We start from the raw sequence: 57,056 nt of genomic DNA on the forward strand, positions 1-57,056 counted from the left end.
GTCCAGCGCCTCGAAGAACCTCGCCTTCAGCGCCTCAAAATCCACGACCCCCGCAACTCCCTGAACTCCAGGGTGTTGCGGGGATCAATAGAACCCGCCTGAGGACTCCGGGGGCGCGGCCGTGTGCCGGTATGCGGAACGCGTCAGTCGGCCTGGCCGTACATGCGGTCGCCGGCGTCGCCGAGGCCGGGGACGATGTAGCCGTTCTCGTTGAGCCGCTCGTCGACGGAGGCGGTGACGACGGTGACCGGGGTCCCCTCCAGCTCCCGCTCCATGATCTCGACGCCCTCGGGGGCGGCCAGCAGCACCACGGCGGTGATGTCGTCGGCGCCGCGCCGGATCATCTCCTTGATGGCGGCGACCAGGGTGCCGCCGGTGGCCAGCATCGGGTCGAGGACGTAGACCTGCCGGCCGGTGAGGTCCTCCGGCATCCGCGCGGCGTAGGTGGACGCCTGGAGCGTCGACTCGTCGCGGATCATGCCGAGGAAGCCGACCTCGGCGGTGGGCAGCAGCCGCACCATGCCGTCGAGCATCCCGAGCCCGGCCCGCAGGATCGGCACCACCAGCGGACGCGGGTACGACAGCTTGACGCCGGTCGTCCGCGCGACCGGGGTGTCGATGTCCACCTGCTCGGTGCGCACGTCCCGCGTCGCCTCGTACGCGAGCAGGGTGACCAGCTCATCCGCCAGACGACGGAAAGTGGGGGAATCGGTGCGCTTGTCGCGCAGCGTGGTGAGCTTGTGCGCCACCAGAGGGTGGTCGACGACGTGTATCCGCATGCCATCCACAGTAACGGGCAGGTCGGAGCGGGCATCCCTGGCGCCCGGGATGGCATCAAGGCGGCGCGTCGGGGGAAAGTGGAGGAAAGCTCCCCCGGCTCGCGCGGGGGGCGTGAACAGCAGCCCAGGGACGGGGGCCTGATGCCGGAACCGGACGGACGCCGCACGGAGCGCGACGACGCCCGCGACCGCGGTGGTGTGCCCGACGCCACCCCCGGCCCCGGCCGTGACCGTGACCGCGAGGAGGAGCTGTCCCGGCGCCGCGCCCGGGCCCGGCTCCGTGAGCGGGCTCTCGAACGCGCCCGGGAGCACGCCCCCGCCCGGGAGACCGAGGGCGGCCCGGCCGACCGCCACCGGCGCGCGACGGGCGCCCCACAGGCGGAGGGCGCCCCCGAGACACCCACACCGCCCGCACCGGACACCGAGGGCCCCGCCGGGCCCGAGTCCGACGCCGAGCGACGCCGCAGGCGGGCCGCGTTCCTGCGCGAGCTGACCGAGGCCAAGGAGCTGCGCGCCCGGGTCCAGCCGCGCCGCGCCCGCGCCGCCCGGATGCGCCAGCAGATGCGGATGCGCACGTTCCGCTGGTGAGGGCCGCCGGGGCCGGCCCGCCGGCACCCCGCCCGCCCCAGACGCCCCACCGGCCCGGCACCCGCCGCGCCGCGCTCCCGTACCCGGCCCGGTGCGCCCCCCGGACGCCCCCGATCCACCCCGCCGGACGCGCGACGCGCACACGGCACGCGGAAGACCTCACCTGACGGGTTCCTTTCTGCCACGATTCCGGTGGGCGGGGCACCCCGCCTGCCTCCGCCGGAGGAACCGCCGACCGGCACACCTAGGACAGTGGGAGAGTCACGGTGTACTTCGCCGCACTGCTCGCGCGCACCGAAGTCGGGTGGGAAGCGAGCGACACAGACCTCGACGACGTGGAGACCCTGTCGGACCTCACCGATCTGGCCCGCGAGGCCACGACGGACGACGACACGGTCCTGGCCTACATCGAGCAGGAGGACACGTGGTTCGGCATCGTCCGGGTGGACGGTGAGGACGACCCGCGGATCTACGTCTCCGACGCCGCGGCGGCCGCCCGCAGCTCGTACGGGGAGATGCTGCTCACCGACGAACTGCTCGGCCGCACCCCCGAGGACGACGACGTCCTCGCCGACCTCGACCTCGACGGTACGGAGGAGGGCGAGCCGTACCGCGAGGACCAGGACGACGACACCTACGACTCCGGTGACCCGGACGGCCAGGCCGGGGCCGGGCCCCTCGGGGACGGCGGGCTCCTCGCCGACCTCGGCGTCGGCGAAGGGGAACTGCGCGCCCTGCGCCCCGGCGACGCGCTCGGCGAGATCGCCGAGGTGCTCGGCGCCTCGGAGGTGCTGGAGGCGGTGCGCTGACCGCGCGGGCGGCCGGACGGCCGGGCCGGTAGGTTCCGAGTGTGAAGAGCACACGCCCGGAGCCGCCCGGTCCGGCCGGCCCCGCCCCCGACCCCGTCCGCACCCCCTGGGAACCCGCCATGCGGCAGGCCCTCGCCGAGGCCCAGCGGGCGGGACGCGGCGGCGACGTCCCGGTGGGCGCCGTCGTCCTCGACCCGGACGGCCGTCTGCTCTCGGCCGCCCACAACGAGCGGGAGGCGGACGGCGACCCGACGGCGCACGCCGAGATCCTCGCCCTGCGCCGGGCCGCCGCCCGTTCGGGCCGCTGGCGGCTGACCGACTGCACGCTGGTCGTCACCCTGGAGCCGTGCACGATGTGCGCGGGCGCCGCCGTCCAGTCCCGCGTCGACCGGGTGGTCTACGGCGCCCGCGACGAGAAGGCCGGAGCCGCCGGCTCCCTGTGGGACGTGGTCCGCGACCGCCGTCTCAACCACCGCCCCGAGGTGATCGAGGGCGTCCTGGCCGCCGACTGCGCCGCGCTCCTGACCGAGTTCTTCCGCGCCCGCTGACCTTCCGCGCCCGCCTGAGGGATACGGATTTCGGTCCACGGCCCCCGATGGTCTAAGCTCTCTCTCGGTAGCGTGTCCGAGCGGCCGAAGGAGCTCGCCTCGAAAGCGAGTGTGGCGCAAGTCACCGTGGGTTCAAATCCCACCGCTACCGCCTCTGAACCGCCCCCGACCTGCACGCCAGGCCGGGGGCGGTTCTTCGTGCGCCCGGCGCCCTACTCCGCGACGGCCGGGGCGGGCGTGGCGAGGATGCCGTTGACCAGGACGTCGAAGCCCCAGCGGAACCGCTCCTCGGGACTCCCCGCGACCAGCGCGGGCATGTGCGCCGAGATCGCCGGGTGGGTGGCCTCGCTCGCGGCGCCCAGCGTGTGGACGGTGGCGTTCCACTCGTCGGTGGCGGCGGGGTCGCTCTCCCGGGTCGCCTGCTCGGCGGCGGTGGCCGTCGCGTTCTGGAGCAGCGTGTCCACCCCCCAGGCCGCCTGTTCCCGCCCGGCCCCGCCGCGCGAGAGCAGCACCAGCACGCGCTCCACCAGCCGCAGGTAGTTCTCGCCGCTCGGCCGCGCGACCAGAGCGGAACGGGCCAGCTGCGGATAGGCGAAGAGCACGAGCGTGTACGAACGCAGCACCGCGCGCAGCTGCTCGCGCCAGTCGCCGTCCCCGCCGTCCCCGCCCTCGTCGTCCCCCGCCAGGTCCACGTCGCCCAGCAGGGCGTCCAGGACCGCCGCGTGCAGGGCCGCCGTGTTGGCCACGTAGACGTAGAGCGAGGCCGGGCCGGTGTCCAGCTCCTGGGCGAGGCGGCGCATCGTGACCTTCTCCAGCCCCTCCTCGCGCATGATCCCGAGGGCGGCCGCCACGATCCACTGCCGGGACAGGGCGGGCTTGGCCGGGCGGTCCCGGCGGCTCGTCGGCTCTCTTCTGGCGGTCATGGCCCCGAGCGTAACGAACATGTTCGTCGCGGTGGCCGGGCCGTGCCCGCCGAGTGAGGGTCGGAGGGGACGGCGACGGGCGAGGAGCCGCCCGGGGAGCGGAGAACGACCCCTTCCACGGGGCCGTTGGTCCCAGAAACCTCACCCGCCGCACCCGCCGATGATCGGTTGATCGCGTTAAACTTCCGCGATCCGCCGCACCGACGACCAGTCGGGTGGCGGAACCGGGACGGCCGGCCGGGGCGTCCCCGGCACGGAGAGTCGGACGCCAGGGGAGGCGGCAGGGGTGGTGCAAGCCAAGAAGGTCGCGCTGTACTTGGTGGTGGTCTTCGTGCTGTACGTGATCATCAGCGACCCCGACACGGCCGGGGACTACGTCACGATGGGCTTCGAGGGCATCTCCAACGCCGCCTCGGCGGTCGGCGACTTCATGACCTGGATCGCCAACGGCGGGAATTCCTGACCGGTCCCGTCCCCGGATGCCGCTCGCCCGGCATCACCCCCGAGTGGCGGCGGCCATCCGGAGGGAGTCCGCCCGTTCCGGCCCCCGGACGCGGCACCGCGTGCGCCGCGCACCCCGGCGCGCACCCCCGTGCTCGTACACTCCGCACACGTCGCGCGTGCTCCAGCACGTTTGCGTCGATCGCGCCAACTTGCCCCTCAACACGGCTTTATACGGTGCTTGCACACAGTGCGTCCGTCTTGTGATGCTATGACCGCTTTTGACGGATAGTGGACGATCAAGGGGTGGCGTTGCCCGTGCCGGCCAGAACCGCGCCTCACGCACCGCCCCAGGACGGTCCCGGCCCCGGCGGCGCGAACACCGTGCCCGGCGCCGGAGCCGCCCCGGGCGCCGAAACCGTGCCCGGTTCCGGGACGGGCCCGGGGCGGACGCAGCGCAGCGCGCCCTTCCGGCCGGGGCGCGCCTCCGACCCGGCCGCGCGCAAACGCGGGGCGGACACCCGCGCGCTCACCCAGCTCCTCTTCTCCCAGCTCAAGGAGGTGGAGCCGGGCACCGCCGAGCACGCCCGGGTCCGCAGCGCCCTCATCGAGGCCAACCTGCCCCTGGTCCGGTACGCCGCCGCCCGCTTCCGCAGCCGGAACGAGCCGATGGAGGACGTGGTCCAGGTCGGCACCATCGGCCTGATCAACGCCATCGACCGGTTCGACCCGGACCGGGGCGTGCAGTTCCCGACCTTCGCGATGCCGACGGTGGTCGGCGAGATCAAACGGTACTTCCGGGACAACGTCCGCACCGTCCACGTACCGCGCCGGCTCCACGAGCTGTGGGTGCAGGTCACCAGCGCCACCGAGGACCTCACCACCGCGCACGGCCGCTCCCCGACCACCGCCGAGATCGCCGAGCGGCTGCGGATCAGCGAGGACGAGGTGCTCGCCTGCATCGAGGCCGGCCGCTCGTACCACGCGACCTCGCTGGAGGCGGCCCAGGAGGGCGACGGGCTCCCGGGCCTGCTCGACCGGCTCGGCTACGAGGACCCGGCGCTCGACGGCGTGGAACACCGCGACCTCGTCCGCCACCTGCTGGTCCAGCTCCCCGAGCGCGAGCAGCGCATCCTCCTGCTGCGCTACTACAGCAATCTGACGCAGTCCCAGATCAGCGCGGAGCTGGGCGTCTCGCAGATGCACGTCTCGCGTCTGCTGGCCCGGAGCTTCGCGCGGCTGAGATCCGCAAACAGAATCGATCCCTAACCGGAACGGGTTGACTCGATTCGCGGCCCGGGCTGCGCGAAAACCCCTCACACCCCCTGTTTACGGGGCCAACTCCCCCGTTTTTTGTCGACTTACCGCTACAGCGTGTTGCCGACATGTGACATTCTGCGGGAACGGCGTTTGCCGCAGGCTCACCGCCGGTATTCAGGTGGAGGCTGCGTTCCTCGACGAGGGCGTCGCCGCGACCGTCCGCGACCTCAAGGGGGTGGCATGTCCGCAGAACAGGGCAGCTCGAAGGTGCTCACGCTCAGCAAGAGTGCCCCCGGTGTGCTCGACCGTGCGGAATTCCCGCATGGCCTGCCGCCGGAGACGACCCGTCAGGAAGACGCGCTCCGGGCCACGGTGCCGGCGCAGGCCGCCCACCCGGCCGGGCCCCCCGGCGCCGCGGACACGGTCACGCCGCTCCCGGAGGCCGACGAGGCGGTCCCGGCCGACCTCCCCGAGCCCTCGGGCGCGCTCGACACGCGCACCCTCTCCCGCTCCCTCTTCCTGCGCCTGCGCGAGCTGGCGGCGGAGGACTCCGGCGGCCAGGACAGCCCCGAGCGGGCCTACGTCCGCGACACCCTCATCGAACTGAACCTCCCCCTCGTCCGGTACGCGGCGGCCCGCTTCCGCAGCCGGAACGAGCCGATGGAGGACATCGTCCAGGTCGGCACCATCGGCCTGATCAAGGCGATCGACCGGTTCGACTGCGAGCGCGGGGTGGAGTTCCCGACCTTCGCGATGCCGACGGTGATCGGCGAGATCAAGCGGTTCTTCCGGGACACCAGCTGGTCGGTGCGGGTCCCGCGCCGCCTCCAGGAGCTGCGGCTCGCGCTCACCAAGACCAGCGACGAGCTGGCCCAGAAGCTCGACCGCTCCCCGACCGTGCCCGAGCTGGCGCACGCGCTCGGCGTCTCGGAGGAGGACGTCGTCGACGGCCTCGCCGTGGGCAACGCCTACACCGCCTCCTCGCTCGACTCCCCGGCCCCCGAGGACGACGGCGGCGAGGGCTCCCTCGCGGACCGCCTGGGGTACGAGGACACGGCGCTGGAGGGCGTGGAGTACCGCGAGTCGCTCAAGCCCCTGCTGGCCAAGCTGCCGCCGCGCGAGCGCCGGATCATCATGCTCCGCTTCTTCGCCAACATGACCCAGTCGCAGATCGGCGAGGAGGTCGGCATCTCCCAGATGCACGTCTCGCGCCTCCTCACCCGCACCCTGGCCCAGCTCCGCGAGGGCCTGATCGCGGACTGACCGCCTCCACCCGGCCGCCTTCGCATGTGCGCACAGAAAGAAGCGCGCCCCTCGGGAAGAGGGACGCGCGTCTGCCGCCCGGCCTGCCGTGCCTGCCAGAACGGCGACTAGGCCAGAGCTTCGGGAGCCAAAGGGGCGCGTGGCGCCCCGGCGGCGAGCGAAGCTCCAAAGATCACGAGAAGGCGAGCCAGGCGACGGCGGCGAGGATCGCCACCACGGCGACGACGCCGACGATCAGGCCGACCCGGGGGCCGGAGGACGGGGTGGCCTGCGTCTGCTGTCCGGCGGGGCCGGGCTCGTCGACGAAAGCGCGGAACATCTGCGTACTGCCGGCCGGGTCGTGACCCTGGGGACCCTGCGGCGACTGGGGGTTGTGTGCCATGGGCCAGGACACTAGCGAATCCGGGCCGCCCGCCCAACCCTCGGGCGATGTGGGCCGGTTCGCCCGGCCCGGCGGGCCGGCGCGCGAGGGTGCCGCGAGGGCGTCGCGAGGGGGCGTCGTACCGTGCGGAATCGCCTGTTCACCAGGCGCGTCCGGGGTCTTTGCCAAAGGCCCCCCGGGCTTTGCACCCGCACCCCCAGACCTTTGCCGACTCTTTAGCGCGATTGCCCCAGTTTCGTTTGCCTGCGGCAACCATCCAGTTCTATCGTTGCCCTAAGCAACAAACAGGAGAGGCCGATGGCTGCTCAGTCCCAGTACGAGCAACTGGCCCGTCAGCTCAGCGCCATCGGAGCAGTGAAAAGAGGACTCGCCCGCGTCCTGCCGAACGACTGCCCGCCCGGTTCCATCGCGGTACTCAACCTTCTCGACCTGCACGGCGAGATGCGGATGAGCCGGATGGCCGAGCTGCTGGCCGTCGACATGTCGGTCACCAGCCGTCATGTGGCACACGTGGCGGACCGTGGCTGGCTCGACCGGTCCCCGGACCCGTCGGACCGCCGGTCCCGGATCCTCCGTCTCACGCCCGAGGGCAAGCTCCTGCTGACCGAGCTGTCCGAGCGCTACGTCAGAGCGCTCGGCCACTACATGGAGAACTGGTCGGACGAGGAAGTCGACCAGCTCATCTCGCTCCTCGGCCGCCTGCGCGAGGACTTCGGTGACTGCCGCTCGATCCCGAGCCGGCTCACCGACGAGCCCGCGCCGGCACCGAGCGACCCGCCGACCGCCCGTACGTCCCTCTAGGACGCGCGGGCGGCGGGCCGGTCCGGCCGCACCCGCGGTGGGGACCGGCCCGCCGTCCGTGTCCGTCCGGACGGGGGACGTACATCCGCGCACGATGTAAGAGAAGGATTTTCATGGCAACAACCACGCCGGAAGGTGTGCGGGGCAGCCATGCCGCCAAGCACGGCGGCGCCGCCGCGGCGTCTGCCGGTGCGCCCATGTCGCACCGGCAGATCATGGAGGCGCTCTCCGGGCTGCTGCTCGGCATGTTCGCCGCGATCATCTCGTCGACGATCGTCTCCAACGCCCTGCCCAAGATCATCGGAGACCTGGGCGGCGGCCAGAGCGCCTACACCTGGGTCGTCACCGCCTCGCTGCTGACCATGACGGCCTCCACGCCGCTCTGGGGCAAGCTCGCGGACCTCTACAACAAGAAGGTCCTGGTCCAGATAGCCCTGGTCATCTTCGCGATCGGCTCGGTCGTCGCGGGACTGTCGCAGGACCCGGCCATGCTCATCGCCTGCCGGGCGGTCCAGGGCATCGGCGCGGGCGGTCTCGCCGCGCTGGCCCAGATCATCATGGCCGCCATGATCGCCCCGCGTGAGCGCGGCCGGTACAGCGGCTACCTCGGCGCCACCTTCGCCGTGGCCACCGTCGGCGGCCCGCTGCTCGGCGGCGTCATCACCGACACCTCGTGGCTCGGCTGGCGCTGGTGCTTCTACGTGGGCGTGCCCTTCGCCCTGATCGCCCTGGTCGTGCTCCAGAAGACCCTGAAGCTGCCCGTGGTCAAGCGGGACGTGAAGGTCGACTGGCTGGGCGCGTTCTTCGTCGTCGCCGCGGTCTGCCTGCTGCTGATCTGGGTGACCTTCGCCGGTGACAAGTACGACTGGATGTCGTGGCAGACCGGTGTCATGGTCGGCGGCTCCATCGTGCTGGCCCTGATCTTCATCCTGGTCGAGTCGAAGGCCACCGAGCCGATCATGCCGCTGCGGCTCTTCCGCAACCGCACGATCACCCTGGCCTCGCTGGCCTCGCTCTTCGTCGGTATCGCGATGTTCTCCGGCACCGTCTTCTTCAGCCAGTACTTCCAGCTGGCGCGCGGCGAGTCGCCGACGATGTCCGGTGTCATGACGATTCCGATGATCGCGGGCATCTTCGTCTCCTCCACCGCCTCCGGCATCATCATCACCAAGAACGGCCGCTGGAAGGCGTGGCTGGTCTCCGGCGCGGTGCTGCTCACCGCGGGCCTCGGCCTGCTGGGCTCCATCCGCTACGACACCCCGTACTGGCACATCGCGCTCTTCATGGCGCTGATGGGTCTGGGCGTCGGCATGATGATGCAGAACCTCGTGCTCTGCACCCAGAACCAGGTGGCCCCCTCGGACCTCGGCTCCGCCAGCTCCGTCGTCACCTTCTTCCGCTCGCTCGGCGGTGCGGTCGGCGTCTCGGCGCTCGGCGCCGTCATGGCCACCAAGATCACCGACTACGTGACCGACGGCCTCACCGCGCTCGGCCCGAAGGCCGCCGCGGCGGCCCAGCAGGGCGGCGGCTCCAGCGGCGGCTTCCCCGACCTGGACGCCATGCCGGCCCCGATCCGGACCGTCTTCGAGTCGGCCTACGGCCACGGTGTCGCGGACGTCTTCCTGATCGGCGCCCCGATCGCGGCCCTCGCCCTGATCGCCGCGATCTTCATCAAGGAGGTCCCGCTGCGGACCCAGGGCGCCCTGGCCCAGACCGAGAGCGAGGGCGGGCAGACCGCCCCGGTCCCGGCTCCGGCCGAGGCCCGCGTCCCGGCCGCCGTCGGCGCCGCCACCGCGGAGACCACCGCGCTCGGCACCGTCGCAGGCCAGGCACCGGCGTACGAGACGGCCCCGCCCGCCTCGAACGGCATCACCGTCCACGGCACGGTCCGGGGCGCGGAGGAGGCGCCGGTGGTCCACGCCACCGTCACGCTGATCTCGCTCGGCGGCCGCCAGCTCGGCCGCGCGGTCGCCCAGGGCGACGGCTCCTACGCGCTGGACGCCCCCGAGCCCGGCAGCTACGTGCTGATCGCCTCGGCCGACGGCTTCCAGCCGCAGGCCAGCACCGTGGTGGTGGGCGAGCAGCCGCTCGGCTACGACATCCTGCTCAGCGGGACCAGCGGCCTGACCGGCACGGTCCGTGCCGAGAACGGCGGCCCGGTCGCCGGAGCCATGGTGATCGTCACCGACGTGCGCGGCGACGTGCTGGCCACCGGTGCCAGTGACGAGGCCGGCGCGTTCACCTTCACCGAGCTGGTGCCCGGCCCGGTCACGATCACGGTCAACGCCGAGGGCCACCGCCCGGCGGCGCTCCCGGTCGAGATCGGCGCCACCGGCGTCACCCACGTCGAGGTCGCCCTGCACACCGGGGCCCGCGTCCAGGGTGTCGTCCGGGCCGCCGGCGGCCCGCTGGCCGGGGTGCGCGTCACCCTGGTCGACGCCGCGGGCAACGTGGTCGCCTCCCGCACCACCGCCGAGGACGGGGCCTACGGCTTCGCCGACCTCGACGGCGGCGAGTACACCGTGATCGCGACCGGCTACCCGCCGGTGGCCACCGCGGTCACCCTCAGCGGGCCCGGCACCGACGGGCACGACATCGAACTCGCCCACCCCGGCGAGTGACCCGCCCGCGCCCGGCGCCCTCCTCGTGAGCGGCGCCGGGCGCGGCCACAGGCCACGGGTCCGGCGGGCGTCCCCAGCGGAGGCGCCGGGCAGAACCCGTGGAAGGGCCCCGGACAGCGCGGCGGACCGGCAGGGGACGGCCGGTCCGCCACGTCCGGGGCCCGTCGTCGCTCTACCAGGCCGGGCCCCCGGACCACGGCACGGTTCCACCCGTAAGGGTCGCCTCGGGGCGAATGGGGTGCCGGGGGCGAACCGTTTCGGTACGGAGGAGTCGTACGGGAGCGGAAGGCGGGGCCTCACCCGGGCGGGAGCCGGGGGGGCGCCGGGGGCGGCCGGGGGGTGACACGCTGCGGGGGCGGCGGCGACGGGGCGGACACGGGGGCGCGCGGGCGGCGGGACCGCCGGCGCACAGACTTCCCGCCAGGCGGCCACCGGGCCACGGGCCCGGGCGGCACCAGGGCGGACAGGGACATCGGGCGGACGGCGCCGAGAGCGGCGGCCGCACACCGAGAACAGCGGAACTGCGCAAGGAGAGAGACCGGATGGGACTCACCGCACGGATTCGGACGCGCGACGGATGGGCAGTGCCCCACGCCGTCGTCACCGTCACGGACATGACCGGACGCCAGGTCATCCGTGCCGACGCCGACACGGACGGCCTGGTCGAGGAGGCGGCCGAGCTGGTCCCCGGCCCGTACACGGTCATCGTCACGGCGGTCGGCTACGGACCCTCGGCCTCCACCGCGCTGGTCGGCGCGGGCGGCAGGGCCGACGCGGGCACCATCGTGCTCACCCGGCAGGGCGGCACCGAGCTGCCCGCGCCCGGCACCTGGACGGTCGACCCGGCCCACTCGACGGTCGGCGCGGTCGCCCAGCACCTGGGGATCTCCAGCGTGCGCGGCCGGTTCACCGACTTCACCGCCCGGATCGAGGTCGGCGGGGAGGACGGCTGGTCCAAGTCCCGCGTGGAGGCGGTCATCCAGGCCGCCTCGATCGACACCGGCAACCAGATGCGCGACGGGCACCTGAAGTCCCCGGACTTCCTCGACGTGGTCAACTACCCGCAGATCACCTACCTCAGCTCCGGCATCGAGGTCGCGGGCGAGGACCGCTGGACCGTCCACGGCGACCTGCGGATGCACGGCGTCTCCCGCCCGGTCGACCTCGACCTGCGCTACCTCGGCACCGGCTCCGACCCCTGGGGCGGCACCCGCGCCGCCTTCACCGCCACCGCCGAACTGCGCCGCGAGGACTTCGCGATGAACTACAACCAGGTCATCCAGGCGGGGATCTCGGCGATCGGCACCAAGCTCCGGGTGGAGATGGACATCCAGGCCGTGCAGGGGGACACCCTGCCGGGCTGAGTCTTCCGGCCGGGCGGGCTGAGATCACGGCTCGCCCTCGATCCGGGTGCCGGTCAAAGATGGCCTCAAGCGCCGGCCGGGCTGATTTTTCCCGCTCCGGGCGTCGCACGCTCAGGCGGGGGAGCCCCGCGTAAGGTGCGGCCATGTCTCCCTCCATCGCCACCAACACCCGGGTCGACCGCGCCGAATTGCTGGACTTCGTCCGGCCGAGGCACCGGGCCCTCCTGCTCACCGCCCGTGCCGACGGCTCCCCGCAGGCCTCCCCGCTGACCTGCGGGGTCGACGGCGAGGGCCGGATCGTCGTCTCGACCTACCCGGAGCGCGCCAAGACCCGTAACGCGCAGCGGAATCCGAAGGTCAGCGTGGTCGTGCTGAGCGACGAGTGGAACGGGCCCTGGGTCCAGATCGACGGCACCGCCGAGGTGATCGACGCCCCGGACTCGGTCGAGCCGCTCGTCGAGTACTTCCGGGTGATCTCCGGGGAGCACCCGGACTGGGACGAGTACCGCGCCGCCATGCTGAAGCAGGGCAAGTCCCTGATCCGGATCACCCCGGAGCGCTGGGGCCCGGTCGCCACCGGCGGCTTCCCGGCCCGGCTGGCCTGAGGCGCGGGCGGGGCCCGCCGGGCGCGGGTCCCGTCACTCCTCCCGGGCCACCATCGCCTCGATCCCGGCGACCAGCAGGTCGAGGGCGGTGGCGAAGTCCCGCTCGCGCATCTCCTCCACGGTGTGCCCGCCGCGCTCGGCCCGCAGCCGGCCCGGCTCGGTGAAGTCGCCCTCCAGGCCCGGGTGCCGGCGGATCGAGCCCATCGCGTGGCGGAAGTAGGCGTCCTGCGTCATCCCCGCCTCCCGCGACCGTTCGACGTAGTGGCCCTCGGCGGTGCCGAAGCCGTAGACGAACTGCGAGACGGCCTCCATGGCGCCCTGCTGCCGCTCCGGTCCCAGGCCGGTCCGGGCCAGCACCTGGCGCAGCCGGCGCGCGAACGCCATCGAGTGCGGCCCGATGTTGAGGTACGTGCCCGCCAGCGCCGACGCCCAGGGGTGGCGGACGAGCAGGGCCCGGTACCCGGCGGACAGGGCGCGCAACTCCGCGCGCCAGTCGTCCGCCCCGCCCTCCGTGCCCGCCCCCGCCAGCTCGGCGAAGGCCGCGTCGAGGGCGAGTTCCAGCAGGTCGTCCTTGGTGTCGACGTACCAGTACAGGGACATCGCGGTGACGCCCATCTCGCCCGCGAGGCGCCGCATCGAGAACTTGGCCAGCCCCTCGGCGTCCAGCAGCCGCACCGACGCCTCGGTGATCCGCTCCCGGTCGAGCCCGTTGCGGGCGGCGGACCTGGCCGGTTTCGCCGGCTCCTCGTCGGCGGCCAGCCAGATGCTGGGCCGGGGCGGCAGCGGCTCTCCGGGTTCACCGGGTCCACCGGCTCCGGCGGCGGGTTCGCCGGTGGCGGGGCGGCCGGGTTCACGCGACACGGGAGGCTCCCTCCTCGGACTTCCCGGCCGGGACGGGCTCCGGCCCGGCGGCGCGCTCGGCGCGGCTCAGCAGGTACGCGGCGAGCAGGCCGCCGGTGAGGACGGCGGCGGCGCCGACGAACTGGCTGGTGGACAGGCCCGTCGAGAACGAGTCGGTGACCCGCTCCCGCGCCGCGCCGGAGTCGGCCGCCGCCATCGCCGCCGGGAACGACCCGGCCGCGCCGGCCCCGAGCAGGGCCGCGAACCGGGAGTTGAGCACGGCACCGAGGACCGCCACCCCGAGCCCGTTGCCGAACTCCGCGAGGGTGCCGTTGATCCCGGCGCCGACACCGGCCTTCTCCTTCGGGATGGAGCTCATGATGGCCAGCGCCATGGCCGGGTTGGCGATGGCGCAGCCCACGCCGATGAAGAGCAGACCCGCCAGCACCCCGGCGTACCCGTCCGAGGCGAACAGGGCGATCGAGGTCACGCCGACGGCCAGCATCGACATGCCGACGCCGATCGCGGCGGGGGTGCCGAGCCGCTTGGTCCAGCGGGCGGAGATCCCGGAGAAGTTGAGGACGACGACGGTCAGCGCGAGCGGCGCCGTCCGCAGACCCGCCTCCAACGGCCCGTAGCCGAGCACGAATTGCAGGTGCTGGGTGAGGAGGAAGAGCGAGCCGCCCATGCCGAAGGTGATGAGCACCGCGCCAGCGACGGCGCCGGTGAACCGCTTGTCGCGGAAGAAGGACATGTCGAGCATGGGGTGCGGAATGCGCAGTTCCCACAGGACGAACCCGGTCAGCACGGCGAGGCCGAGCCCCGCCCCCGCCAGTACGGCCGCCGAGCTCCAGCCGTGCTCGGGGCCGGAGATGATCGCGTAGACCAGCGAGGTCATGCCGACGGTGGAGAGCAGCGCGCCGACGAGGTCGGGCCGGTCGCCGCGCGGGTTCTTCGACTCCGGGACCAGCGCGACCACGGCGACGAGCCCGATCAGCACGACCGGCACGTTGATGAGGAAGATCGAGCCCCACCAGAAGTGGTTGAGCAGCACCCCGCCGATCAGCGGACCGGCCGCGAACCCGAGCGCGTTGACCGCCGCCCAGATGCCGATCGCCCGCGCCTGCTCGTGCGGGGCGAAGATCTGCATGGCGACCGCGAGGGTGGTGGTCAGCAGCAGCGCGCCGCCCACCCCCATCCCGGCGCGGGCCGCGATGAGCTGCGCGGAGGTGGTGGCGAGCCCCGCCACCACCGACCCGATCCCGAAGAGCACCAGGCCGGTCAGGAGCATCTTGCGGCGCCCGTACCGGTCGGCGGCGTTGCCCGCGGTGAGCAGCAGCCCCGACTGGACCAGCGCGTACGCGTTGATCATCCACTGGATGTCGGAGGTGGAGGCGGCCAGTTCGCGGGTGAGCGAGGGGATGGCCACGGTCAGCACGGTGTTGTCGAGCAGCACCACCAGTTCGGCCAGGCAGATCACCCCCAGGATCAGCCAGCGCTGGGGGTGCCCCTGAGCCTCGGTCGTCGGGACGGGTGCGGGCGCGGGGGCCGGGCTCTCGGCGGCTGCCGTCATCCGGGGGCTCCTGGTTCGAGGGCGGTCGGGCTCACTTATACACCGTAAAGCTCTCCTTCTACGGTGTAAAACCGCTGCCTCCCCGGTACCTTTCCCGGGCTCACCCCTCACCCGGAAAAGAGGCAATCATGCGTATCCACCTGGCTTTGAGACGCCATGTCGTACCTCTCCTTCTGGCCGTCGGGCTCGTCCTGACCGCCTCGGCCACCGCCCATCCGGCCACCCCGCGCCCCGTCCCACTCCGCGTCGCCACCTACAACATCCACGCGGGGGCGGGCGAGGACGAGGTCTTCGACCTGGACCGGCAGGTACGCGCGCTGCGCTCGCTCGACGCCGACGTCATCGGCCTCCAGGAGGTGGACGTGCACTGGGGCGAGCGCAGCCAATGGCGCGATCTCGCCCGCGAACTCGCCCACCGGCTGGGAATGCACGTCGCTTTCGCGCCGATCTACAGCCTCGACCCCGAGCCCGCCGCCGGCACCACGCCCCCGCGCCGCGAGTTCGGCGTCGCCGTGCTCTCCCGCCACCCCGTGCTCCGCGTCCGCAACCACGAGATCACCCGGCTCTCCACCCAGGGCGAGAACCCGCTCCCCGAACCGGGCCCCGGTTTCCTCCAGGCCACCGTCGCCGTCCGCGGCATCCCCCTCGACGTCTACGCCACCCACCTCGACTACCGCCCCGACCCCGCCGTCCGCGCCGCCCAGGTCGCCGACATGCTCCGGGTGATGGACCGCCCCTGCCCGTTCCGCTGCCCCGCGCACCTCCTCCTCGGCGACTTCAACGCCCGCCCCGACGCCCCCGAACTCACCCCGCTCTGGGCCACCTTGCGCGACGCCGACCCGGGCGCCCCGACCTTCCCCGCCTCCGCACCCGACCGCCGCATCGACTACGTCGCCACCAGCGCCGGCATCGACCTCCGCAGGGCGTGGACCGCCCCCACCGGCATCGCCTCCGACCACCTCCCCGTCGTCGCCGACCTCCACCTCACCCGCCGCTGACGCCGCCGGCCCGGGGGCGGAGCGCCCTAACGGGCATCCGCCCCCGGGTCCGCCGCCTTCAGCACGTACCCGGCCCCCCGCCGCGTGTGGATCATCGGCATCCCTCGCCCCGCCCCCACGTCGATCTTCCGCCGCAGGTACGAGATGTAGAGCTCCACCAGGTTCCCGCGCGCCCCGGCGCCCGCGCCCCAGACCCGCTCCAGGATCTGCGCCTTGCTCAGCACCCGGCGCGGGTTGCGCATGAGGTACCGCAGCAGCTCGAACTCGGTCGCGGTGAGCCGCACCGGCACCCCGCCCCGCGTGACCTCCCGCCCCTCCTCGTCCATCACCAGGTCCCCCACGGCCAGGTGCGGCGCCCGCTCCCCGGCCGACTCCACCAGCGCCCGCACCCGCGCGACCGCCCGCGCCACGTCCCCGCTCACGAAGAGCACCGGCACCTCGGGCACCACCTCCTCCAGCTGCGCGAGCCGCCCCCGCAGATCCGCCGGAATCCCGTGCAGCACGACGACATCGGGCCGGAACTCCCGCGCCACGGCCACGAACTCCACCCCCGCACTCACCACGCACCACCCCTCCCCCCGCAAAGCCACCCCGAGCGCCCGCCCGTCACCACCCCCGGCCACCAGCAACACCCGCACGGCCGCCGCCACCGCACCGGACTCCCGCCGCACCGCGCCTCCGGACACCGACTCCTGCCGTGCCGCCCCTGCCGGCACCGACTCCCGCCGCGCCGCCGCGATCTGCTCCGTACCCATCGTCAGGCTCATGAGCGCCAGCGTGGCCGGGGGCCGTGAGAGGCCACTGAGTGGAACCTATGATTCCGCTGAGAATCGCGGGGACAGCGCCCACGCGCCTCGCTCAGAACAACCCGCCCTGCCGATGCGCCGGCTCCAGCGCCCGCACCTCCACCCCGTCGGTGACCGCCCCCTCCCCCACCGCCTCCAACTGCCACCCGGCCATCAACCTCGTGTCGACCACCAGCACAGCCCCCCGGCTCCCCTCCCGCGCCAGATGCAGATCGGGCCCGGCCGCCCCCACCAACCGCCCGGCCACGACAGCCCCGTCCCGCAACCCGCCCACCAGCGCCCCGGCCCCGCCCCACTCGGCCTCCGCCAGCCGGAACACCACGCCGTGGTCCACCACCGCGAACTCCGCCCGCTCCAGCGCCTCCGGCCACCCGGCCAGCCCCACCGCCCGCCCGTGCCACTCCGCCAGCTCCGCCGCCCGCACCCCGGCCGGCGGCAACTCCCCCCGCACCGCCCGCTTCCGCGCGTACGACACCCGGTCCGGCACCCCCAACGCCGACCGCAACAACTCCTCCGCCCGCCGCGCCGCCATCAACGGCCCTCGCCCGAGCCAGGCGAACGCCACCGCCCCCTGCTCCAACAGCCGCGCCGCTCCCCGGTCCTCCCGCGTGATCCCGACCTTCACCATCCCCGGCCCGAACCACGCCAGATACACGGCATACGCCCGCGGATCATCCGCCATCGTGTCCGCCGCCACCGACCGCGCCCGGTCCAGCCGCGCACACCCCTCACACTGCGCCCGCGTACTCCCGGCCCCCACCTCGGCCCGCTCCGGACAGACGGTCCGCCGCCCACCCCGCCACACCCCGAGACACCGCCGCACCCCCGCCACCCGAAACCCCAGCCCTTCCCCGACCCTCAGCGCACTCCCCCGCTCCCCACGCCCTTCGCCCCACCACCCGAGCACAGGCAGGCCCTCCCGCCACCCCATCCCTGTGCACCACCACGCAGTCCCCACGCCGTCACCCCACCACGGGCTCGGCGGTCACCAGGTACCCGACAAAGCCGACCCCGGGCCGCTCCACCGCCCACCCGGCACCCGCATGATCCTCGATATCGGCCTCGACCACCGGCCACTCGACGACAACCCCAGCCCGAAAGCACACCCCACAGCACTGCATCTGCCAGCCGTCGATCCGGATCGTCACAGTCACCCGGCCATTCTCCGCCGCACCACTGACAACACGAGAGGCCCCCAGGATCTCTCCTGGGGGCCTCTCGCCTGCTGTGCACTCGGCAGGATTCGAACCTGCAACCTTCTGATCCGTAGTCAGATGCTCTATCCGTTAAGCTACGAGTGCTTGTGCTTCCCGGGTTTTTTTCGCCCCGGTCGGCGTTGCGTGGACAACATTACCCCACCTGCGGCGTGAGGCGAAATCCGATTAGCCCACCCCGCCTGACCTGCGGAAACGTTCAGACGGGCTGAGGTGGGAAGTCGGGCCGGCCGTGGGGCCGAGGGGCGGTTTCGGGGTGTCGGCGGGGGTGAGCGCGGGGATTCCGCTTCTGGGCGGCGTCGGAAGGCAAGCCTCGCGGCGCGGCTCTTCTTCTTCCGGACACGACGAAGCCCCGACCGCTGGGCGATCGGGGCTTCGGTGAGGCGGAGGCGGAGGGATTTGAACCCTCGATGGGGGGTAAACCCCAAACCGCATTAGCAGTGCGGCGCCATAGACCGGACTAGGCGACGCCTCCAGCACACCCTCGCGTGGCGAAGGTGCGTCCAGATGATGACACAGCCAGGTGGCCCGTCACCAATCGCCACCCAAGGTACTAGGCGTGATGCCCGCAGGGCAAAGCATTCTTGGCGCGGTGCGTAAGCGGAACGTCGGCGGCCGTGGGGCGTTAGGCAGGGCGCCGGAGTGCCCGGCGATCTGTACCGGACGACCTGGAGCCCCCTTGCTGCGCCGTACCGCCCTCGTTCTCGCCGCCTCGGCCGCCGCCCTGCTGGGTACCGTCCCGCCCGCCGCGCAGGCGCACTCCGGGCCCGGCGGCCCCGTACTGCCGTCGGTCGGGGTGCCGTCGGTCAAGGTGCCGGGGCTCGGTGCGGGGCCCGGCTTCGGTGCGGGGCAGGACCGGCTGACGGTGACCGTGCGGGACGCGGGGGCGGGGGACGGGACGTACGTCCTGCGGTGCCGGCCCGCCGGGGGAGACCACCCGGACGTGAAGGGAGCGTGCGGGCGGCTGGCGGAGCTGGCGGCCCAGGGCCAGGACCCGTTCGCGCCGGTGCCGAGGGACGCCATGTGCACCATGCAGTACGGCGGGGACGCGACGGCGCGCGTCGAAGGGAGCTGGCGGGGGCGGGCCGTGGACGCCTCGTTCGCGCGTACGGACGGCTGCCGGATCGCGCGGTGGGACCGGCTCGTTCCCGTCCTGCCTTCGACCGGATCATGACGCGACCCGCGCACAAGGCACACACCTCCTCCGTGCGACCTCCCTCTCATCCGGCACCCGGGGACCGGTCTGCCCGTAGACTCCCTCCCGTGACAGGCTGCGGACCCGGGGGCAGGATGACCCGAGAGGTCGGCAAACCGCAGTGATCAGGGAGGAACCGTCGTCGTGAGCAGCAGGCCATCACGAGGCGCTGCTCGCCTCGCAGCAATACTCGACGCGCTTCCCGACGCCCTGGTGCTCGTCAACTGCAACGGCACGGTCGTCAACGCCAACACCATCGCCCTGGAGCGCCTGGAGGCGCCCGGTACGGCGCTGGTGGGGCGCGGACTGCTCGATCTGCTCCCGGAGTTCGACTCGCGGCTGATCCCCGGATCGATGCGCCGTCCGGACACCATCGACGAGCAGGGCCGCACCAGGCCGACGCGGATGACGGCCCGGCGGACCGACGGTTCCGAGTTCCCCGTCGAGGTGACCAGCGCCAGCCTCGCCGAGGGGCGCGAGTCCGGCTGGGGTGCCCCCTCGCAGTTCGGCACCGGGGCGGCGGACCAGCGGTACACCGGCGACGAACTGCTGATGATCGTGGTCCGGGACCTCTCCGGGACCGTCGACACCGAGGCGGAGCTGGCCCGTTCGCAGCGGCAGACCGAGATGATCCTGCGCGCGGCGGCCGAGGGCGTCGTCGGCACCGACACCGACGGGCGCGTCGTCCTGGTCAACCCGGCGGCGGCGCAGATCCTCGGCTTCCGCGCCGGGGACCTGGGCGGCCGGGAGTTCCACACGCTGGTCCTGCACTCGCGGGCCGACGGCGAACCCTTCCCGTACGCCGAATCGCCGCTCGCCGACACGTTGCGCTCCGGGCGCAAGCACCGGGTGCGGGGGCAGGTGCTGTGGGCCAAGGACGGCTCGCCGGTGCCGGTCGACCTCACCACCGCGCCCGTGCGCGACGGGGACCAGCTGGTGGGCGCCGTCGTCACCTTCACCGACCGGCGCGCCCACGAGGCGCTCGTCGCCGAGCACGCCGAGGAGCAGGCCGCCGCCGAGAAGCGCTACGAGGAGCTGGCCGAGCGCGAACAACGGCGGTACGAGGAGCTGGAGACCTCCTCGGCCGAGAAGTACGAGACGCTCGACCGCACCTCACGCGAGCGGTACGAGGAGCTGGAACGCACCTCCACCGCGAAGTACCAGGAGCTGGAGCGCACCTCCCGCGAGCGGTACGAGACGCTGGAGCGCGAGTCCGCCGAGCGGTACGAGGCGCTGGCGGAGCGGGAGAAGGAGCGGTACGCGGCTCTCGGCGAGCGGGAGAAGGACCGCTACGAGGCGCTCGCCGCCCGCCACGACCAGCTGGTCGCGGTGCTCTCCGAGTCGCTGCGCGGTCCCCTCGACCACCTGCGGAGCGAACTGGGTTCGCTCGCCGCCGACCCGGCGGGCCAGCTCTGGCCCGAGGCCAACCAGATCCTGCACCACCTCTCCGCCGGCTACGCGCGGATGACGACCCTCGTCGACAACGTCCTCGGCTACCAGCGGCTCGACGCCGGTCAGGACAGCCTGGACCGCAAGAAGGTGCTGCTCGACGAGGTCATCGCGGCCGGTGTCGAGGGCGCCGTCGAGCTGATCGGCCCGGGCCGCGCCCAGTTCGCCGTGCACGCCCCGTCCATCGAGGCGGAGATCGACCCGCACCGCTTCGCCACGGCGCTGGCCCACCTCATCGCCGACGTGGCCGGCATCGACGCCACCGGCAACGCCCGGCAGACCCCGCAGGCCATGGCCGGCGGGTACATCGACTCCACGGTCGTCGTCGCGGCGGCCCTGCGCGGCAACGCGGTACGCATCGAGGTGCGCGGCCCGTTCGCGGGCGGCGACCCGGTGCACGAGCCGCTGGTACGCGGCATCGTCCGGGCCCACGGCGGCGTCCTGCAGACCCACGCCATGGCCGGCATGAGCGGCAGCGCCTACGTCCTGGACATCCCGCTCGGCGAGGGCGCCGGGGCGGTCCAGGCGCCGCCGCAGGCCGAACTGCCCGCCGGCGGGACAACCGCGCAGGCACCCGAGGGCGCCGGCCCGGACACCGAGTCCGACCGGCCGCACGGGCGGCGGCGCCGGCGTGCCGCACCACGCTCCTCCGTCGACTCCTTCCTGGGCACCTCCGCCGACGGCACCCCGGCCGCGCCTGAACCCGCCCCCGCGGCCGCCCCCACCGGGCGCCGTCGTGGCCGCCGGGCGGCCGACGAGACGCCGGTCGAGGCCGTACTGGCCGGGCAGGACGGCGGGGAGACCCCGGCCGCCGGCAGCGCGGTCGCCCTGCCCGCACCCACCGGCGCCGCCGAGGGCGGGACCGGGCGCAGGCGCCGGCGCGCCGCCGCGCCCCAGGACGGGAACGCCCCGACCTCCGAGGGCGCGGTGACCACCGCGGCGGAGCACGCCGCCGGCACCGCGGCCTCCGCCAGCGCCCTGGGCGGAACGGTGCCTCCGCAGGGGGTGCCCCCGGCCGGGCTCCGCGCCGCGCAGCCCGCGCTGCCGCCCGCCGGTTCGACCGGTCCGGGCGCGGCCGTCGTCATCGCCCCGGGGGTCCGCCCCGGACTCAGCGCCGCCGTGCCGCGCCCGGCCCAGGCCCCCGACGACCAGCAGGGCCGCGCCGCCCAGCGCCCCGCGCCCTCCGCCATGCCCGCGCTGCCACCGGCCGGAGCCCCCGCTCCCGCCCGGCCGACACCGCCCGGCATGCCCGACACCCCGGCGGCACCCGCCGCACCGGCCCCCGCGGTGGGCACCCCGGGCGAGACGGTCCAGGCCCTGCCCTCCGGGCAGCCGCATGCCGCGCCCGCTCCCGGCCAGGTGGCCCCCGCCCCCGTGCCCCCGCAGTTCGGGCAGCCGGCCGGCCCGACCGCCGCCTCCACCGGCACCGCGGTCCCCGCGCAGCCGGGCGTCCAGAACCCGGCCACGGCTCCCGCCCCGGCTCCGGGCCCGGCTCCCGTCCCGCCGGTCACGGCCGCCCCCGGTGTGCCGGTACCGCCCGCCCCGGCGGCCCCCGGCACCGCCGCGAGCCCCGCGACTCCGCCGCCCGCCGCCGGTGTTCCGGCCGCGCCCACCGAGGCGCAGGTCCCGGCGGCGAACCCCGCCGGCCCGCAGGCTCCGGTCCCGCCCGGCTTCCCGGCGGGTACGGCCCAGCCGGTCCAGCCCGGGCAGCCCGCGCCCCAGCCCCCCGCTGCCGGCCCGTTGACGCCGCCGTTCGCCGTCGGCCAGGCGCTCCAGGCTCCCGTGTCGGGCTCGCCGGTGCCGCCGGCGGAGCCCGCGACGGAGCAGGCGGCGCCGGCTCCCGGTGCTGCCCCCGCTCCGGACCCGACGGCCGTGCGCCCGCAGCACCCGCTCGCCCCGCCGCAGCTCCCCGCCGCGTCGCAGGGCGGCCCCGCCTCTTCCATGCCGCTCCCGCCCGCGACCGGCACGCCCACGGCCCCCGGGGCCCCGGGCACCCCGCCCGCACCCGTGGGGCAGCAGACCCCGCCCGCCGGGCTCCCGGCCCAGCAGCCCGTGGCACAGCCGGGCGTGCCCGGTCAGCAGCCTGCCGGTTCGCCGGTCCAGGTTCCGCCCGGCGCCGCCTACCCGGCCGCTCCCGTGGCTCAGCAGCCGCAGCCCGCGCAGGCGTTGCCCGGGCAGCAGGGTGCGGGGCCCCGGCGGGCTCGGCGTGCCCTCGCCGACGGGCCCGGGCAGGTGCCGGGCGAGGTGGCGGAGACCGGGCCCGGCCTGGCCCTCCCCTCGGCGGAGGACGCTCACGGGCCGGCCGGTCACCCCGCGCTCGACCACACCCCGCCGCAGGCACATCCGCTGCCGACCGCCTCGGCTCCGCTGCCGGAGGCGACGCCGGCCGGGGGGACGCCCGTCTCCCCGCCCGCCGCCGACGGCTGGGCGGTGCCCACGGCGGCGACGGGTTCCGTCCCCCTGCCCGAGGCGGCTCCCCCCGTCGAGGGGCAGGAGCCGGCCGCCGGGCCGCAGACGGGAAACGTGCCCGGACTCCAGGCAGGGCCTGAGGCGGTTTCACGTGAAACATCACCCGTCGCCCCCACGGGCGGCGAGGCGCCCGTTTCACGTGAAACATCCGACGAGGCTCCGGTCGCCCCTGTTTCACGTGAAACATCGGCTGAGGACCCGGCTGAGCCTGTTTCACGTGAAACATCCGCCGCCACCCCGGCTCCGGCACCGCAGCCGCAGCGCGTGGCCCAGCCGCTCCCGGCCGAGTCCGCCGAGCAGCAGGCCGCCTCCGCGCAGAGCCGGGCGTTCAGCGTGCGCACCCTCGGCCAGGGAGTGCCCTTCGCGGCCCCCGGCCGGCCGGCCGAGCCGCAGCGCCGTCCGCTGAACAACCCGGCCCAGCCGCCGCAGAACCCGCCGCCCCCGGCCCCGGCCACGGCCGGCCGCCGGCGGAAGCTGGGGACGCCCCCGGCGGCGGAGGAGGCCGCGACGCCTCCCGCACCGCAGCAGGCCGCTCCGCAGGCGCCGCCGCAGCAGGCAACTCCGGCGGCCAGCGCACCCGTACCGGCGCCCGCGCCCGAGGCCGACGGCTATCCCGCTCAGGGCCGGTCGTACGCGATAGGCGCGCCCGACGAGGGGGCCGAGGGGCCGGAGCCGCTGGACGGGCCCAACGGCGCCGTCGAGGTGGCCAACCAGCCGCAGCCTCAGCCGCAGGACGCCGAGCTGCCGCCCGAGCCGCTGGACAACCCCCGGCGTCTGCTCGTCTGGCCGGCACCCGACGTCTCCACCCAGCAGGCGCTCAGCGACCGTGGATACCGTCCGGTGATCGTGCACTCCCGGGAGGAGGTGGACGCGCAGATCGCCGCCTTCCCGGCCGCGCTCTTCGTCGACCCGCTGACCGGGCCGATCACCCGGACCGCTCTCCAGTCGCTGCGCCAGGCCGCGGTGGCCGCCGAGGTCCCGGTCCTGGTGACCGCGGGGCTGGGGCAGGCGACGCGGGAGGCGGCGTACGGGGCCGATCCGGCGGTGCTCCTCAAGGCGCTGGCCGCCCGCGACAGTGAGCAGCACCCCTCGCGGGTCCTGCTCATCGAGGAGCGCGAGGAGATCGCGCTGGCGCTTACGGCGGCGCTGGAGCGCCGGGGCATGCAGGTCGCCCGGGCCACCACCGACACCGACGCGGTCAACCTGGCCACCCAGATGCACCCCAACCTCGTGGTGATGGACCTGATGCAGGTCCGCCGCCGCCGGGCCGGGGTGGTGGACTGGCTGCGGGCCAACGGGCGGCTCAACCACACCCCGCTGGTCGTCTACACGGCCGCCGGTATCGACCCGTCGGAGCTGCCGCGGCTCGCCTCCGGGGAGACCGTCCTCTTCCTGGCCGAGCGGTCGACCACCGACGACGTCCAGGCCCGGATCGTCGACCTGCTGGCGAAGATAGGCACCAACTGAGCCGGGAGCCGACGTGAGAAGGGGCGGTGTCCACGGACACCGCCCCTTCTCACGTACCGGGCCGGCTACAGGGTCGTGACGTCCAGACCGCCCTCGGCGTACTGGCGGCGCAGGACCTTCTTGTCGAACTTGCCGACGCTGGTCTTCGGGACGGACTCGATGACCGTCCACCGCTCGGGCAGCTGCCACTTGGCGACGGAGGCGGCGAGGAACTCGCGCAGCTCGGTGAAGCCGGTGGTGGCGCCCTCCTTGAGGACGACCGTGGCCAGCGGGCGCTCGCCCCACTTGTCGTCGGGGACCGCGACGACGGCGGCCTCGGCGACGTCGGGGTGGGACATCAGCGCGTTCTCCAGTTCGACGCTGGAGATCCACTCACCGCCGGACTTGATCACGTCCTTGGCGCGGTCGGTGAGGGTGAGGAAGCCGTCGGGGGTGATGACGCCGACGTCTCCGGTCTTCAGCCAGCCGTCGGCGCTGAACTTGTCCTCGGGGCGGAGCGGCTCACCGTCCGCGCCCCCGTAGTAGGCGCCGGCGATCCACGGCCCGCGGACCTCCAGCTCACCGGCGGAGGTGCCGTCCCAGGGCAGGTACTCGCCGCCGGGTCCGGCCAGCCGGGCCTCGACGCCCGAGGGGAAGCGGCCCTGGGTAAGGCGGTAGGCCATCTCCTCCTCGGTGCCGACGGCGTGGGCCGGGGGCCGGGCGATGGTGCCGAGCGGCGAGGTCTCCGTCATGCCCCAGGCGTGGCAGACGCGCATGCCGAGCCGGTCGAACTCCGCCATCAGCGAGGGCGGGCAGGCCGAGCCGCCGATGGTGACCTGGGTCAGCGAGGAGACGTCGCGGGGCTTGGCGGCCAGTTCGGCGGCGAGCCCCTGCCAGATGGTGGGAACGGCGGCGGCGTGGGTGGGCCGCTCGGTCTCGATCATCTCGGCGAGCGGGCCGGGCTGGAGGAAGCGGTCGGGCATCAGCATGTTGACGCCGGTCATCAGCGTGGCGTGCGGCAGGCCCCAGGCGTTGACGTGGAACTGGGGGACCACCACGAGGCTGGTGTCCGCGTCGGTCAGCCCCATCGACTGGCTCATGTTGACCTGCATGGAGTGCAGGTAGATCGAGCGGTGGGAGTAGACGACGCCCTTGGGGTCGCCGGTGGTGCCGGAGGTGTAACACATGGCGGCGGCGGCCCGCTCGTCCAGTTCCGGCCAGTCGTAGCGCGTGGCGCGGCCGGCCAGCAGCTCCTCGTACTCGTGGACGCGGGGGGCGGCGCCCTCCAGCAGGGAGCGGTCGCCCGGGCCCGAGACGACGACGTGCTCGACGGTGGGCAGATGCGGCAGGAGCGGGGCGAGCAGCGGCAGCAGCGAGCCGTTGACGATGACGACCTTGTCGGCCGCGTGGCCGACGATCCAGGCGAGCTGCTCGGCGGGCAGCCGCAGGTTGAGCGTGTGCAGGACCGACCCCATGCACGGGATGGCGAAGTACGCCTCCACGTGCTCGGCGTTGTTCCACATCAGGGTGGCGACCCGGTCGTCCGGCAGGACACCCAGCTCGTCCTTGAGGGCGTGGGCGAGCTGCGCGGACCGCTCGCCGATCTCACGGTAGGAGCGGCGCTGCGGCTCGGCCTCTCCCGTCCATGTCGTGACCTGCGAGTTTCCGTGGATGGTCATGCCGTGCATGAGAATCCTGGTCACGGTCAGCGGTACGTCCTGCATGGTGCTCAGCACGGCGTCCTCCCGGGGGCGCTACGCGGCAGTAGGGTTTGGCCTGATTCTCAGCCCATACCGCTTGGTATGTCACTAGCCCGGGGGTCTTGAAATCAGAGCGAAGGGTGCTGTACAGGGCAGCCGAGGACGAGGGCGACGTGTCGACCGGTACCGGGTGGCTCCGGACCTCGCGGCGGCGGCCGTCAGCGGGCGGCGGTCAGCTCCGGGTCGGTGCGCAGCTTGGCGAGCGCGCGGGAGACGGCGCTCTTGACGGTCCCCACCGAGACCCCGAGGATCGCGGCCGTCTGGGCCTCGCTGAGGTCCTCGTAGTACCGCAGGACGACCATGGCGCGCTGGCGGGCGGGGAGTTTCATGATCGCGCGCCACATGGCGTCGCGCAGGCTCTGCGCCTCCGCCGGGTCGATCCCCGGGCGCACTTCGGGCTCGGGCAGTTCCTCGCAGGCGTACTCGTCGACCTTGCGCTTGCGCCACTGCGAGGTGCGCGTGTTGACCAGGGCGCGGCGCACGTACCCGTCGAGCGCGCGGTGGTCCTCGATGCGCGGCCAGGCCACGTACGTCTTGGCCAGCGCGGTCTGGAGGAGGTCCTCCGCGTCGTTCGGGTTGGGCGTCAGCGAGCGGGCGGTCCGCAGCAGCACGGGCTGGCGGGCCTCGACGTAGGAGGCGAAGGACGGGTAGCGCGCCGGGGAGGCGCCGCCCGCCGTCGACGTGCCGGTGCGGACGGACACCTGGGTCACTGTCATGGCTCCACGCTAGGAGCGCGGGCCCCGCGGCGGATCGCCCACAGGTCCCGAAGCCCCGTCCCCCTGTGGGTGTAGGACGGGGCCGCCGCGCACCTCCTGAAGGTGGAGGCCCGGCCGAGGGCCGGTCAGGGAGGTCCCGGAGGCCGAAGGCCCCCGCTTGCGGCCGCTGTTCAGCCGATACGGGCCACCGGGGCGCTGACCTGGTTGCGGTCGATCGTCAGGGTACTGCCGCCGTGCGTCTCCGTGACGTTGCCGGCGTACTGGTGGATGCGGGCGTCCGGCGCCCAGGCCTCCCGGTCGAGGACGGGCTCGCCCCAGAGGTCGGGCTGCGGCTGCCAGCGCGCGAACCAGATGGCCGCCGGCAGGTCAGTGGTCCCGGCCCGCCGCTCGCTCTCCAGGTGGCTGATGCCGGAGGAGGCGCTGGAGTAGAAGCCCGGCACGTAGCCGCTGTCGGTGACGGCGCGGTTCCAGGCGCGGACGAAGGCGAGGGTGGTCGCCGCGCAGTCGGCCTTCCGGTGGTCGTACGCCTCCATGTCGAGGTAGAGCGCGCTGCCCCGCTCCATGCCGAGGGCGGCGGCGCGGTCGACCGCGTCCGCGCCCTCCGCCGCGCCCCGCTCGACGGGGTCGCCGGTGATCCGCACGTTCTGCTTGTTGGACGCGATGACGCAGGGCGACTGCGAGCCGACGTAGATCGGCAGGAAGTTCCAGCCGATGCTGTCGCCCTCGGTCAGGTACTCCGGTGTCAGGTTCGGCTGGTTCGGGCAGGCGCGGCCGCGGCCGCCGAAGTAGACCCCGACGGCGCGGTAGTCGGAGGCGCGCCAGTTGCGCAGGACGCCCATCGAGGGGGCGTGGCAGGTGTCGAACGCCTTGCCGCGGAAGACGTTGGCGTCCGCCGGCAGCTCCTGGCGGGCCTCCGGGAACTGCCAGGAGGGCGGGAACTCCGGTACGCCCGGCACGGGCTGGGCGGCGACGGCACCGGGCTGGGGTGCCGGCCGGCCCTCGGAGGCGGGGAGGGGGCGGGGGCGCAGGGACGGTTCGGGCGCGGAGTCCGCCTCGGAGGGCCCGGGGGCCACCTCACCGAGGACCTGCTCCGGCGACGGCGGCGGGGCGGCGCTGTCGCCGTACGCGGCCGTCACCCCGGCACTCGCGGCGGACGCCACGGCCACCGCCAGTGCGACCCATCTTCTGATCATCATTCGGCGTCTCATGTGACGAGTGAAGATCCCACCGGGCGCGACGCGGTGGGGGCGCGCCCCGCGTCATCCGTACGGGGTGGCGAAACACCTCGTACGCGGGCTCCCGGGTCGCGGCCGCGCGTGGAATGTGCTGGGGCCCTTCCCCGCGCTCCCCGGCTCGTACGCCCGCTCGCCGACGGTCCGGCTCCGCGCACAGCACTGCGCGGCGGTGCGTGGTGCACCGCCGCGCAGGCCGGTCGCCCCATGGCCTTCGACCCCCGTACGGACCATGAGCCCCGGGAGGGGCCTACCAGAGCCGGCTGAAGCTCACCCAGACGCTCTTGTCGGACTGGTCGATCGAGGTGAAGGCCGAGTCGCTGACCTGGGCGGAGTTGTTCTCGTTCGAGGCGCCCGAACCGACGGCCTGCTGCTGGGTGGTGGCGGAGTTGCCGCTGTTGTCGTCGCCGACCCCGCTGCCGCTGACCGTCGCCACGGCGGCGTTCGATCCGTCGTTCGCGAACGAGCCGTTGTCGGCGACGGCGACGCCCGCGCAGAGGGCGGCGGCCAGCGGAAGAGCGGCGACGGCGGCGAGAACGCGAGCGGTGCGGATGCTTGCCATGTGTTCCTCCATAGCCCGGGCTGACCCGGTAAGTGCCTTGTCGCACCGGGCAGTTGGCCGACCGCCCGGATGCGCTGCGATTGCTGGATCAGAATTGCCCAGCCCCACGCCCAGGAACCACCCGAGACCCCCCGCTTCCCCCGCAAGTGTGAGCGGTTTCTTCTAAACCCGCCACGCGCCCCCAAAGCGACCGCACCGGCGCCCGACCGGCCACCGTCCCGCGTCCGCCCACGCGAAAGGGGCGCCTCCACCGGAGACGCCCCTTCTGCTGCTCACGCTCTTCAACCGCTGCGGAGGGTGTGGGATTTGAACCCACGGTGATGTCGCCACCACGACGGTTTTCAAGACCGTTCCCTTAGGCCGCTCGGGCAACCCTCCCCGCGCCACCGGGCCCTTCGGGGCGTGGTGGCGCGGGGACAAGAGTAACGGCTCAGTCGTCGCCCACGCGATCGCCCAGCGTGACGTCGACCGTCTCGGTCTTGCCGCCGCGCTCGTAGGTGATCTTCACCGTGTCACCGGGCTTGTGGGTCCAGATCTCGCCGATGAGGGTGGGGCCGCTGTCGATGATGGTGTCGTCGAGCTTGGTGATCACGTCGCCGGACTTGAGACCGGCCTTGGCCGCGGGCCCGTTCGGGGAGACGGCGGCGGAACCGCCGGGCCCCTCGTCGGAGATGGTGGCGCCCATGCGGTTGTCCTCCAGGGAGACCGAGGCGCCGATGACCGGGTAGACGGGCTTGCCGGTCTTGATGAGCTGCTCGGCGACGTTCTTCGCCTGGTTGATCGGGATGGCGAAGCCGAGGCCGACCGAGCCCGCCTGGCCGGAGCCGCCCATGCCGTTTCCGGCCGACTGGATGGCGCTGTTGATGCCGATGACGGCGCCGCCGGAGTCGAGGAGCGGGCCGCCGGAGTTGCCCGGGTTGATGGAGGCGTCGGTCTGCAGGGCGCTCATGTACGAGCTCTTGGAGTTGCCGCCGTCGCTGGAGGCGACCGGGCGGTTCTTGGCGCTGATGATGCCGGTGGTGACCGTGTTGGACAGGCCGAAGGGGGCGCCGATGGCGATGGTGGAGTCGCCGACCGCGACCTTGTCGCTGTTGCCGAGCGGCAGCGGGGCGGGGCCGTCACTGTTGCGCAGCTTGAGCACCGCGACGTCGTACCCCTCGGCGCGGCCGACCACCTCGGCCACGTACTTCTTGCCGTTGGAGAAGGTGGCGGAGAGCTTGCCGCCGTCGGCCGCCGAGGCGACGACGTGGTTGTTGGTGAGGATGTGGCCCTGCTTGTCGTAGACGAAGCCGGTGCCGGTGCCGCCCTCGCCGTCGCCGCCCTGGGCGTCGATGGTGACGACGCTCGGCAGCGCCTTGGCGGCGACGCCGGCCACCGAGCCGGCCTCGCGCTTGACGCTCGTCGGGGTGTCGGAGGCGGAGACGGTGGTGGAACCGGAGTTCCCGTCTCCGTCCCTCGCCGCCCAGTAGCCGATGCCGCCGCCGACGCCGCCGGCGATCAGCGCCGCCGCCAGCACCGCCGCGACCAGCCCGCCGCGCCGGCCCTTGGCGGGAGCGGGCTGCTGGTACGAGGCGCCCCAGGCGGGGCCGCCGCCGGGGGTCGCGTAGGAACCGCCACCGGCGTAGGCCGGGGTGGCGGGGGGTTCGGCGTAGGGGGAGGGGGCGCCCTGTGGTGGGGGCGGGGGCCAGTCCCCGGCCGGTGCGGACTGCTGCGGGCCGCCCCTGGCGGGGTCCACCGGGGCGGGGGGTACGGACGGGGCAGGCGGCACGGAGGGGGGTACCTGCTGGCCCTCGGTCCCGGCGCCCTCGGTCCCTGAGCCCTCGTTCTCGGTGCTCACAGCTGGTTCTCCTCGGTCCACGGCGATCGGTCACGGTCGCGGCCCGGTACGGCCCGACTGTCCAGATGTTCGCAGTCAGCTTTTCCCACCGGACGTCAGGGCACCGTAAGGCGACCCTGTGCACCCACCGCCATTCTTTTACTTCCGGCAAAACGGGCGCGCGCCGGGGAAAGTTCCCTGCCACGCTCCTCACACCCTGCCGGAGACCGGCGCCGGGTGCTTCTTTTGTGCGTCTGCCCGCCGGTGGTGACACCATGACCGGGTGATGCCCACACCCCGGGAAGCCATCAAGGTCATCGCCCACCGAGGCGCCTCCGCGGACGTGCCGGAGCACACCCTGGCGGCGTACCGCAAAGCGATCGAGGACGGCGCGGACGGCCTGGAGTGCGACGTGCGGCTGACCTCCGACGGGCATCTGGTCTGCGTCCACGACCGCCGGGTCAACCGCACCTCGAACGGCCGCGGGGCCGTCTCCGCGCTGGAGCTCGCCGATCTGGCCGGCCTCGACTTCGGCTCCTGGAAGGACACCACCCGGGTCGGCCCGGTCGGGCCCGGGGCGGGGCGCGACACCGCCGTCCCCGTGCCGCCGGTGAGCGAGCGGCCGCAGTGGGACGCGGAACGCACCTCGGTGCTGACCCTGGAACGCCTGCTGGAGCTGGTGAGCGACGCGGGGCGCCGGGTGGAGCTGGCGATCGAGACCAAGCACCCCACGCGCTGGGCCGGGCAGGTCGAGGAGCGGCTGATGGCCCTCCTCCACCGCTTCGGCCTGGCCGCCCCGGCCTCGGCCGCGGCCTCACCGGTCCGCGTGATGAGCTTCTCGGCCCGCTCGCTCCACCGCGTCCGCGCCGCCTCCCCCCACCTGCCGACGGTCCAGCTGATGCAGTTCGTCGGCGTACGCCACCGGGACGGCCGGCTGCCGCCGGGGGTGGGCATCTCCGGGCCGAGCATCCGCATCCTGCGCGGCCACCCCTCTTATGTGGAACAGGTCCACCGGGCCGGCAACCGCGTCCACGTCTGGACCGTGGACGAACCGGCCGACGTGGCCCTCTGCGCCGACCTGGGGGTGGACGCGGTGATCACCAACCGGCCGCGGGCGGTGCTGGAGCAGCTCGGCCGGGGCTGAGAACCCCCCGCCCCGCCTTGGGTCCCGCCGGGGCGCGTACGGCGTGCTTTCCGGAGAGCGTGGGGCGCCGTCCGCGCGCCGGGTGTGCGCTGCCGCCGAGCGGAACCGCTGCTCACGCGCCTGCGCAGGGGGAGGGAAAGTGTGAAAGGGGCCACCATGGCGGAAGCGGTTGTTTCGCTTCCAGGCCGGCTCAGGTGTTGCGCAAATAGGGCGATAACCGTCCACACCCACTCGCCAATCTTCTGATTTACCTCACGGGGAGTACACCGGCGCGTTCTTTGGGTGGCTGCGCCCGCTGAATGCGTCACCGGGAGCGGATTGGCCGGTTTCCGGTCGGATGCAATGGGGCATTCACCCTCTGGCGTGGGGCAAAGGAGGTCCGGGGGTGGCGTTGGTGGTGGCACAAGAAGTGCCCACGTCGTCGAGCATGGCTGTTCCTCACGGCCCTGCGGGCGTGGGAAAGGCGCGACGCCGTATGCGCGAGCAGCTGCGGCTGAGCGGAGTATCGGATTCAGCCATAGACGACGCCGTACTGATCCTGTCCGAACTGCTGAGCAACGCCTGCCGGCACGGCCGTCCGCTGGACGACGCGCCCATCGGCGACGGCGACGTCCGGGCCGCCTGGCGGGTCGACGACCGCGGCCGGCTGACGGTGGAGGTCACGGACGGCGGCGGCCCGACCCGCCCGGTCCCGTCCACCCCGTCGGTGACGGCCAAGGGCGGCCGCGGGCTCAACATCATCACGGCCCTCTCCGAGGAGTGGGGCACCCGGGACGGCGCCTGCGGCGAACTCACCGTCTGGGCCCTCCTCTCCGCGAGCCACCGGCGCGAGGACTTCGCGGAGCGGATCACCGCCCCGCCGGTCTCCGCCCTGGCCGGGCTCGACTTCAGCGAGGCCCTGGGCGCCCTCGACGACCTGACCTGAGCCCACTCCCGGAACTCCCCGCGGGCGTGGGCCCGTACGACCGCCGAGCGGTGGCGCGCACGCGGGGGTGACGGCCCCAAGGACGCCGCCTTCGCCCGGCGGGGAACGGTTAGGCTCGCGCCGTACCAGACGAGCCGTACCCGGGAGAGATCCGATGGCCAAGAAGCGTCCGCAGAAGCCGGGCAAGAAGGCACAGCTCGCCGACGGGGAGATCCCGGTCGTCGGCGCCCGTGAACCCTGCCCCTGTGGTTCGGGCCGCCGCTACAAGGCGTGTCACGGGCGGGCCGCCTCGCACGCCGTGACCGAGCTGGTGCAGCGCCCCTTCGAGGGGCTGGCCGGTGAGGGCGACTGGGTGGCGCTGCGCGAACTGGTGCCCGCGGCCACCGTCGAGCTGACGCTCAAGGACGGCCTGCCCGAGGGCGTTCCCTCGGTGACCCTCGCCACCGTGCTGCCGCTGGCCTGGCCCGCGCTGCGCCGCGAGGACGGCTCCGTCCTGCTCGGCCTGCAGAACGACACCCCCTCCGGCGACCTCAGCCGCGACCTGGCCGACACCCTGCTGCGCGCCCTGGAGGCCAAGCCCGGTACGCCCGTCGAGGCGCGGCGCCTGCCCGCCCAGTCCGCCTCCCCCGCCGAACGGCCCCGGCTCCAGGAACTGCTGGACCCCGAGGCGCCGTTCGCGCCGCAGGTGCACAGCGGGTTCGAGTTCTGGGTGCCGGAGGCCGAGGCCGGGCAGACCTCGCCGGAGGTCACCGCCTCCCTGGAGCGGGCCAACGAGGCCGCCATCCCGACGGCCCGGCTGACCGGCGTCGAGTGGGCGTACTGGTGCCGGACGCCGGAGAAGAACCACCTGCGCTGGGTCATGCCGCACAGCGAGGAGCGGCTGCTCGACGCGCTGGCGCGGCTGCACGCGGCGGGCACCTCCTCGCTCGGCGAAGGGACGCGGCTCGTCGGGTCGTTCCGGGCGCACGGGCTGACGGTGCCGGTGTGGGACCTGCCCACCTCGATGGAGGCCGAGGACGTGGAGAAGCCGGCGGCGGAGTTCGCCGAGCGGCTCGCCGCCGCGCTCGCCGAGGAAGCACCGCTCACCGCCGAGGAGCGCCGGGCCCGCGGCGGCCTGACCAACCGGCAGGTCACGCTCAACTGAACCCGGCCCGCCGGTCGTACCGGACTCCCGGAGTCCGGCGGCCGGGCGGGCGGTGACTCCGGTCACATCCGCCCGTCTCCACGGGGGAATCCCCTCGCGGGACAGGCCGATCGAATTTGCTAACCGGCGATCTCTTGTTACGGTTCAAGTAGCCCGGTTGCTGGTGCATCCCCCGTCGCCAGCAACCGGGCCCTTCCATGTCCGGAGCTCTTCCGGACGGGCCGGGCCCCTGGCCGCGCCGGTGCGCGACGCCTCAGCGGCCACGTTCGCCCCCGCACACGGACACCCCGCACGCCACGGTCAGTTGGCGTACGCCCCCGGCGCTCGCGCGCTCCGGCCGCCCCGCACAGGGGCCGCTCGCGCCTGGTCCGGGGGCGGTCGGGTCCTACAGGTCGGTGGCGTTGACGCCGGTCTCGTTGAGCGTGTCGACGAGGGCGTCGAGTACGGCGCCGATCTCCGGCAGGGCCGGACCGCCGGGGGCCTCGGCCGGCCGGCGCTCCCAGCGGACCCGGCCGGCGTCCTTGGCCGACGGGGGCAGGAGCAGATAACCGCCCTCCCCGTGGAAGCGCAGCGAGCCGGGGACGTGGTCCTTGGCGTACAGCAGTTCGCCGAGGCGCGGCAGGGAGTACGGGGCGACCAGCAGCGCCCAGCGGTCCCGCGTCGCGAGGACGGGGCCGGTGGCGACGCCCGCCCGGTCGAGGGCGGCGAGGGCGCGGGCGGCGGCCACGGCGGGGAGGCTGACCGCGCTGGCGCCGCGCCCGGTGGCGAGGAGGACGGGGGCGGCCGGACGCTCGCCCCACCACCAGCGCACCATCCGCTCGTCGGTGGTGGCCGCGAGGAGTCCGGGGTCGGCCGGGTGGTCGCCGGGCAGGGCGCACTCCGGGTCCGGGCAGCCGCAGCCGGTCGGGCTCACGGGGTCGGGCCGGGCACCGGGCACGACCGGCCAGTGCCGGTGGACCGCCGCCACCGCCACACCGGTCAGGTCGGGCTGGTCGGTCGGGTGGGTCAGGTCGGGACAGGCCGCCGGGGCGCTCCCGCGGGTGCGCCGGGACCGGAGCTTGCGTCGCCTTCCGAGGATCTCGCGCATGAGCGCTCGTTCCTTTCCGTTGAACGCCGAGGGTCATCACACTGGACGTGCGTCACTTCACCGTGCGTACAAACTGGCGCATCACATCCCCGGCCTGCGGCAGGGGGCGCCCCGTGGGGCCGTGCGTGGAACCAGGCGGAGGACGGCGACGCCTGGCACTTACCGGATCCGCGCTTGCCGGACCGGGGACTCCTGTCGCCTCCGCCGCGGGAGGATGGGGCGCGGTCGCTGTCGACTGGGACGCCCGGGGCGGCTGCCAGGTTCCCTCAAGGTCCCTGCCTGCCCCCGGTCCACACCCTCTCGGTGTTCGTACCCGGCACGGCCGTTGTGACGCGTCCTCCCGAAGCATTCGCCCGGGGGCCGTCTGCGCTCCCTCGGCCGAACGAGGTCAGTCGACCGCAATATGCGCTTCCCGCTGACACTTTCGAGCCAAGTTCGCCTTTTTGGGCCAGGTTCCTCCGGGCTCGCGCCACCCGCAGGAACCTGGGGAATCCCCGCAGGACAATGCTGGACATCTCGTCTTCATTGCGTGTAGATGTGGACCATTGTCGGCGGCGCGGAATCACCTGGGGGTTTGCGATGCTTTTGAGCAATACGCACCGGCCGGAAAACCGTAGAACATGACAGCGCCCCACTCTCCCAATGTGGCCGGAATCGATTCTGCTGTTCCCGCCCCCGCGCAGACTGTCGCACCCTCTCCGCAGCCTCCGGCGGCGCCCGCCCCACCCCCCTCGACGGCCGTCCAGGACCGCCTCGCCGGCTGGGTCTCCGACCTCACCACGCTGCACGAACTCACCGAGCGGCTGATCGCCACCGCCACCGTCGACGCCGCCCTGCGGGAGTTGCTCCACGCCGGAGCCTCGCTCGTCGGCGCCCGCCGCGGCCTCGCCGCCCTGGAGCCGGGCGGCCCCGGCGGGCCCCGCGCCGCCTTCACCGGGCTCGGCCTCGGCCGTGCCGACCTCGGCCACATCGAGACCGTGCCGCGCGCCGCCTCCTGCCACGGACGGCTCCTCGACGAGCCGCCCGGCGGACGCCGCGAGATCTGCCACCCCGACCTCGCCACCGACCACACCGCCGACCCCCGCCACCGCGAGGTCGCCGCCCGGCTCGGCTGGGCGGCGAGCTACGCGGCGGCGCTGGAGACCGGGAGTGAGGGACGGTTCGGCGCGGTGGTCTGGCTCTACGACGAGCCGGCCGAGCCCGACGAGCGCCGCCGCCACCTCACCGGGCTCTACCTCCGCCAGGCCGGGGAGCACCTGGCCCGGCTGCTCACCCTGGACGCGGCCCGCGCCACCCTCGCCACCCTCCGCGAGGAACTGCTGCCCAGCCGCCTCCCCCGGGTGCCCGGGGTACGGCTCGCGGCCCGCCACCGGACCGGGCCGCGCGGGGGCGGCGACTGGTACGACGCGCTGCCGCTTCCCGAGGGCGCCCTCGGCCTCGCCATCGGCTCCGTGACCGGGTCCGGCCCGAGCGCGGTCGCCGCCATGGGCCGGCTGCGCGCCTCGCTGCGGGCGTACGCGGTGATGGAGGGCGAGGACCCGGTCGCCGTCCTCTCCGACCTGGAGCTGCTGCTGCGGCTCACGGAGCCGGCCCGCTCGGCGACGGCGCTCTTCGGGTACTGCGAGCCGGCCGAGGGCCCCGGCCCGGAGCGCAGGCGGCGGCTCGTCCTGGCCGGGGCCGGGCACTGCCCGCCGGTGGTCGTCAGCGAGCGCGGCGCCGAGTTCGTGGAGACCTCGCTCTCCGCGCCGCTGGGCATGCTCGCCTGCTGGGAGGCGCCCAGTGTGGAGCTGCGGCCCCGGCCCGGCGACACCGTCCTCCTCTACAGCGACGGGCTGCTGCGGCGGACCGGCGACGCGATGGACCGGGCCTTCGCCCGGCTGCACTCGGCCGCCGCCTCGGTCCCCCGGGGCCGGCGGGAGGACCCGGGGGCCGTCGCCGACCACATCCTCACCACCCTGCTCCCCGAGGGGCTCGACGACGAGGAGAGCGAGGAGGACGTGGTCCTGCTCGCCGTCCGCTTCGACTGACGCGCGGCACCAGGCCCCGCGCCCCCGGGTGACGGGACCAACAGCCGCACGCCCCTTCGGCACCGCCTGGAACGGACATACGATGGAGGAACATCCCATGTCACACCCAGGAGGAATGCCGTGGCCGAGGAACTCTCGGAGACCCCGAAGGACGTCGATGAGGCCGTGGCGGACGCCGGCGAGCAGCCGATCAAGCAGCGGAAGAACGGGCTCTACCCCGCCCTCTCCGACGAGCTCGCGGAGAACATGACGCAGGGCTGGGCCGACACCGAGCTGCACGACCTGCAGCCCATCGAGCAGGCCGCCGAGACCGCGGGCCGCCGCGCCGCCCTCTCCGCCCGCTTCCCCGGTGAGCGCCTGGTCGTCCCGGCAGGCAACCTCAAGACCCGCTCCAACGACACCGAGTACGCCTTCCGCTCCTCGGTCGAGTACGCGTACCTCACCGGTGACCAGACCGAGGACGGCGTCCTCGTCCTGGAGCCGACCGAGGCCGGCCACGAGGCCACGATCTACCTGCTGCCCCGCTCCAACCGGGAGAACGGCGAGTTCTGGCTCGACGGGCAGGGCGAGCTGTGGGTGGGCCGCCGCCACTCGCTGACCGAGGCCGAGCAGCTGCTCGGGCTCCCCGCCAAGGACGTGCGCGAGCTGGCCGGTGCGCTGGCCGAGGCCACCGGCCCCGTCCGCGTGGTCCGGGGCTACGACGCCGGCATCGAGGCCGCCCTCACCGACAAGGTCACCGCCGAGCGGGACGAGGAGCTGAAGGTCTTCCTCTCCGAGGCCCGGCTGGTCAAGGACGCCTTCGAGGTCCGCGAGCTCCAGAAGGCGGTGGACTCCACCGTCCGCGGCTTCGAGGACGTCGTCCGCGTCCTCGACAAGGCCGAGGCCACCTCCGAGCGGTACATCGAGGGCACCTTCTTCCTCCGCGCCCGCGTCGAGGGCAACGACATCGGCTACGGCTCGATCTGCGCCGCCGGCCCGCACGCCACCACCCTGCACTGGGTCCGCAACAACGGCCAGGTCCGCTCCGGCGACCTGCTCCTGCTCGACGCCGGCGTGGAGACGCACACCCTCTACACCGCCGACGTCACCCGCACCCTGCCCATCAACGGCACGTACTCCCCGCTCCAGCGGAAGATCTACGACGCCGTGTACGAGGCCCAGGAGGCGGGCATCGCCGCCGTGCGGCCCGGCGCCAAGTACCGGGACTTCCACGAGGCCTCGCAGCGGGTGCTGGCCACCCGGCTCGTCGAGTGGGGCATCCTCGAAGGCCCGGTCGACCGGGTGCTGGAGCTGGGCCTGCAGCGCCGCTTCACCCTCCACGGCACCGGCCACATGCTCGGCATGGACGTCCACGACTGCGCGGTCGCGCGGACCGAGACCTACGTCCAGGGCACCCTGGAGCCCGGCATGTGCCTCACCGTCGAGCCCGGCCTGTACTTCCAGGCGGACGACCTGACGGTGCCGGAGGAGTACCGCGGCATCGGCGTCCGGATCGAGGACGACATCCTGGTCACCGAGGACGGCAACCGGAACCTCTCCGCCGCCCTGCCGCGCACCTCCGACGAGGTCGAGCGCTGGATGGCCGAGCTGAAGGGCTGACGCCCACCTCCCCTTCCGAAGGGGCCACACCCTGCGAGGGGCGTTGTTTCACGTGAAACAACGCCCCTCGTGGTGTTTCACGTGAAACGTCCGTCGGGGTCATGTTTCACGTGAAACATGGCGTGGCTCCAGCGGTGCGGAGCTTGTTCGTGTTTCACGTGAAACATCGCCCACCGTCCGGACCTGTCAGACGGCGACCAGCGGGGCATCCTTGCGCCACTTCAGGATCTTGTCGAAGGAGACCACGGCTCCCGCCCGGCCCGGCTTGTTGCCGAAGTGGGCGTGGTCCGAGAGCTGCTCGATGAGGTCCAGGCCGCGGCCGCTCTCGTCCTGCGGAGCGGTCATCGGCACGCTGCGGGCGGGCCGGGCGGGGAATCCGGGGCCGGAGTCGGCCACCTCGATCCGACATCGCTCACCGTCGAGATAGGCGGTGACCCGGTAGGCGCTCTCCGGCGCGGGCGACCCCGCTCCTCCGTGTTCCACCGCGTTGGCGCACGCTTCACTCAGGGCGACGGACAGGTCGTAGGAGATGTCGGGATCGACACCTGCGGTGTCCATCGACCCGATGAGCAGGCGACGGGCGAGCGGCACACTGGCGGCATCGCGCCGCAAATGGAGTGACCACATGATGCTCATGCTCCAGCCTCCTGACTGCGGCTCGACATACCGATACGTATTGCCCGGCCGTCCGCGAGGTAAGCCCCCCGGCTGCCGGCGCCTGCCCGGACCGCACCCGGGTCCCCTCGCGTCGGGGGGTAAATACGCATACGCCCGCACCGCTGGGCCGAGAAGCTGAGGTACCCGGACTTTGCGGACCTGCCGTACCGCCGAGGGGGCGCCGGTGCGATGATGAGCCGGTCATGGCTGCCCCCCACGCGTACGCGCAGGCCGGAACAGGTCTCCGGCTCCTGAGGGCCGCGGTGTTCACCGCGGTCTGCGTCGTGGTGTCCGCGGCCGGGCACGTCTTCGCCTCCTGCCTGGCCCTGCCGGGCTGGACCCTGGCCGCCGCCTTCCTCGGGGTCTTCCTCGTGACGGTGGCACTCGCCGGACGGGAACGCTCCCTGCCGGGCATCGTCCTCACGCTGGCCGCCGGACAGATCGGCCTGCACGCGCTGTTCGGCCTCGCCCAGCAGGGCGCCGCCCGGGCCGCCTCCGAGGCGACCCTGGTGGCCCGCGCCGGGGAACTGACCTGCGGGCACAGCGGGGCCATCTCCCCGCACCAGGCGGAGCAGATCCTGACCACGGCGGGGCTCGACCCGCACAGCGGCTCCATGCACCAGCACACGGGGCTCGCCGGGCTGCTCCCCTCGTTGCCGATGCTCCTCGGCCACCTGCTGGCCGCCCTCGTCGCGGGCTGGCTGCTGCGCCGGGGCGACCTCGCCCTCTTCCGGCTGGTGCGGCTCTCCGCACTCGGCCGCGACGAACTCCGCGTCCACGGGGCGCCGGTGCGCGCGCTGCGGACCGCCCTGCGGCTGGTCCGCGCGCTCCGTGCGGGCCTCGGGGCGGACGGCTCGCCGTGGGCCCGCCATCTCGCTCCGCCCGAGCCGCCCCGGCTCCGGACGGCCGAACTCCAGCACTCGGTGAGCAGGCGGGGTCCCCCCGCCGCCGAGGTGTACGTACTCGCAGTCTGACGCGGCACTCCGCAACGCCCGCGCGCACGCCCCCTGGTGTGCCCCGGACGGGACGGCAGGGGTGCCGCGAGGTCCGCGCGCACGCGCGCCGGACACGTACCGCCTCATCCGTTCACCACTGCCGAAAGTGGAGTTCCTTCATGTCTGTCGACAACGTGACCGCCGTCGCCCCTGCCTCCTCGCGCCGCCCCTGGGCCGTGCGCGGCTCCGTCCTCGCGGTCGCCGCGGCCGCCGGGGTCGTCCTGCTCGCCGGTCCCGCCTCCGCCCACGTGAGTGTGCAGCCGCAGGGCGAGGCCGCCCAGGGTGGCTACGCGACGGTCAACTTCAAGGTCCCCAACGAGCGGGACGACGCCTCCACCGTGAAGCTGGAGATCAACTTCCCGGCCGACCACCCGCTGACCTCGGTCATGCCGCAGCCGGTCCCCGGCTGGGACGTGAAGGTGACCAAGGAGAAGCTGGACAAGCCGCTGGAGAGCCACGGCAACAAGATCACCGAGGCCGTCTCCAAGGTCACCTGGACCGCGGAGAAGGACGGCGTCGCGCCCGGCACCTTCCAGCAGTTCCCGGTCTCCCTCGGGGCGCTGCCCGACGACGCCGACCAGCTCGTCTTCAAGGCCATCCAGACGTACGACAGCAAGGAGGTCGTGCGCTGGATCGAGGAGCCGAAGGAAGGCGAGGAGCCGGAGTCCCCGGCGCCGGTGCTGGCCCTGACGGCCGCCTCCGGTGACGGCCACGGCGCCGCCTCGGACGACAAGTCCGCCAAGCCCGCCGCCTCCGGCCACGGTGACGACGCCGAGAAGGCGTCGTCCGAGCAGGCCGCCGAGGACTCCAGCGACTCCACCGCCCGCATCCTCGCGGTCGTCGGCATCCTCATCGGCCTCGCGGGCGTCGCCTTCGGCGTCCTCTCCGGCCGTCGGCGTACCACCAGCTGAACCCTGCGGTGTGCACCGGGATCATGACCGTGGAACGGTCACCCGGTGCACACCGCACCCGATCCCTGGGACATCACCATGCGCAAGAAGACCCTGCTCGCCGCCGCCCTGCTCTCGGCGTCCGCGCTCACCCTGACCGCCTGCGGCGGCTCGGCGGAAAGCGACAAGCCGGTCGCGTCGGTCTCCTCCGACGTCGCCACCGAGAAGGCGGCCACCGTTCTCGACCAGCCGTTCAAGAAGCCGGACCTCGTCCTCACCGACACCCAGGGGAAGAAGTTCGACCTGCGCGAACGGACCGCGGGCAAGCCCACCCTCATCTACTTCGGCTACACCAACTGCCCGGACGTCTGCCCGCTGACGATGAGCAACATCGCCATCGCCAAGAAGGCGCTCCCCAAGGCCGACCAGGAAAAGCTCCAGGTGGTCTTCGTCTCCACCGACCCGGAGCACGACACCCCCGAGGTGCTCGGCTCCTGGCTGAAGGGGCAGGACCCCGACTTCATCGGCCTCACCGGCGACTTCGCCACCATCCAGGGCGGCGCCCGCACGATCGGCATCTCCATCGACGAGCCGACCAAGGACAAGAACGGCAAGCGGGTCTCGATGCACGGCAAGCAGGTGATCGCCTTCTCCCCGAAGGACGACGCCGGGTACGTGATGTACGGCGACGACGCCACCGCCGACGACTACCAGAAGGACCTGCCGAAGCTCCTGACCGGGGCCAAGCCGTGAGGCGCCGGCTGCTCGGCGCCGCGCTCGCCCTGGTCGCGGCGGCCTCGCTGGCGGGCTGCTCGGACGGCGGGGCCGAGGCGTCGGGCGCCCCCGAACTGTCGGTGGACGGCGCCTTCATGCCGCAGCCGGTCAACGCCGACATGGCGGCCGGCTTCTTCAAGGTCACCAACAAGGGTTCCGCCGCCGACCAGCTCACCTCGGTGACCAGCCCGTCGGCCGCGCGGGTCACGCTGCACTCCACCAAGGACGGGACCATGCGCGAGCAGGACGCGTTCGAGGTCCCCGCCGACGGCACCCTCGACTTCAGCCGCGGCGGCAACCACCTGATGTTCGAGGAGCTCACCGGGCGGCCCGCGGTCGGCGACACCGTCGAGGTCACCCTGCACTTCAGCGAGTCGGGCGAGATCGAGGTCTCCCTCCCGGTGAAGGAGGCCACCTACAACCCGGCCAAGGCGTCGGGGCCCGGGCACGGCACGGCGCATCCGGCACAGGGCCGGACTGCTCAGGAGCACCACGGCACAGTGAGGAGCTGACCGCTGATGACCTGCACGGAAACCGGCCTCCGCAGAGGTGGCGCGGCGCCACGGAGCGCGGTGGCCGCACGGCTGCTGCCCGTCCTGCTCGCCGTGCTCCTTGCCGGGCTCGCGGTACTGGCCGGGGCCGGGAGCGCCGGCGCGCACGCGGCGCTGACCGGGAGCGATCCGCAGCAGGACTCGGTGGTCGAGCAGGCGCCGAAGGAGGTCGCGCTCACCTTCTCCGAGCAGATCGCCGTCGACGAGGACGCCATCCGCGTCCTGGACCCGGCGGGCAACCGCGTCGACACCGAGGAGACCCCCCGGTCGCTCGGCTCGGGCGGCGCGCAGTACGCGGTGAAGCTGCGCGCCGGGCTGCCCGACGGCACCTTCACCGTCGCGTACCAGGTCGTCTCGGCCGACAGTCACCCGGTGGCCGGCGCCTTCACCTTCTCCATCGGCGCCCCCTCCGAGACCAGCGCGGCCGTCCCCGACCAGACGACGGGCGGCGGGGCCGTCGGCGCCCTCTACGGCATCGCCCGCTACCTCTCGTACGCCGGGTTCACGCTGCTGGTGGGCGGGGCCGCCTTCGTGCTGGCCTGCTGGCCGCGCGGGGCCGGGGTGCGGCCGATGCAGCGGCTGGTGGCGTTCAGCTGGGTCGGGCTGACGGCGGCGACCCTCGCGATGCTGCTGCTGCGCGGTCCCTACGCGGGCTCCGGCAAGCTCGGGGACGTCTTCGACCTGGAGGTGCTGGGGGGTGTCCTGGAGACCAAGACCGGGGCGGCGCTGGTCTCCCGGTTGCTGCTGCTGGCCGCCGCCGCGCTCTTCGTCGCCGTCCTCTTCGGCGCGTACGCGCGGCGCGAGGACCCGAAGGAGCGGCGTGACCTGACCTTCGGTCTGACGATCGGCGGGACCGTGGTCGCGGTGGGGCTCGCGGCGACCTGGGCGATGTCCGAGCACGCGTCGACCGGGCTGCAGGCGGGCATCGCGATGCCGGTGGACGTGCTGCACCTGCTCGCGGTCGCGGCGTGGCTCGGCGGGCTGACGGCGCTGCTGGTCGCGCTGTACCGGGGCCCGGCCGTGGAGCGGGCCGCCGTGCGGCGGTTCTCGCGGGTGGCCTTCGGCTCCGTGGTGGTGCTGGCGCTGACCGGCCTCTACCAGTCGTGGCGCCAGGTCGGCTCCTGGTCGGCGCTGACCGGGACCTCGTACGGGCAGTTGCTGCTGGTCAAGGTCGGGCTGGTCGCCCTGCTGGTCGCGGTGGCGGGGCTGTCGCGCCGGTGGACGGGGCGGCTCGGGGAGGCGTCCGGGGATTCGGGCGCCCTGGGGTCCGAGGGCGAAGGCGTTTCCGCCCCCGGTCCGGTGGAGCCGGCCACCGGCTCCGCGCCGGACTCCGGTGACGGCGAGCGGGCGGAGGTCGTCGCCGCGACGGGCGAAGCGTCGGAGCGTGCCGAAGCCGAGGGGCGGCCCGCCGCCGGGCGGGGCGCGGAGGCCGAGGCGGGTGCGCCCGGGGCGGAGTCCGCCGCGACGGCGCGGGTGCCGGCCCAGGCCGACCCGGCGCGGGAGGCCCAGTTGCGGCGGCAGCGGGAGGCGGCGTCGGCCGCCACCCGGAAGAAGCGGCGGGACGGCGATCCGGAGCGGTCGGGGCTGCGTCGCTCCGTGCTGCTGGAGGCCGGGATCGCGGTGGTCGTGCTGGCGGTCACCACGGTGCTGACGACGACGGAGCCGGGGCGTACCGAGGAGGAGGCGGCGGCCGGTACCTCGGCCTCCGCCGCCCAGCAGCAGGGGCCGGTCTCGCTCAGCGTGCCGTTCGACACGGGCGGCAAGGACGGCAAGGGCACCGTGCTCCTCGACGTCGACCCGGGGCGGAGCGGCGACAACGCGCTGCACGTCTACGTCCAGGACCCGGGCGAGGAGCCGCTGGACGTCCCGGAGCTGAAGGTGGCGCTGACCCTGGAGGCCCAGGAACTCGGCCCGCTCACTGCTCCGCTGGAGCGCATCTCCGAAGGACACTGGAGTGCCACCGGGGTGCAGATCCCGCTGGCGGGGAGCTGGACGGTCGCGGTCACCGTCCGGACCTCCGACATCGATCAGGTGACCGTGAGCAAGAACGCAAGGATCGGCTGAACCACCATGGCGGACACCCCCCTCCAGCGTCCGGTGACCCGGCGGCGCCTGCTCGGCACCGCCGGGGCGACCGGCCTCGCCCTCGGCGTGACGGGAGCCGCCGCCGGTTACACGGCGGCAGCTCCCTCCGAGACCGTCACCCCGCTGGCCGAGGTGGGCTCCCGGCGCGAGATGTTTCACGTGAAACATCAGCCCGGCATCACCACGCCGCTGCACGCCCGGGGCCATCTGATCGCCTTCGACCTGGCTCCCGGGGCAGGGCGCAAGGAGGCGGCCGCGCTGCTGCGGCGCTGGTCGCAGACGGCGGCCCGGCTGATGGCGGGGGAGCCCGCCCCGGCCGGCGGCCACGACACCGGGATCGCGCTGGACGCGGGGCCCTCCGCCCTGACCGTGACCTTCGGGTTCGGGCACAGCTTCTTCGCCCGTACCGGGCTGGAGAAGCAGCGGCCGGCCGCGCTCGACCCGCTTCCGGAGTTCTCCTCGGACCGGCTGGACGCCCGCCGCAGCAACGGCGACCTGTGGGTGCAGATCGGCGCGGACGACGCCCTGGTCGCCTTCCACGCGCTGCGGGCCGTGCAGAAGGACGCCGGACAGGCGGCCAGGGTCCGCTGGCAGATGGACGGCTTCAACCGCTCCCCCGGAGCCACCGAGAAACCGATGACCACCCGCAACCTGATGGGCCAGATCGACGGCACCAACAACCCGGCCCCCTCCGACGAGGACTTCGCCACCCGCGTCCGGGTCTCCGCCGACGGCGATCCGGCCTGGATGGCGGGCGGCTCGTACGTCGTCTTCCGGCGCATCCGGATGCTCCTCGACGACTGGGAGAAGCTCTCGGTCACCGGTCAGGAGGCGGTGATGGGGCGGCGGAAGGCGGACGGCGCCCCGCTCACCGGCGGCACCGAGACCACCGAGCCGGACCTGGAGCGGGTCGGCAAGGACGGGGAACTGGTCATCCCTCTCAACGCGCACGCCCGGATCACCCGCCCCGACCAGAACGGCGGCGCGGCGATGCTGCGGCGCCCCTTCTCGTACCACGACGGCATCGACGACGAGGGGGTGCCCGACGCCGGGCTGCTCTTCCTCTGCTGGCAGGCCGACCCGCTGCGCGGCTTCGTCCCCGTCCAGCGCAAGCTCGACCGGGGCGACGCGCTCTCGGCCTTCATCCGGCACGAGGCGAGCGGCCTGTACGCCGTCCCGGGCGGGGCGCCGAAGGGCGGGTACGTGGGACAGGAATTGCTGGAGGGGTAGCCGCGCTGTCCGGTGGGTGGTCGCGCCACGGAAGGCCCGCCCTCGGAGACTAGGGTTTCGGACATGTCAGCCACCCGCTACGCGTATCTGGGCCCCGAAGGCACCTTCACCGAGGCCGCGCTCCGTCAGCTCCCCGAGGCCGCCACCCGGGAACTCGCCCCGATGGTCTCCGTGCCCGCCGCGCTGGACGCGGTCCGTGCGGGGAAGGCGGCGGCCGCCCTGGTGCCGATCGAGAACTCGGTGGAGGGCGGCATCACCACCACCCTCGACGAGCTGGCCGTGGGACAGCCGCTGATGATCTACCGCGAGGTGCTGCTGTCGATCTCCTTCGCCCTGCTGGTGCGGCCCGGCACCCAGCTGGCCGACATCAAGACGGTGACCGCGCACCCGGCGGCCCAGGCCCAGGTCCGCAACTGGCTCTCCGCCCACCTCCCCGAGGCCCAGTGGGAGTCGGCCGCCTCCAACGCCGACGGCGCCCGCCTGGTGCAGGAGGGCCGCTACGACGCGGCCTTCGCCGGGGAGTTCGCCGCGGCCACCTACGGCCTCGAACCGCTGGTCACCGAGATCCACGACGCGGAGAACGCGCAGACCCGCTTCATCCTGGTGGGCCGCCCGGCCCGGCCGTCCGCGCCGACCGGCGCCGACAAGACCTCGGTGGTCGTCTGGCTCGGCCCCGACCGGCCCGGTGCGCTGCTGGAACTGCTCCAGGAGTTCGCGGTGCGCGGGGTCAACCTGATGCTGATCCAGTCCCGGCCGACCGGCGCGGGCATCGGCAACTACTGGTTCGCCGTCGACGCCGAGGGACACATCGCCGACCGCCGGGTGGCCGAGGCGCTGATGGGGCTCAAGCGGCTCAGCCCCGACGTGCGGTTCCTGGGGTCGTACCCGCGTGCCGACGTCCGCCCGGAGGAGCTGGCACCACTGCGCCCCGGCACCTCGGACGAGGAGTACGTGTCGGCCGCGGACTGGCTGAACCGGTGCCAGGACGGGCGGTTCTGAGCGGTTCCCGCCCCGCCCGGGGTCACCCGGAGCTGCCCTCACCTGCCGGTTCTTCTTGTCCACAGAGTTATCCACAGGCACGGCTCTCGACCTGGGGACAAGTCGACACGCGAGTCCGACATCGTCGACAAAACGGTGAACCGACTCCAACGGTTCCACCTTGCTCCAAAAGAGGTCCCGTCACCTTAATTCTTGCGATCAACCCTTTGGGGCGAACCATTTCCACTCGAAAGCGCGGGTGCGCGAGGTTTGACCCGGGAATCCGGCGACCCGCACACCCCTTCCGGAAGCCATCACTCCGGCATCCACAGATCAATCCCACAGCCTGTGGATAACTTTCGGTGAGACATCATTCCTGTGGACAACAACAGGAGCGGACACCCCAAGTGGGCGCTTTCGCGGGGCAGTCGGGCCACCCACCACCGCGTCCGGCCGGCCGGTCGACGGGATTGCCCGGCCGTCACGCTTTCCGCACGGCCCGCCCCGGCCTTCCGCGCGGCTTCCGCGCAACGTCCCCGCGAGGGGAATCCCCCGTACCGGTCTCGGGGCCGCCTACGGAGTTCCGCAGTTTCGGAAGGCGCGGAATCCGGACCCGGAATCCGCGCCGCCGGCCCCCGCTGCTTCGTGCCGCCGTCCGGGTCACGCGCTTGGGGCGGCCCCCGGTGCACCGGCGCGCCCCTCGCCGCCCCGGGCGAAGGGGGACGTTTCGCACAGCCTGCGTTATCGGGTCGTAGGGCGCTGGACGGCCCCGGTAGCCTGGAGGGCGTGATTGACCTTCGCCTGCTTCGTGAGGACCCCGACCGTGTGCGCGCCTCCCAGCGCGCCCGTGGAGAGGACGTCGCGCTCGTCGACGCCCTGCTCTCCGCCGACGAACGGCGCAGGTCGTCCGGCGTCCGCTTCGACGAGCTGCGCTCCGAGCAGAAGTCGCTCGGCAAGCTCATCCCCAAGGCCACCGGTGACGAGAAGACCGAGCTGCTGAAAAAGGCCGGCGAACTCTCCGCCGCCGTCAAGGCCGCCGACGCCGAGAAGGACGAGGCCGACCAGGAGGCCAAGCAGCTCCTGCTCCGCCTGGGCAATATCGTCCACCCCGACGTGCCGGTCGGCGGCGAGGAGGACTTCGCCGTCCTGGCCAAGCACGGCACCATCCGCGACTTCGCCGCCGAGGGCTTCGAGCCCCGCGACCACCTGGAGCTGGGCGAGGCCCTCGGCGCCATCGACGTCGAGCGCGCCGCCAAGGTCTCCGGCTCGCGCTTCTACTACCTGACCGGCGTCGGCGCCCTGCTGGAACTGGCCCTGGTCAATGCCGCCATCGCCCAGGCCACCGCCGCCGGCTTCACCCCGATGCTGACGCCCGCGCTGGTCCGCCCGCGGGCGATGGAGGGCACCGGCTTCCTCGGCCAGGCCGCCGAGGACGTCTACCACCTGGAGAAGGACGACTTCTACCTGGTCGGCACCTCCGAGGTCCCGCTCGCCGCGTACCACATGGACGAGATCATCGAGGCCGACAAGCTGCCCCTGCGGTACGCCGGCTTCTCCCCGTGCTTCCGCCGCGAGGCCGGTACGTACGGCAAGGACACCCGGGGCATCTTCCGCGTCCACCAGTTCGACAAGGTCGAGATGTTCTCGTACGTCGAGCCGGAGGACGCCGAGGCCGAGCACCAGCGGCTGCTCGACTGGGAGATCCAGTGGCTCCAGAGCCTGGAACTGCCCTTCCAGGTGATCGACGTGGCCAGCGCCGACCTCGGCTCCTCGGCCTCGCGGAAGTTCGACTGCGAGGCGTGGATCCCGACCCAGGGCAAGTACCGCGAGCTGACCTCCACCTCCAACTGCACGGAGTTCCAGGCCCGCCGCCTGTCCGTGCGAATGCGCGAGGGCAAGAAGGTCCAGCCGCTGGCGACCCTCAACGGCACGCTGTGCGCCGTCCCGCGCACCATCGTCGCCATCCTGGAGAATCACCAGCAGGCCGACGGCTCCGTGCGGGTGCCGGAGGTTCTCCGCCCCTACCTCGGCGGACGCGAAACCCTCGACCCGCAGTAATCACCCAGTCTGGAGCCGTTCACCACGTGAGCCCCGTCCGTCCCGCCCCCGTGTTCCCGTACAAGCTCGTCGCCACCGATCTGGACGGAACGCTGCTGCGGCCGGACGACACGGTCTCCGAACGCACCCGTGAGGCACTCGCCGCGGCCACCGCGGCGGGTGCCGCGCACATCGTGGTGACCGGCCGCTCCGTCGCCTGGACCCGCCACGTCCTCGACGACCTCGGCTACGAGGGCATCGCCGTCTGCGGCCAGGGCGCGCAGGTCTACCACGCGGGGGAGCAGCGGCTCCTCACCTCGCTGACGATGGACCGCCGGCTCGCCGTGCTGGCCATCGAGAAGATCGAGGCGGAGACCGGCCCGCTGCACCTGGCCGCCGCCCGGGACGGGCTGCACGGCGAGGTCCTCATCGGCCCGGGCTACCAGGTCCAGGACGGCCCCCTCGCCTCGGTCCCCTCCACCGACCGGGACAGCCTGTGGGCCGAACCGATCAGCAAGGTCTACCTCCAGCACCCCACCCTGGGCGACGACGAGCTGGCCGCTGCCGCGCTGCGTATCGCCGGTGACCTGGTCGGGGTCGTGATGGCCGGGCCGGGCGTGGTGGAGCTGCTGCCGCTGGGCCTCTCCAAGGCGACCGGGCTCTCGCTGGCCGCCCGGCGCCTGGGCACCAAGGGCGCCGAGACCATCGCCTTCGGCGACATGCCGAACGACATCCCGATGTTCGGCTGGGCGGGCCACGGCGTCGCCATGGCCAACGCCCACCGCGAGCTGAAGGCCGTCGCCGACGAGCTGACCACCTCCAACGCGGAGGACGGCATCGCCGTGGTCCTGGAGCGCCTGCTCACCGGCTGACCTCCCGGCTCACTCCTCCCCGGCCACCGTCAGGCTCCGCAGCTTCTGCCCCGCGTACCAGGTGGCCAGTACGGTCGCCGCCACCAGCAGGATCACGGCGGTCGGCAGCGCCACGTCGGAGGTGACGGCCTCGCCGCCGGTCACCTTCTCGGCCACCGCCAGGGCCCACTGCTGCACGCTGAGGGTGCGGGCCCCGCTGATGAGGGAGGCGAAGAGCCCCTCCCAGATCAGGGCGTAGACCAGGCCGAAGACCACGGCGTGCCGGGTGACGGTGCCCAGCAGGAGGAAGAGCGCCGCGTAGGCGATGGAGGCGACCAGCGCCGCGACCGTGTAGGCGACAGCGAGCTGGCCCCCGTTGCCGTTGAGGATGAAGCCGGCGATCAGGGTCGGTATGGCGGAGAAGGCCATCGTCACGCCGATGGCGACGAACAGCTTGGTCAGGATGATCGTGGGCCGCTTGATCGGCTTGGCCAGCAGATACACCACCGAGCCGTCGTCGATCTCCGGCGCGATGGCGCCGGTGCCCGCGACGACACCGATGATCGGCACCATGACGGCGAGCGAGAACCCGCCGAGGACCGCTTCCGCCGTGCTGTCGTCGGCTCCGGTGAGCAGCCGTACCGCCGCCGCGATGACGAGGAGCAGCGCGGGGAGGACGAAGAGGATGAGGGCCCGGCGGCGGCCGAGCAGCGCCCGGTAGGTGAGCCGGGCGACCGTGGGGTCGTACATCGCTGAAGGCTCCTTACGCCGCGACGAGATAGGAGAAGACCGATTCGAGGGACTCGTCGGACGGCGAGACGGCCAGCAGCCTGATCCCGTGGTCCCGGGCCACCCGGGGCAGCAGCGCGGTGAACCGCCCGAAGTCGACCGCCTGGACGCGCAGCATCCCTTCCTGGGTGTCCACCTCGATGCCGGCGGTGGAAGGGTCCGCTATCAGCGCGGCGGCCAGGGCCCGGTCGTCACTGGAGCGCACCACGTACTGGTGCGGCCGGTCGGTCATCAGCCGCCGGATGCGGCGGAAGTCGCCGGAGGCGGCGTGCCGGCCGGCGACGATCACCTCGATGTGCGAGGCGAGTTGCTCGACCTCCTCCAGGATGTGCGAGGAGAAGAGCACGGTGCGGCCCTCCTCGCCCATCCGCCGCAGCAGTTCCATGAGCTGCATGCGCTGGCGGGGGTCCATGCCGTTGAACGGCTCGTCGAGGAGGAGCACGGAGGGGTCGTGCACCAGCGCCGAGGCCATCTTGACCCGCTGGCGCATGCCCTTGCTGTAGGTGGCGATCTTGCGGTCCTGGGCGTACTCCATGTCGACGGTGGCCAGCGCGCGGGCGGCCGCGGCGGCGTCGAGGCCGTGGAGTTCGGCGTTGGCGACGACGAACTCCCGGCCGGTGAGGAAGTCGTACATGGCCTCGCGCTCGGGGACGATCCCGATCTGCCGGTAGACGGACTCGTTCCGCCAGACCGGGTCGCCGTCGAGGGTGACGGTGCCGGTGGAGGGGGCGAGGAAGCCGCCCATCATGTTGATCAGCGTGGACTTGCCGGCGCCGTTGGGCCCGAGGAGGCCGGTGACGCCGGGGCCGATCGTCATGGTGATGTCGTTGACCGCGACGACGTTCCCGAACCAGCGGGAGGCATGGTCGATGGTGAGGGTGGTCACAGTCCGGCCTTCCGGTAGCGGCGCATCAGCAGGGCGTAGCAGCCGGCGATGAGGCCGAGGACGACAAGGAGATGGACGGCGCCGCCCGCCGTGGACGGTCCGGCCCCGCCCGGGTAGGCCGAGGTGGCGCCGAGGAAGGCGGTCTGCACGCCGTCGATCAGGGTGATGGGGGAGAAGAGGCCGATCCAGCCGACCGCCTCGGTGTTGCCCTGCTGGAAGGCGATGGCCTGGACGGTGGAGACCGCGCCGTAGGTGATGGTGAAGACCGCGATGACCGCGGCGATCCCGAAGCCGCGGCGCGGCGTGACCGCCGAGACCACCAGGCCGATGCCGGCGAAGAGCAGGGAGAGCAGTGCCACGGAGACCATGCCCTGTCCGAATCCCGCCGTCTGGTCGGCGAAGTCGAGTTCGGCGAGCAGCGCGCCCGCGTAGAGCACCAGGAGCGGGACGGCGGTGAGGAGGAAGAGGGCCGAGGCCATCGCCGCGTACTTGGCGAGGACGTAGTCGACGCGCTCGACGGGGCGCGAGAAGTAGAGCGGCACCGTCTTGAAGCGCAGGTCGCGGGAGACCGACTGGGGTGCCTGCGAGGCCACGTAGAGGCCGATGACGGCCTGCATGACGACGGCGTAGCGGGTGTAGTCGACCGGGAGGGTCTTGAGCCCGGCGGTGACCGTGACCGCGACCATGATGGCGGCCGGCAGGCACATCACGGCGAAGAGGAGCATCGGCAGCACCTTGGACTTGGCCGAGCGGCCGAGCCCGTAGGCGCCGCGCAGGCTCTGGGAGTAGAGGGCGCGCCGGGCGTGGGAGCGGCCCAGGCGCGGGCCGTCGTACTTCCGGTAGCCGATGTTGTGGATCTGTGTGCTGTCCACGGTCATGACCGACCGCCTCCCGCCGTGGGTCGGAGGGACTCCGCCGCGGCGGCGGGCGGAGGCTCTGCTGGGTCGTGGTGCGGGGGCTGCCCGGTGCCGGCGGCGTCCGCCTGGAAGACGTCGGCGATGTGGCGGCGGCCCTGCTCCATGCGGACCAGGCCGAGGCCGAGGTCGACGACGAGGTCGCGGACCAGGTCGCGGGTCTCGTCGTCGGCCTCCTCCAGGAGGAGGCTGTGGCCGGCGCCGGGGAGGACGCCGCCCGAGCCGGCCGTGACGCCCCGGTCGCGGAGGGCGGCCAGCAGCGCGGCCGTGCCGTCCGGGTGCGTCTCGGTGTCGGTGACCTCGACCGCCAGCGTGGTGGTGGCGCCGGTGAAGTCGCGGGTGGAGCTGGAGCGGAGCAGGCTGCCGCCGTCGATGACCACGACGTGGTCGCAGGTGCGCTCCAGCTCTCCGAGGAGGTGGGAGGTGACCAGCACCGAGATGCCGAAGTCGGCGTGGATGCGGCGGATGAGGCCCAGCATGTCGTCCCGGCCGACCGGGTCGAGGCCGTTGGTCGGCTCGTCGAGGAAGACCAGGTCCGGGTCGTGGACCAGGGCCTGCGCGAGCTTGACGCGCTGCTTCATGCCGGTGGAGTAGCCGCCCATGGGGCGGTAGCGCTCTTCGTAGAGGCCCACGTGGCGCAGGGTGTCGGCGGTGCGCTCCCGGGCGGCGGTGGGAGGCAGGCCGGACATCCGCGCCATGTGCACGACGAACTCGGTGGCCGAGACGTCGGGTGGCAGGCAGTCGTGCTCCGGCATGTATCCGACGCGCTCGCGGATGGCGCCGCCATGGGTGGAGACGTCGAGGCCCAGCACCTCCGCCCGTCCCTCGGAGGCCGGGGCCAGGCCCAGCAGAATCTTGATGAGCGTGGACTTCCCGGCACCGTTGGACCCCACGAGGCCGGTCACTCCGGGCCCGACGTCCATGGTCAGCCGGTCAAGCGCGGTCACCTTGGGGTACCGCTTGCTCAGGCTTTCGGTCGCGATCACAGTCACCCCTCGAACGTAGTGGTGCGCGCCACACAGGTCGTCAGACCACGGGGTTGTCCTCGTCTCAGACTCCGGTATTACGAGCCCGTAAGGGGGCCGTACCCGGGTACGGGAGCGCGTCGGGGTCGCGGAACGGAGCGTGGAGCACACGTGTGTGAACGCGGCCCACTATTGGAAGAGTTGTCCACAAGGCTGGTGCACACCTATTGACGGGGCCGCGCCTGGTTGCCAGATTCGTCGGTGCCACGGTGCGTAATCCACCCGTCGCGACGGACGAGAGAGACGGAGTACAGGTCATGGGGGGTCTGAGCGGCGCGCGTGAGCGCTCGGTACACACAGGCGGCGTGGAGCTGCGGGTAGCGGAACTGGGCGACGCGAGCAGGCCCACCGTCGTCCTGGTCCACGGCTACCCGGACTCCAAGGAGGTCTGGTCCGGCGTCGCCGCCCGCCTCGCCGACCGCTACCACGTCGTCCTCTACGACATCCGCGGCCACGGCCGGTCGACCGCGCCCCGCCCGCTGCGCGGCGGTTTCACCCTGGAGAAGCTCACCGACGACTTCCTCGCCGTCGTGGACGCGGTCAGCCCCGACGCCCCGGTCCACCTCGTCGGCCACGACTGGGGCTCCGTGCAGTCCTGGGAGTTCGCCACCGTCGAGCGCACCCGCGGCCGCGTCGCCTCCTTCACCTCCCTCTCCGGGCCGTCCCTGGACCACTTCGGCCACTGGATCAAGAAGCGCGCCGCGCGCCCCACCCCGCGCCGCCTGGCCCAGCTCGTCAGCCAGGGCGCCAAGTCCTGGTACGTCTACATGCTGCACACCCCGGTCCTGCCCGAACTGGCCTGGCGCGGCCCGCTCGGCAAGCGCTGGCCGCGCATCCTGGAGCGGCTGGAGAAGGTCCCGGCGGGCGACTACCCGACCTCCTCCCTCGGCAACGACGCCGCCCACGGCGCCTGGCTCTACCGGGACAACGTCCGCACCCGGCTGCGCCACCCGCGCCCCGACCCGTACGCCCACGCACCGGTGCAGCTGATCACGCCGACCGGCGACATCTTCCTGTCGGAGCGGCTCTACGACGAGCTGGAGTCCTGGGTTCCGCAGCTGGTCCGCCGCACGATCCCCGCCAAGCACTGGGTGCCGCGCACCCGTCCCGACCAGCTCGCCGCGTGGATCGGCGAGTTCGTCGACAGCCAGGAGGCCCTGCGCCAGAGCGGGCGCGCCACCTCACTCACCCTGGTCGAGGGCGGCCGGCCCCGCGGCAGCGCCCGCCGGCGGGCCGCGCTGGCCCGGTACGCCGAGCGGTTCGCGGGGCAGCTCGTGCTGGTCACGGGCGCGGCCGGCGGGATCGGCCGGGCCACCGCGCTCGCCTTCGCCGCCGCGGGCGCCCGGGTGATCGCCGCGGACCGGGACGGCGCGGGCGCGGCCGGCACGGCGCGGGCGGCCCTCGCGGCGGGGGCGCCCCACGCCTGGGCCGAGACCGTGGACGTCGGCGACGAGCAGGCCATGGAAAAGTTCGCCGCCAAGGTCGCCGCCGAGTACGGCACGGTGGACGTCCTCGTCAACAACGCCGGAGTCGGACTCTCCGGCTCCCTCCTCGACACCACGCCCGAGGAATGGCGCCGCGTCCTGGACGTCAACCTCTGGGGCGTCATCCACGGCTGCCGCCTCTTCGGCCGCCAGATGGCCGAGCGGAACCAGGGCGGCCACATCGTCAACCTCGCCTCCGCCGCCGCCTACCTGCCCTCCAAGACGCTCCCCGCGTACAGCACCTCCAAGGCCGCCGTGCTCATGCTGAGCGAGAGCCTCCGCGCCGAACTGGCGCCGCGCTCCATCGGCGTCACCGCGATCTGCCCCGGCATCGTCAACACCGGCATCACCCGCACCTCCCGCTTCGCCGGGGCGAGCAAGGAGGACGAGGCCAAGCACCAGCAGCGCGCCGCCAAGCTCTACGGCATGCGCAACTACCCGCCGGAGAAGGTCGCCGACGCGATCCTGCGCGCGGTGCTCGACAACAGCGCGGTCGTCCCGGTCACCCCGGAGGCGCGAGGCAGCCGCCTCCTCGCCCGCCTCTCCCCGAAGGGCGCCCGGGCCTTCGCGCGGCTCAATCCGCCGGTGTGAGGGGTGCGGAGGAGATGAGGCGTGCGCCAACAGGGCGTGAACGGCGCACGCCTGACGTGCTGTCATGCCGCGCTCAGCGGCGAAGTTGCCCACAGTCAGGGCTAGTTATCCACAGGATCGGCCGCCAGAGCTGTGGATAACGCGGCCTCACTGTGGATCAAACCTCAATACGCCGTGGAATGACGCACAGTTGCGGGGGCTCACCCTGAACGCGCCCCTCACACGGGCTCCTTGCGCTCCGGGGTGTTCCGGCGTCCGGCTTGCCGTCCGGCCCGGGCGCCCGGGCCCGGGATGCCGGGCGGTCGCCGTGGCGCCATGATCGGTGGGTGAGCTATCCGCACCTGCCCACCACGCAGGCGGCCGTCCTGGCGGTCCGCGAGGTCGCCGGGCACTTCCACCGCACCGGGGAGGTGACCGAGGAGATCGGCGCCGACCGCGTCTCACGGCCGCCCTCGACCACCCCGTCCCCCTGGACCGCCGGCGCGGAGGAGCTGCTTCCGCACGAGGCGTACATCGAGCTGAGCGGGACGCCCTCCGTGCAGGTGCGGCTGTACGCGGACGGCGACGCCTCGGTCTGCGTGGAGGGTGTCGACTGCCCCGACCTCGACCGGGACGTCGTCCCCGCCTTCCTCGCCTCGGTCTACGGCGGCCTGGCCCACCTGCGGCGCCGGGCCTTCCCGCCCAGATGCCACCTGGTCGTCCCGCTCCCCTGCGGCACGGAGCACCGCTCGTACGTCTCGCCGCTCGAACTGACCGGCTGGCTGCTGAGCCGGAGGCGGTGAGGAGCCGCGCCTCAGGAGAGCTGCCCGACCGCCTCGGTGGCGATCTTCTCGAAGACGGCCTGGTCGGCGGCGAAGTCCGAGCCGGCGATCGGCCAGTGCACCGCGATCTCGGTGAAGCCCAGCTCCTGATGGCGCCCGGCGAACTCCACGAAGGCGTCGACGGAGTCCAGCGGGCGGTTCCGGTCGGGGGTGAAGCCGTGGAGCAGGACCTTGCCGAGGTCGGCGACGTCCCGCCCGGCCTCCTCGCAGGCCGCCCCGAGCCGCCCGATCTGGCCGCGCAGCGCCTCGACCGACTGCTCGGGGGTCCCCGTCTCGTACAGCTTCGGGTCGCCGGTCGTCACCCAGGCCTGGCCGTGCCGTGCCGCCAGCCTGAGCCCACGCGGGCCCGTCGCGGCGACCGCGAACGGGAGCCGGGGCCGCTGGACGCAGCCGGGGATGTTGCGGGCCTCCTCGGCGGAGTAGAAGGTGCCGCGCTGCGAGACGGCGTCCTCGGTCAGCAGCCGGTCGAGCAGCGGCACGAACTCGGCGAAGCGGTCCGCCCGCTCCTTCGGCGTCCACGCCTCCTGGCCGAGCGCGGTGGCGTCGAAGCCGTTGCCGCCGGCCCCGATGCCGAGGGTGACCCGGCCGCCGGAGACGTCGTCCAGGGAGATCAGCTCCTTGGCGAGGGTCACCGGGTGCCGGAAGTTCGGCGAGGTGACGAGCGTCCCCAGCCGCAGCCGCTCGGTGGCGGTCGCCGCGGCCGTCAGCGTCGGGAGCGCGCCGAACCACGGGCCGTCCCGGAAGGTGCGCCACGACAGGTGGTCGTAGGTGTACGCGGTGTGAAAGCCCAGCTCCTCGGCGCGCTGCCACGTGGCGCGGCCGCCCTCGTGCCAGCGGTCGACGGGGAGGATCACGGTGCTCAGTCGCAGGCTCATGGCCCCGAGCCTACGTGGGCGGCGCCGGGGCCCTCCGGGCGCGCGGGGCGCGGATGGCGCCGGTAGGCGGTCCGGCCGGGTTTCGGCCATCCCGGTGCTCGACCGATCGAAAGCACTCATCTGTGCGAAGGTCCGCACACGCGTGCTGGCATATGCGTCACAATCGAAGAGTGACCTCAGCGACGCCGTTGCCCCGGACCCCGGCCGCCCCGTCCGTCCCGATCCGTCTGATCGCCA

The 57,056-nt window shown here is 73.4% G+C and carries 50 protein-coding genes and 4 tRNA genes (1 of these 54 running past the window's edge); 31 read left to right on the forward strand and 23 right to left on the reverse strand.

The genetic code is table 11. The annotated features are described in order from the left end of the window. Positions 1–143: 143 nt before the first annotated feature. On the reverse strand, positions 144–779 hold the full coding sequence (upp, locus tag IF45_RS0112590; RefSeq protein WP_003949500.1) for a uracil phosphoribosyltransferase: 636 nt from the start codon (positions 777–779) through the stop codon (positions 144–146). A gap of 249 nt (positions 780–1,028) precedes the next feature. Between upp and IF45_RS0112595 the strand changes: the two genes are divergently transcribed. The 4 genes from IF45_RS0112595 to IF45_RS0112610 all read left to right on the forward strand — a co-directional run bounded on the left by IF45_RS0112595 (position 1,029) and on the right by IF45_RS0112610 (position 2,875). Next, positions 1,029–1,367 (forward strand): hypothetical protein, encoded by a 339-nt coding sequence (locus IF45_RS0112595; protein ID WP_370443952.1) that lies wholly within the window; start codon positions 1,029–1,031, stop codon positions 1,365–1,367. A 266-nt stretch (positions 1,368–1,633) separates the two neighbouring features. Beyond that, a complete protein-coding gene (locus IF45_RS0112600; protein WP_003949499.1) occupies positions 1,634–2,176 on the forward strand; it encodes a tRNA adenosine deaminase-associated protein in 543 nt (180 codons plus the stop codon). A 41-nt stretch (positions 2,177–2,217) separates the two neighbouring features. Next, the gene (gene tadA, locus IF45_RS0112605) at positions 2,218–2,724 is read left to right on the forward strand and encodes a tRNA adenosine(34) deaminase TadA (RefSeq protein WP_008409112.1); all 507 of its coding nucleotides are present in this window, start codon (positions 2,218–2,220) and stop codon (positions 2,722–2,724) included. Positions 2,725–2,790: 66 nt separating this feature from the next. After that, positions 2,791–2,875: transfer RNA gene (locus IF45_RS0112610), tRNA-Ser, on the forward strand. 61 nt (positions 2,876–2,936) lie between these two features. On the opposite strand, the gene IF45_RS0112615 is transcribed toward IF45_RS0112610, so the two are convergent. Next, complete coding sequence (locus IF45_RS0112615) at positions 2,937–3,647, reverse strand: TetR/AcrR family transcriptional regulator (protein WP_086014545.1); 711 nt, start codon at positions 3,645–3,647, stop codon at positions 2,937–2,939. A gap of 286 nt (positions 3,648–3,933) precedes the next feature. On the opposite strand from IF45_RS0112615, the gene IF45_RS33290 reads away from it, so the two are divergent. The 3 genes from IF45_RS33290 (at position 3,934) to IF45_RS0112630 (ending at position 6,611) form a co-directional block, all read left to right on the forward strand. Further along, positions 3,934–4,110 (forward strand): hypothetical protein, encoded by a 177-nt coding sequence (locus tag IF45_RS33290; protein WP_003949496.1) that lies wholly within the window; start codon positions 3,934–3,936, stop codon positions 4,108–4,110. A gap of 362 nt (positions 4,111–4,472) precedes the next feature. Further along, positions 4,473–5,357, forward strand: a complete 885-nt coding sequence (locus IF45_RS0112625; protein ID WP_003949495.1) for an RNA polymerase sigma factor SigF — start codon at positions 4,473–4,475, stop codon at positions 5,355–5,357. 231 nt (positions 5,358–5,588) lie between these two features. Further along, positions 5,589–6,611: an RNA polymerase sigma factor SigF gene (locus IF45_RS0112630; RefSeq protein ID WP_003949494.1), complete on the forward strand. Its 1,023-nt coding sequence runs from the start codon at positions 5,589–5,591 to the stop codon at positions 6,609–6,611. A gap of 172 nt (positions 6,612–6,783) precedes the next feature. On the opposite strand, the gene IF45_RS32295 is transcribed toward IF45_RS0112630, so the two are convergent. Continuing rightward, positions 6,784–6,993 (reverse strand): hypothetical protein, encoded by a 210-nt coding sequence (locus IF45_RS32295; protein ID WP_030307430.1) that lies wholly within the window; start codon positions 6,991–6,993, stop codon positions 6,784–6,786. Positions 6,994–7,290: 297 nt separating this feature from the next. On the opposite strand from IF45_RS32295, the gene IF45_RS0112640 reads away from it, so the two are divergent. The 4 genes from IF45_RS0112640 to IF45_RS0112655 all read left to right on the forward strand — a co-directional run bounded on the left by IF45_RS0112640 (position 7,291) and on the right by IF45_RS0112655 (position 12,384). Next, entirely contained in the window at positions 7,291–7,794 is a 504-nt protein-coding gene (locus IF45_RS0112640; protein WP_008409110.1) for a MarR family winged helix-turn-helix transcriptional regulator, read from the forward strand. Positions 7,795–7,991: 197 nt separating this feature from the next. Beyond that, positions 7,992–10,415, forward strand: a complete 2,424-nt coding sequence (locus IF45_RS0112645; protein WP_481000428.1) for an MFS transporter — start codon at positions 7,992–7,994, stop codon at positions 10,413–10,415. A 542-nt stretch (positions 10,416–10,957) separates the two neighbouring features. Continuing rightward, a complete protein-coding gene (locus IF45_RS0112650; RefSeq protein ID WP_003949490.1) occupies positions 10,958–11,779 on the forward strand; it encodes a YceI family protein in 822 nt (273 codons plus the stop codon). A 143-nt stretch (positions 11,780–11,922) separates the two neighbouring features. Beyond that, the gene (locus tag IF45_RS0112655; RefSeq protein ID WP_008409107.1) at positions 11,923–12,384 is read left to right on the forward strand and encodes a PPOX class F420-dependent oxidoreductase; all 462 of its coding nucleotides are present in this window, start codon (positions 11,923–11,925) and stop codon (positions 12,382–12,384) included. 33 nt (positions 12,385–12,417) lie between these two features. On the opposite strand, the gene IF45_RS0112660 is transcribed toward IF45_RS0112655, so the two are convergent. Both IF45_RS0112660 and IF45_RS0112665 read right to left on the reverse strand, forming a co-directional pair. Continuing rightward, positions 12,418–13,245, reverse strand: a complete 828-nt coding sequence (locus IF45_RS0112660; protein ID WP_030307435.1) for a TetR/AcrR family transcriptional regulator — start codon at positions 13,243–13,245, stop codon at positions 12,418–12,420. After that, on the reverse strand, positions 13,235–14,797 hold the full coding sequence (locus tag IF45_RS0112665) for an MFS transporter (RefSeq protein WP_030307437.1): 1,563 nt from the start codon (positions 14,795–14,797) through the stop codon (positions 13,235–13,237). Before IF45_RS0112665 ends, IF45_RS0112660 begins: the two co-directional genes overlap by 11 nt. Before the next feature lie 128 nt (positions 14,798–14,925). Here IF45_RS0112665 and IF45_RS0112670 point away from each other — a divergent pair, with 128 nt between their 5' ends. Next, the gene (locus IF45_RS0112670; protein WP_030307439.1) at positions 14,926–15,795 is read left to right on the forward strand and encodes an endonuclease/exonuclease/phosphatase family protein; all 870 of its coding nucleotides are present in this window, start codon (positions 14,926–14,928) and stop codon (positions 15,793–15,795) included. A gap of 26 nt (positions 15,796–15,821) precedes the next feature. Here IF45_RS0112670 and IF45_RS0112675 read toward each other — a convergent pair whose 3' ends face one another. The 5 genes from IF45_RS0112675 to IF45_RS0112695 all read right to left on the reverse strand — a co-directional run bounded on the left by IF45_RS0112675 (position 15,822) and on the right by IF45_RS0112695 (position 18,290). After that, complete coding sequence (locus tag IF45_RS0112675) at positions 15,822–16,550, reverse strand: winged helix-turn-helix transcriptional regulator (protein ID WP_030307441.1); 729 nt, start codon at positions 16,548–16,550, stop codon at positions 15,822–15,824. Positions 16,551–16,653: 103 nt separating this feature from the next. Then, a complete protein-coding gene (locus IF45_RS0112680; protein ID WP_030307443.1) occupies positions 16,654–17,532 on the reverse strand; it encodes a DUF2797 domain-containing protein in 879 nt (292 codons plus the stop codon). A 31-nt stretch (positions 17,533–17,563) separates the two neighbouring features. Then, a complete protein-coding gene (locus IF45_RS0112685) occupies positions 17,564–17,755 on the reverse strand; it encodes a DUF6578 domain-containing protein (RefSeq protein ID WP_030307445.1) in 192 nt (63 codons plus the stop codon). 74 nt (positions 17,756–17,829) lie between these two features. After that, a tRNA-Arg gene (locus IF45_RS0112690) sits at positions 17,830–17,902 on the reverse strand. Positions 17,903–18,199: 297 nt separating this feature from the next. After that, positions 18,200–18,290 (reverse strand) — tRNA-Ser (locus tag IF45_RS0112695). A 204-nt stretch (positions 18,291–18,494) separates the two neighbouring features. Here IF45_RS0112695 and IF45_RS0112700 point away from each other — a divergent pair. Continuing rightward, positions 18,495–18,989, forward strand: a complete 495-nt coding sequence (locus tag IF45_RS0112700; protein ID WP_008409100.1) for an SSI family serine proteinase inhibitor — start codon at positions 18,495–18,497, stop codon at positions 18,987–18,989. A gap of 165 nt (positions 18,990–19,154) precedes the next feature. Continuing rightward, positions 19,155–24,395, forward strand: coding sequence for a hybrid sensor histidine kinase/response regulator (locus tag IF45_RS32930; protein WP_107048045.1), 5,241 nt, complete (start codon positions 19,155–19,157; stop codon positions 24,393–24,395). Between the two features lie 65 nt (positions 24,396–24,460). Here the strand turns inward: IF45_RS32930 and IF45_RS0112710 are convergent, their stop codons facing one another. The 6 genes from IF45_RS0112710 to IF45_RS0112735 form a co-directional block, all read right to left on the reverse strand. Next, complete coding sequence (locus IF45_RS0112710; protein ID WP_030307449.1) at positions 24,461–26,110, reverse strand: long-chain fatty acid--CoA ligase; 1,650 nt, start codon at positions 26,108–26,110, stop codon at positions 24,461–24,463. Between the two features lie 182 nt (positions 26,111–26,292). Next, positions 26,293–26,850, reverse strand: a complete 558-nt coding sequence (locus IF45_RS0112715) for a SigE family RNA polymerase sigma factor (RefSeq protein ID WP_030307451.1) — start codon at positions 26,848–26,850, stop codon at positions 26,293–26,295. 170 nt (positions 26,851–27,020) lie between these two features. Next, positions 27,021–28,046 carry a DUF1906 domain-containing protein gene (locus IF45_RS0112720; protein WP_030307454.1) on the reverse strand — a complete coding sequence of 342 codons (1,026 nt, stop codon included), beginning with the start codon at positions 28,044–28,046 and terminating at the stop codon, positions 27,021–27,023. Positions 28,047–28,332: 286 nt separating this feature from the next. Beyond that, complete coding sequence (locus IF45_RS0112725) at positions 28,333–28,644, reverse strand: hypothetical protein (protein ID WP_015507515.1); 312 nt, start codon at positions 28,642–28,644, stop codon at positions 28,333–28,335. Positions 28,645–28,935: 291 nt separating this feature from the next. Further along, positions 28,936–29,022 (reverse strand) — tRNA-Ser (locus tag IF45_RS0112730). A gap of 52 nt (positions 29,023–29,074) precedes the next feature. Continuing rightward, positions 29,075–30,481, reverse strand: coding sequence for a S1C family serine protease (locus IF45_RS0112735; protein WP_008414403.1), 1,407 nt, complete (start codon positions 30,479–30,481; stop codon positions 29,075–29,077). A 265-nt stretch (positions 30,482–30,746) separates the two neighbouring features. Here IF45_RS0112735 and IF45_RS0112740 point away from each other — a divergent pair, with 265 nt between their 5' ends. From IF45_RS0112740 to IF45_RS0112750, 3 genes are all read left to right on the forward strand, one after another. Further along, positions 30,747–31,604, forward strand: a complete 858-nt coding sequence (locus tag IF45_RS0112740; RefSeq protein ID WP_018470287.1) for a glycerophosphodiester phosphodiesterase — start codon at positions 30,747–30,749, stop codon at positions 31,602–31,604. Positions 31,605–32,079: 475 nt separating this feature from the next. After that, complete coding sequence (locus IF45_RS0112745; protein WP_008414406.1) at positions 32,080–32,529, forward strand: ATP-binding protein; 450 nt, start codon at positions 32,080–32,082, stop codon at positions 32,527–32,529. A 154-nt stretch (positions 32,530–32,683) separates the two neighbouring features. After that, on the forward strand, positions 32,684–33,673 hold the full coding sequence (locus IF45_RS0112750; protein WP_003949469.1) for a DUF5926 family protein: 990 nt from the start codon (positions 32,684–32,686) through the stop codon (positions 33,671–33,673). Positions 33,674–34,058: 385 nt separating this feature from the next. On the opposite strand, the gene IF45_RS0112755 is transcribed toward IF45_RS0112750, so the two are convergent. Further along, the gene (locus IF45_RS0112755) at positions 34,059–34,760 is read right to left on the reverse strand and encodes a bifunctional DNA primase/polymerase (protein ID WP_030307457.1); all 702 of its coding nucleotides are present in this window, start codon (positions 34,758–34,760) and stop codon (positions 34,059–34,061) included. A 620-nt stretch (positions 34,761–35,380) separates the two neighbouring features. Here IF45_RS0112755 and IF45_RS0112760 point away from each other — a divergent pair. Together IF45_RS0112760 and IF45_RS0112765 are read left to right on the forward strand one after the other, a co-directional pair. Continuing rightward, positions 35,381–36,787 carry a PP2C family protein-serine/threonine phosphatase gene (locus IF45_RS0112760; RefSeq protein ID WP_030307459.1) on the forward strand — a complete coding sequence of 469 codons (1,407 nt, stop codon included), beginning with the start codon at positions 35,381–35,383 and terminating at the stop codon, positions 36,785–36,787. A 120-nt stretch (positions 36,788–36,907) separates the two neighbouring features. Then, positions 36,908–38,386 (forward strand): aminopeptidase P family protein, encoded by a 1,479-nt coding sequence (locus tag IF45_RS0112765; RefSeq protein WP_010644300.1) that lies wholly within the window; start codon positions 36,908–36,910, stop codon positions 38,384–38,386. Between the two features lie 186 nt (positions 38,387–38,572). Here IF45_RS0112765 and IF45_RS0112770 read toward each other — a convergent pair whose 3' ends face one another. Beyond that, positions 38,573–39,022 (reverse strand): ATP-binding protein, encoded by a 450-nt coding sequence (locus tag IF45_RS0112770; protein ID WP_008414415.1) that lies wholly within the window; start codon positions 39,020–39,022, stop codon positions 38,573–38,575. A gap of 224 nt (positions 39,023–39,246) precedes the next feature. Between IF45_RS0112770 and IF45_RS0112775 the strand changes: the two genes are divergently transcribed. From IF45_RS0112775 to IF45_RS0112815, 9 genes are all read left to right on the forward strand, one after another. Continuing rightward, positions 39,247–40,017 (forward strand): hypothetical protein, encoded by a 771-nt coding sequence (locus IF45_RS0112775; protein WP_008414416.1) that lies wholly within the window; start codon positions 39,247–39,249, stop codon positions 40,015–40,017. A 140-nt stretch (positions 40,018–40,157) separates the two neighbouring features. Next, positions 40,158–40,949 (forward strand): YcnI family copper-binding membrane protein, encoded by a 792-nt coding sequence (locus IF45_RS0112780; RefSeq protein ID WP_008414419.1) that lies wholly within the window; start codon positions 40,158–40,160, stop codon positions 40,947–40,949. A gap of 78 nt (positions 40,950–41,027) precedes the next feature. Beyond that, positions 41,028–41,681 carry an SCO family protein gene (locus IF45_RS0112785; RefSeq protein ID WP_030307461.1) on the forward strand — a complete coding sequence of 218 codons (654 nt, stop codon included), beginning with the start codon at positions 41,028–41,030 and terminating at the stop codon, positions 41,679–41,681. Continuing rightward, the gene (locus IF45_RS0112790) at positions 41,678–42,214 is read left to right on the forward strand and encodes a copper chaperone PCu(A)C (protein ID WP_030307463.1); all 537 of its coding nucleotides are present in this window, start codon (positions 41,678–41,680) and stop codon (positions 42,212–42,214) included. Before IF45_RS0112785 ends, IF45_RS0112790 begins: the two co-directional genes overlap by 4 nt. A 60-nt stretch (positions 42,215–42,274) precedes the next feature. Next, positions 42,275–44,317, forward strand: coding sequence for a copper resistance CopC/CopD family protein (locus IF45_RS0112795; RefSeq protein WP_030307465.1), 2,043 nt, complete (start codon positions 42,275–42,277; stop codon positions 44,315–44,317). A gap of 6 nt (positions 44,318–44,323) precedes the next feature. Beyond that, positions 44,324–45,568 carry an iron uptake transporter deferrochelatase/peroxidase subunit gene (gene efeB / locus IF45_RS0112800; protein WP_030307467.1) on the forward strand — a complete coding sequence of 415 codons (1,245 nt, stop codon included), beginning with the start codon at positions 44,324–44,326 and terminating at the stop codon, positions 45,566–45,568. A 63-nt stretch (positions 45,569–45,631) separates the two neighbouring features. Continuing rightward, positions 45,632–46,567 (forward strand): prephenate dehydratase, encoded by a 936-nt coding sequence (gene pheA / locus IF45_RS0112805; protein ID WP_008416682.1) that lies wholly within the window; start codon positions 45,632–45,634, stop codon positions 46,565–46,567. Positions 46,568–47,332: 765 nt separating this feature from the next. After that, on the forward strand, positions 47,333–48,604 hold the full coding sequence (gene serS / locus IF45_RS0112810; RefSeq protein WP_010644310.1) for a serine--tRNA ligase: 1,272 nt from the start codon (positions 47,333–47,335) through the stop codon (positions 48,602–48,604). A gap of 26 nt (positions 48,605–48,630) precedes the next feature. After that, positions 48,631–49,455, forward strand: coding sequence for an HAD family hydrolase (locus IF45_RS0112815; protein ID WP_003949455.1), 825 nt, complete (start codon positions 48,631–48,633; stop codon positions 49,453–49,455). A 9-nt stretch (positions 49,456–49,464) separates the two neighbouring features. Here IF45_RS0112815 and IF45_RS0112820 read toward each other — a convergent pair whose 3' ends face one another. From IF45_RS0112820 to IF45_RS0112835, 4 genes are read right to left on the reverse strand one after another with little or no spacing between them, the layout of a single operon-like run. Next, on the reverse strand, positions 49,465–50,184 hold the full coding sequence (locus tag IF45_RS0112820; RefSeq protein ID WP_010644314.1) for an ABC transporter permease: 720 nt from the start codon (positions 50,182–50,184) through the stop codon (positions 49,465–49,467). Positions 50,185–50,197: 13 nt separating this feature from the next. Further along, on the reverse strand, positions 50,198–51,109 hold the full coding sequence (locus IF45_RS0112825) for an ABC transporter ATP-binding protein (protein WP_008416674.1): 912 nt from the start codon (positions 51,107–51,109) through the stop codon (positions 50,198–50,200). Beyond that, a complete protein-coding gene (locus tag IF45_RS0112830; RefSeq protein ID WP_003949453.1) occupies positions 51,106–51,987 on the reverse strand; it encodes an ABC transporter permease in 882 nt (293 codons plus the stop codon). The genes IF45_RS0112825 and IF45_RS0112830 overlap by 4 nt, the downstream gene beginning before the upstream one ends. Continuing rightward, on the reverse strand, positions 51,984–53,009 hold the full coding sequence (locus IF45_RS0112835; RefSeq protein ID WP_010644316.1) for an ABC transporter ATP-binding protein: 1,026 nt from the start codon (positions 53,007–53,009) through the stop codon (positions 51,984–51,986). Before IF45_RS0112835 ends, IF45_RS0112830 begins: the two co-directional genes overlap by 4 nt. 296 nt (positions 53,010–53,305) lie before the next feature. On the opposite strand from IF45_RS0112835, the gene IF45_RS0112840 reads away from it, so the two are divergent. After that, complete coding sequence (locus IF45_RS0112840) at positions 53,306–55,123, forward strand: SDR family oxidoreductase (RefSeq protein WP_018894864.1); 1,818 nt, start codon at positions 53,306–53,308, stop codon at positions 55,121–55,123. A 326-nt stretch (positions 55,124–55,449) separates the two neighbouring features. Continuing rightward, entirely contained in the window at positions 55,450–55,905 is a 456-nt protein-coding gene (locus tag IF45_RS0112845; RefSeq protein WP_030307470.1) for a hypothetical protein, read from the forward strand. Positions 55,906–55,916: 11 nt separating this feature from the next. Here IF45_RS0112845 and IF45_RS0112850 read toward each other — a convergent pair whose 3' ends face one another. Continuing rightward, complete coding sequence (locus IF45_RS0112850; RefSeq protein WP_010644320.1) at positions 55,917–56,819, reverse strand: LLM class flavin-dependent oxidoreductase; 903 nt, start codon at positions 56,817–56,819, stop codon at positions 55,917–55,919. Positions 56,820–56,971: 152 nt separating this feature from the next. Between IF45_RS0112850 and IF45_RS0112855 the strand changes: the two genes are divergently transcribed. Continuing rightward, positions 56,972–57,056 carry the 5' end (the start) of a Cof-type HAD-IIB family hydrolase gene (locus IF45_RS0112855; protein WP_174905211.1) on the forward strand. It continues 809 nt past the right edge of the window, so the window shows 85 of its 894 coding nt (coding positions 1–85); its start codon is at positions 56,972–56,974; its stop codon lies off the right edge, out of view.

The sequence above is a fragment of the Streptomyces albidoflavus genome, from assembly GCF_000719955.1.
Classification (GTDB): Bacteria; Actinomycetota; Actinomycetes; order Streptomycetales; family Streptomycetaceae; genus Streptomyces; species Streptomyces albidoflavus.

Bases quoted from the DNA above. Each gene is read 5' to 3' on its own strand.
- IF45_RS0112675 (WP_030307441.1), bottom strand. From the start codon at position 16,550: ATGGGTACGGAGCAGATCGCGGCGGCGCGGCGGGAGTCGGTGCCGGCA.
- IF45_RS0112615 (WP_086014545.1), bottom strand. From the start codon at position 3,647: ATGACCGCCAGAAGAGAGCCGACGAGCCGCCGGGACCGCCCGGCCAAG.
- IF45_RS0112680 (WP_030307443.1), bottom strand. From the start codon at position 17,532: ATGGGGTGGCGGGAGGGCCTGCCTGTGCTCGGGTGGTGGGGCGAAGGG.
- upp (WP_003949500.1), bottom strand. From the start codon at position 779: ATGCGGATACACGTCGTCGACCACCCTCTGGTGGCGCACAAGCTCACC.
- IF45_RS0112655 (WP_008409107.1), top strand. From the start codon at position 11,923: ATGTCTCCCTCCATCGCCACCAACACCCGGGTCGACCGCGCCGAATTG.
- IF45_RS0112630 (WP_003949494.1), top strand. From the start codon at position 5,589: ATGTCCGCAGAACAGGGCAGCTCGAAGGTGCTCACGCTCAGCAAGAGT.
- efeB (WP_030307467.1), top strand. From the start codon at position 44,324: ATGGCGGACACCCCCCTCCAGCGTCCGGTGACCCGGCGGCGCCTGCTC.
- IF45_RS0112670 (WP_030307439.1), top strand. From the start codon at position 14,926: ATGCGTATCCACCTGGCTTTGAGACGCCATGTCGTACCTCTCCTTCTG.
- IF45_RS0112830 (WP_003949453.1), bottom strand. From the start codon at position 51,987: ATGACCGTGGACAGCACACAGATCCACAACATCGGCTACCGGAAGTAC.
- IF45_RS0112770 (WP_008414415.1), bottom strand. From the start codon at position 39,022: ATGAGCATCATGTGGTCACTCCATTTGCGGCGCGATGCCGCCAGTGTG.
- IF45_RS0112740 (WP_018470287.1), top strand. From the start codon at position 30,747: ATGCCCACACCCCGGGAAGCCATCAAGGTCATCGCCCACCGAGGCGCC.
- IF45_RS0112775 (WP_008414416.1), top strand. From the start codon at position 39,247: ATGGCTGCCCCCCACGCGTACGCGCAGGCCGGAACAGGTCTCCGGCTC.
- IF45_RS0112650 (WP_003949490.1), top strand. From the start codon at position 10,958: ATGGGACTCACCGCACGGATTCGGACGCGCGACGGATGGGCAGTGCCC.
- IF45_RS0112640 (WP_008409110.1), top strand. From the start codon at position 7,291: ATGGCTGCTCAGTCCCAGTACGAGCAACTGGCCCGTCAGCTCAGCGCC.
- IF45_RS0112715 (WP_030307451.1), bottom strand. From the start codon at position 26,850: ATGACAGTGACCCAGGTGTCCGTCCGCACCGGCACGTCGACGGCGGGC.
- IF45_RS0112665 (WP_030307437.1), bottom strand. From the start codon at position 14,797: ATGACGGCAGCCGCCGAGAGCCCGGCCCCCGCGCCCGCACCCGTCCCG.
- IF45_RS0112850 (WP_010644320.1), bottom strand. From the start codon at position 56,819: ATGAGCCTGCGACTGAGCACCGTGATCCTCCCCGTCGACCGCTGGCAC.
- IF45_RS0112785 (WP_030307461.1), top strand. From the start codon at position 41,028: ATGCGCAAGAAGACCCTGCTCGCCGCCGCCCTGCTCTCGGCGTCCGCG.
- IF45_RS0112720 (WP_030307454.1), bottom strand. From the start codon at position 28,046: ATGATGATCAGAAGATGGGTCGCACTGGCGGTGGCCGTGGCGTCCGCC.
- IF45_RS32295 (WP_030307430.1), bottom strand. From the start codon at position 6,993: ATGGCACACAACCCCCAGTCGCCGCAGGGTCCCCAGGGTCACGACCCG.
- IF45_RS0112840 (WP_018894864.1), top strand. From the start codon at position 53,306: ATGGGGGGTCTGAGCGGCGCGCGTGAGCGCTCGGTACACACAGGCGGC.
- IF45_RS0112725 (WP_015507515.1), bottom strand. From the start codon at position 28,644: ATGGCAAGCATCCGCACCGCTCGCGTTCTCGCCGCCGTCGCCGCTCTT.
- IF45_RS0112750 (WP_003949469.1), top strand. From the start codon at position 32,684: ATGGCCAAGAAGCGTCCGCAGAAGCCGGGCAAGAAGGCACAGCTCGCC.
- IF45_RS0112780 (WP_008414419.1), top strand. From the start codon at position 40,158: ATGTCTGTCGACAACGTGACCGCCGTCGCCCCTGCCTCCTCGCGCCGC.
- pheA (WP_008416682.1), top strand. From the start codon at position 45,632: ATGTCAGCCACCCGCTACGCGTATCTGGGCCCCGAAGGCACCTTCACC.
- IF45_RS0112755 (WP_030307457.1), bottom strand. From the start codon at position 34,760: ATGCGCGAGATCCTCGGAAGGCGACGCAAGCTCCGGTCCCGGCGCACC.
- IF45_RS0112820 (WP_010644314.1), bottom strand. From the start codon at position 50,184: ATGTACGACCCCACGGTCGCCCGGCTCACCTACCGGGCGCTGCTCGGC.
- IF45_RS0112645 (WP_481000428.1), top strand. From the start codon at position 7,992: ATGTCGCACCGGCAGATCATGGAGGCGCTCTCCGGGCTGCTGCTCGGC.
- IF45_RS0112745 (WP_008414406.1), top strand. From the start codon at position 32,080: ATGCGCGAGCAGCTGCGGCTGAGCGGAGTATCGGATTCAGCCATAGAC.
- IF45_RS0112760 (WP_030307459.1), top strand. From the start codon at position 35,381: ATGACAGCGCCCCACTCTCCCAATGTGGCCGGAATCGATTCTGCTGTT.